This window comes from Paracoccus yibinensis (genome assembly GCF_030846195.1).
GTDB classification, from domain to species: Bacteria; Pseudomonadota; Alphaproteobacteria; order Rhodobacterales; family Rhodobacteraceae; genus Paracoccus; species Paracoccus yibinensis.
Genome location: NZ_JAVCWH010000002.1, coordinates 336,831 through 392,275, shown reverse-complemented (window position 1 = coordinate 392,275; position 55,445 = coordinate 336,831). Strand labels below are relative to the sequence as shown.

Below are 55,445 nucleotides of genomic sequence, written 5' to 3'. Positions count from 1 at the left end.
ATACCTGGGCCTGGTCGAGGCGGAAAATCCACGAGGCGAATGCCTGGGCGACGCCTACATGTCCTCGCAGGACGAGCTGCCCTACAACCTGGGCGATGCGCTGGACATCATGTCCGACAGCGCGCCGATGCGCAGCGTTCTGGGCGAGGATTTCACCGCCGTTTACGAATCCGTCAAGCGCAACGAATACAAGGAATTCCTCCAGGTCATCAGCCCCTGGGAACGCGAACACCTGCTGCTGAACGTATGAAGCTGCTGTACGCCAACGACCGGCGCGGGGAATATCCGCCCAGCATCTATGCGCAGACCTGCACGGCCCTGGACCGCCTGCCCCCGCTGAAGGGGGAAACGCGCGCCGATGTGGCCGTCGTGGGCGGGGGCTATACCGGGCTGTCGGCCGCGCTGCATCTGGCGCGGGCGGGGCGCGATGTGGTTCTGGTCGACGCGCACCGGGTGGGCTTTGGCGCGTCGGGGCGCAACGGCGGCCAGATCGGATCGGGCCAGCGGCAGGAGGTGGATTGGCTGGAAAGCCGCTTTGGCCGCGACACGGCCCGCCACCTGTGGAACCTGGCCGAGGATGCCAAGGCCCTGGTCCGTTCCCTGGCGGCGGAATCGGACGTTCCGATCCGCGACGGCGTGGCCCATGCCTGCCGCAACGCGGCCGAGGTTAACCATGCCGCCCGGATGGCTGCGCATCTTGCGGCGCATTACGGATATGACAAGGTCCAGCCCCTGGATCGCGACAACATGGCCGCGCATCTGGGCAGCAAGGCCTATGCGGGCGGGGACGTGGACTGGGGCGCGGGGCATGTCCAGCCGCTGACCCTTGCCCTTGGCATGGCGCGCCTGGCGATGGCCGCCGGTGTGCGCATCCATGAAGGCACCCATGTCCACCGGGTCGAACACGGAACCGTCACCAGCAAGAGCCGCGTGCTGTGCGACACGGGCCGGATCGTCTGCGACCACGTCATCCTGGCGGGGAACGGCTATCAGGGCCGCCTGGACGGGCGTGTTGCCGCGCGGGTCATGCCGATCAACAACTATATCGTGGCGACCGAACCCCTGGGCAGGGACTTCCCCGAAGTCCTGCCCCGGAACACCGCCGCCGCAGATACGAAGTTCGTGGTGAACTACTGGCGGCTGGACGACGACCGACGCCTGATCTTTGGCGGGGGCGAGACCGTTCGGTATCGTTTCCCCAAGGATATCGCGTCCTTGGTGCGCCCGCATCTGCTGTCGGTCTATCCGCAGTTGCGCCATGTGCCGATCACCCATGCCTGGGGCGGCACGCTGGCGATCACCATGAGCCGGATGCCGCATTTCGCCCGCCCCGCGCCGAACTGCCTGTCGGCAGGCGGCTATTCCGGTCATGGGGTCGCCCTGGCGACGCTTGCGGGAAGGCTGATGGCCGATGCCGTGGCGGGACAATCGGACAGATTCGACGCGATGGCCGCGATCCCCACCCGGCCGTTCCCCGGCGGGGCGATGCTGCGCAGCCCGCTGCTGGTGGCGGGAATGGCGTGGTATGGCCTGCGCGACCGGCTGGGTTTCTAGCGACCGCCCACGACACGTCGGCGCTGCATGGCGGATTCGCGATCGGTGACGCCCAGAAGGCTGGCCACCAGCCGGATCGCCGTTTCCTCATGCGCGGTGCGGTGATCGTCCGCCAGCGAGACGTCCCACATCGCGCCGATGATGGCGACCCTGTCGTCCAGCGGCACGCGATCCTTGATCAGCCGCGTGAAGCGCACGGTGTCGGGGGCCTCGGCCTCGATCATCTCGGCCGCGGCGCGGCGTTCGGCGGCGTCAGACAGGCTGAGGCCATGAAGCTGGGCCAGCACCTGGTCGATGCGTTTGCGTTCCGCCGCATGGTAATGATCATCCGCGCGCGCCACCCTGACCAGCAGTGCGGCGACCGCGATTTCGGCATCGTCCGCAGCCAAGGGGCGCGGATCCATATCTTCCGTGAAAAGGCGGTTGAGCATATTTCGGAACATGCCTTCATCCTACGAAGATATCCGCGCAGTTCAAGAATTAAGGGTAAAAACAAAAATAAGTTAAACCGTCCGTTGATAAAATTGCATATTATGTCAATATTTCTGCGGTACATAAAGATCGCGTGACAGGACATCGCGTTCATAATCCGGGTTGAAGACCCGCTCCGGCAAAGTCACCTCCTCGTGCGGAACTTCTCCATAGGGGATGATGCTCAGCAGGTGGCTCATGCAGTTCAGGCGGGCGCGTTTCTTGTCGTTCGCGGGCACGATATACCAGGGCGCCTCGGGGATGTTGGTGTGTTCCAGCATGTCTTCCTTGGCCTTGGTATAGGCTTCCCAGCGGACCCGCGATTCAAGGTCCATGGGCGACAGCTTCCACTGCTTCAGGGGGTCGTGGATGCGCATCAGGAAGCGCATCTGCTGTTCCTCGTCGGTGATCGAGAACCAGTATTTCACCAGCCGGATTCCCGAACGGACCAGCATCCGTTCGAATTCGGGCACGTCCTGGAAGAACTGGTCCACCTCGTCTTCGGTGGCAAAGCCCATCACGCGCTCGACGCCCGCGCGGTTGTACCAGCTTCGGTCGAACAGCACGATCTCGCCCCCGGCGGGCAGGTGGGGGACGTAGCGCTGGAAATACCACTGGGTCTTTTCGCGGTCGGACGGCGCGGGCAGGGCGACGGTGCGAACGACGCGCGGGTTCAGCCGTTGGGTGATGCGCTTGATCGCGCCGCCCTTGCCCGCGCTGTCGCGCCCTTCGAAGATGACGACGACCTTTTCCTTGTTATGGGCGACCCAGTCCTGCAGCTTGATCAACTCGGTCTGCAGGCGCAGCAATTCGCGGAAATACAGCTTGCGGTCCATCTGCTCGGGCCGGTTTTCGCGATAGATGCGGCGGATCTCCTCGGACAGGACGGCGTCTTCCAGCTCGATCTCGTAATCCTCGTCCAGGGTTTCCTGAAGCTCGGCCTCCAGCCAGTCCTTGGGTTCGTCGGTCATGGTCCACTCCGGCAATGCAGGGTCGGTCTAAGAGGCGAATGTAACGGTGATGCGGCGGTCCTGTCAGCGCCCAAAGCGGGCGGCGCAGTCGGCCGTCACGGCCAGCACGAAGCTGCGCGCCCCGCCATCGACCGTGCCGCACCACTGGCCGGTCACGGTGAACAGGCTGCGCGTGCCATGCGCGGGACGATAGGCGATGCGGCGGCCGTTCACGTCGAACAGGTTCAGAACGCCGCCCGGATTGGTGGCGTAATAGCCCAGAACGCCGCCATCGGCGGTGATGATCAGCCGCTGTTCGTTGTCGGGATTGGAAGGCCGGTTCTGCCAGGCAGTCGCCGCATTGGCGGTGTTGCCCGACGAATTCCACGCGGCATTCGGGGAATTGGCGGGGCTTGCCGGATTGTTCGACGGATGGCCCGGCCCCAGGTCGAAGGGCAGGCGCGTCTGGTCCAGGACGATCAGCGGCGCATCCGCATGGGCAACCCCGGCAGCCAGCGTCAGGGCCAGGACAAAGGTCGCGCGCATGGTCAGTCCTGCGGCCGGTCTTTGCGCTTCGGGCGCGTCAGCATTTCCGGGGGCAGGGCGGGCGACTTCTCTGCCCGGTCGCGCTGCAGCGCCGCGCGGCCCAGCATCATCAGCGTGATGGGCGTGGTCACGACGATGCAAAGGCCGATCACGAACTCATGGATGATCGCCCGCCCTTCGATGAAGCTGAACATCAGGGACGAGGCGATGATGATGCCGCCCGTTCCCCAGCTGGTCGCCAGCGTCGGCGCGTGCAGCCGGTCATAGAACGAGGTCAGGCGCGCGAATCCCAGGGCACCGATCAGGGTCAGGGTGGATCCCAGCACCACGAAGATCGCCACGGGGATCGCCACGGCCAGGGGCACGGATTGCAGGGGCGTCATTCGATCACCTCGCCACGGAACAGGAACTTGGCCAGGGCGACCGAGGAGACGAAGCCCATGATGGAAATCACCATCGCGGCCTCGAAGAAGAAGGCGGTGCCAAGCTGCATCCCCGTGACAAGGAACAGCAGCATCACCGACACGTAAAGCGCGTCCAGGCCCAGCACCCGGTCCTGCGCGCGCGGGCCGCGCAGGATGCGTGTGCCTGCCAGACAGCCCGCAAGCGCAAGCGCGATCTGCGCATAGGCCAGGGCGATGGTCAGGATCGTCTCGCTCATTCGAAGATCTCCATCAGCATCGGTTCATAGACCTGGTCGATCATCCTGCGGTAATGGTCGGCCTGCCCGCCGTCGAAGATGTGCAGGCACAGGATGCCGCTGTCGGACCCGTATTCCAGCCAGGCGGTGCCGGGCGTGGCGGTCAGGATGATCGCCAGCAGCGCCAGGGCGTTCTCGTTCCTGACCTCCAGCGGGATTTGCAGAAAGGCCGATCTGCGCGTGCCGCGTCGCTCGGTCAGAAGCAGCCAGGTGATGTGGATGTTGGACTGGATGATGTCGCGGATCAGCGTGGCGGCCAGCCGCAGGATCACCCGCCAGCGCCGGATCGGCGGCTTGACCGGATGCAGCGCGTTGTAGGCCCAGCTTGCGATCACCGCCAGCACGGTGCCCAGGATCAGATAGCCCAGGGAAAACCGCGTCAGCATCAGCCACATGACGATCAGCGACCCCAGCAGGACGGGGTGGGGAACCAGCCGCATCATGGCTGCGCCTCGTCGGCGGCGGGACGGTCGGCGGCGCGGGGCGTGGCGAAGACGCCATAGGCATAGGCCGCCGTGTCGTGCAGGGCATGGGCGGTGCCGCTGGTATAGCGCAGCATCACCTCGGCCTTGAAGCTGATCGTGCCCAGGATCATCAGAAGCGCGATTATCGGGGCGATTTCCAGGGCCAGGACGCGGGGCAGCGGCACGTCATTGGCCCAGAAGGTCTGGATGCCGATCCGCGCCATGCCGATCAGCGTGGCCAGGCCCGACAGGATCAGCAGCGCCACGAACCCCCAGGCGAGTGCCCCCGGCAACGCCGTCTGCGCGATCAGCGGCTGGATCATCGCGATCTTGCCGACAAAGCCCGGCAGCGGCGGCAGCCCCGCCAGCACCAGCACGCAGAGCGCGAAACAGCCCCCCAGCACGGTCATTGTCGCGGGAATGGCCAGACCGATGTCGGGAACCTCGTCCAGGTCGTCGGGGTCGATGCCGTATGCGTCCGCGGTCAGCGCCAGCATCGCGGCGATACCGCCGTCTTCCCGGCTCATCGGCTCGATCAGCAGGAACAGGGCGCCAGTCGCCAGGACCGATCCGATCATGTAGTACAGCGCCCCCGCCAGCATCGCCTGCCCGCCCCCTGCCAGGGCGAAGCCGGTGATCCCCAGCACGGTGCCCGACGAGATCAGGACCGAATGCGCGGCCATCCGTCCCAAACCCTGCGAGGCGAAAATCCCCAACAGTCCGAACAGGACGGTGAACATCCCCAGCATGATCAGGATGCCCGATCCGAACCCTGCCGAGGCGCCGCCGGTTTCACCGAAGACCAGCATCGACAGCCGCAGGATCGCATAGACGCCCACCTTGGTCATGATCGCGAACATCGCGCCGACCGGGGCCGCGGCCGCCATATAGGCCGTGGGCAGCCAGAAGTTCAGCGGCCAGCTGCCCGCCTTGACCAGGAAGGCCACCGCCAGGATCGCGATGGCCGCGTGCAGCAGCGGCCGGTCCTCTCCGGGCATCGAGGCGACGAGGTTCGCCAGATGCGCCATGTTCAGCGTGCCGGTCGTGCCATAGATCAGGCTGACCCCGATCAGGAACAGAAGCGACGCGGCCAGGTTGATCGCGATGTAATGCAACCCGGCACGCACGCGCAGTTGCCCGGATCCGTGCAGCAGCAATCCATAGGACGCGGCCAGCAGGATCTCGAAGAACACGAACAGGTTGAACAGGTCGCCCGTCAGGAAGGCCCCGTTCAGCCCGACCAGCAGGAACTGGAACAGGGAATAGTAATGCGGCCCCTGCCGTCCCCACCCTGCGCGGGCATAGACCAGCGACGGGATCGCCAGAAGCGCGGTCAGCACCAGCATCATCGCCGCCAGGCGGTCAAGCACCAGGACGATCCCGAAGGGCGCGGGCCAGTCGCCCAGCAGATAGAAGCTCATCCCCTCGGCATCGCCGATGTCGCCGCCGGTCTTGGCGCGGACCACCAGTTCGACCGCGATCAGCAGTTGCGCGGCCGCCGAACCCAGGCTCAGCCAGAACTTCGCGCTCCGCTGCCGGTCGTCGTAAAGCAGCATCAGGGCGCCCGTGACGAAGGGGATCAGGATCGGCGCGATAATCAGGTGTTCGCCCATCACTGGCTGCGTTCCTTTCCGTCAACGTGGTCGGTGCCGGTCATGCCGCGCGATGCGATCATCACCACAAGAAACAGCGCCGTGGTGGCGAAGCTGATGACGATGGCGGTCAGGACCAGGGCCTGCGGCACCGGGTCGGCGTAAAGCGTGGGATCGACGAAGCCGCCCTTGGGCATGATCGGCGGCGCGCCGGGGGCCAGCCGCCCCATCGAGAAGATGAACAGGTTGACCGCATAGGACAGCAGGCAAAGCCCGATGATCACCTGGAAGCTGCGCGGCCGCAGCAGCAGCCAGATGCCCGATGCCGACAGGATGCCGATGGCGGCCGACAGGATGATTTCCATCAGGCGGCCTCCTTCCGGGCGGCGGCTTCGTCCATTTCGCGCATCCGGCTGGCGCGCAGCGACTGGTGGGCGATGGCGACCAGCATCAGCACGACGGCGCCGACCACCGTCGCGAAGACGCCGATGTCGAACAGCATGGCGGTCGCCGCCGGAACCTCGCCGATCAGGGGAATGTGGACATAGCGGGCGTGCGCCGTCAGGAACGGATAGCCGAAGATCCAGGCCCCCATGCCCGTCGTCACCGCGCCAAGAAGGCCGAAGCCCATCCAGCGGATCGGCAGGACGGTGATGCGCGCCTCGACCCAGCGGACGTTGGTGGCGATGTACTGGATCAGGAATCCGATCGCCAGCGTCACCCCGGCGGCAAAGCCCCCGCCCGGCAGGTCATGGCCCCGGAAAAAGAAATAGCCCGACAGCATGATCAGCACCGGGAACATCCAGACCATGATGACCGAGGGCACGAACAGATAGTCGTCCAGCGACGGGCTGTCCGCCTGGGTCTGCTGGTCCGGCGCCGCGACGCTTTCGGGGGCGGGCCGGAAGCGGCGCAAAAGGCCATAGACCGTCAGCCCCACGATCGCCAGGACGGCGATTTCGCCGAAGGTGTCGAAGGCCCGGAAATCGACAAGGATCACGTTCACCACATTGGTTCCGCCGCCTTCGTAATAGGCGTTGCCCAGGAACCAGTCGCCCACGTTGCTGACCACCGGGCGGGTCATCACGGCGAAGGCGATGGATGCGATGCCCAAACCCCCCGCGACCGCGATCACCAGGTCACGGCTGCGCCGGACCTTTGCCGGCAACAGCTTGTCCTCGGGGATTTCTGACCGGCGCTTTGGCAGCCAGCGCAGGCCCAGAAGCAGCAGGGCGGTCGTCACCACCTCGACCAGCAACTGCGTCACCGCCAGGTCGGGCGATGAAAACCAGGCGAATGTCACGCATGTCACGACCCCGGCGCCGCCCAGCAGGACGAGGGCGGCGAAGCGGTGGTACTTGGCCTGCCAGGCCGCGCCGATGGCGCAGGCCGCGCCGACGGTCCACAGCAGCGCGAAGGCGGGATTGAAGGCGTGCAGCCGCAGTTCGGGCGCCAGGCTCAGGCCACCCCAAAGCGAGGCCGCCGCCACCGCAAGCGCAATCAGCACCAGCAGTCGCAATTGCGGCTGCAGGGATTCGGTGGACACCAGCCCAAGCGCCAGCCGGGGCAGGCGCCAGGTCAGCCGGAACAGCAGCCAGTCATAGATGCGCTGGCCCCGGATGCGGTGCAGCAGGAACGGGCCTTCGGGTCCCGTGGCGATGGCTTTCGCGCTGAAGACATAGATCAGCGTCCCCACCCCCATGGCCACCAGGCTCAGAATCAGAGGGGCGTTCACCCCATGCCAGACGGCGATCTTGTAATAGGGCAGGTCCGGCCCCACGACCGAGCGTGCGGCCATGTTGACGGTGGGACCCAGCGTGACCGCCGGAAGGATGCCCACGATCAGGCAGATCAGCACCAGCAACTCGACCGGGCGGCGCATCCAGGCGGGCGGCTCGTGCGGGGCTTTCGGCAGGTTCGTCGCCTGCGGGCCGAAGAAGACGGTGGCGATGAAGCGCAGCGAATAGGCGACGGACAGCGTGCTGCCGACGATGGCGAAATAGGGCAGGGCGTTGTCCAGCCAGGTGCCGTTGTGCCAGTCCACGGCCTCGGCCAGGAACATCTCCTTGGACAGGAACCCGTTCAGCAGCGGCACCCCCGCCATGGCGGCAGCGGCGACGATGGCCAGGCTCGCGGTGAAGGGCATCGGCCGGAACAGCCCGGACAGGCGGCGCATGTCCCGCGTGCCGGTTTCATGGTCGATGATCCCCGCCGCCATGAACAGCGACGCCTTGAAGACCGCATGGTTGCAGATGTGAAAGATCGCGGCCAGGATCGCCACCGGCCCGCCGATCCCCGCAAGCGCGGTGATCAGGCCCAGGTGGCTGATCGTGGAATAGGCCAGCAGGCCCTTCAGGTCGTGCCGATACAGCGCGACGGCCGCGCCCAGGATCAGCGTGGCCATGCCGATGCTGGTGACCGTGAAGAACCATGCCTCGGTTCCCCCGAGCGCCGGGGAAAAGCGCACCAGCAGGAAGACCCCCGCCTTCACCATGGTCGCGGAATGCAGGAAGGCTGACACGGGCGTCGGCGCGGCCATGGCGCCGGGCAGCCAGAAGTGGAACGGGAACTGGGCCGACTTCGTGAACGCGCCCAGCAGGAACAGCGCCAGGATCGCGCCATACCAGGGATGCGCGCGGATCGCGTCGCCCGACCGCAGGATGACCCCCAGGTCATGGCTGCCCGCGACGTGACCCAGCATCAGCATTGCCGTCAGCAGGCACAGCCCGCCAAGCGCGGTGATGATCAGCGCCGTCCGCGCCCCGTCTCGCGCCGCCGCCGCCCCATGCCAGAACCCGATCAGCAGGAAGGATATGAACGAGGTCAGTTCCCAGAAGACGACCATGCCCAGCACGTTCCCGGAAATCAGGATCCCCTGCATCGCCCCCGTGAAGGCCATCAGCAGCGCATAGAAGCGCGGCAGCGAATCCCGGGCCGGCATGTAGTAGCGGGCATAGATCACCACCAGAACGCCGATGGACAGCACCAGCGTGGTGAACAGCCAGGCAAATCCGTCCAGCCGGAAGGCCAGGTTCATCCCCAGCGAGGGCACCCATTCCATGCTGGCGCGCAGCACGTCGCCGTCGCGGATGCCAGACAGGAATCCCGCCAGGATCGCCAGACCCGCGACCAGCGACAGCCCCGACAGCCAGGTCGATGCGCCGCGCGCGCCAGGCGACAGGGTCAAGAGGATCAGCGACGTCGCAAAGGGAAGGCAGGCCAGCAGCAGGAACAGATTGTGTTCGGCCATCGTCGCGCTGCCCTCACCTCTGATAAAATGTTTTGCCTTTCCCGACACATGCCCGCGCGACCCTGTCCTTCCAGGCAAAGGGGACAAGCTGCACAAGGCATTCGGGATCAAGACCCGAATGCCTTTCGGCCCGATCGAGTTCAAGTCCAGATTGCCCGCGATTGCAGGAATTATCCAACTTTTCTGTTATCTGAACCACGCGGCGGGCATTGGCCCCGGCAGATCGCCCCGGCAGTGAACCAGAGGCGGCCCGGCGTCGTTGAGGAACGGTCCTTTCAGACCTCGACCGCGATCTGGCCCATCGGGTGCGAACAGCAGGCGAGGATGAAGCCTTCGGCGATATCCTCGTCGCTGATGCCGCCGTTATGGACCATGTGCACCTCGCCCGAGATCTTGCGGATCTTGCAGGTGCCGCAGAGGCCGAAGGTGCAGCCGGACGGGATGTTCAGACCCGACCGCTTGGCGACGGCCAGAACGGTATCGGTTTCCGCGCAAGGCGCGGTGACGCCGCTTGCGGCAAAGGTGATCTGCGCCTTGGCGCCTTCCTCGGGGGCCACGTCCTCGATCACGGGGGCGTCGGCCTCGGTCCTGATGGGGGCGCCGAAGCTTTCCTGGTGGTAATGGTCCATGTCGAAGCCAAGTGACACCAGCATCTCGCGCACCGACTGCATGAACGGCTCGGGTCCGCAGCAGAACACCTCGCGTTCAAGATAGTCCGGCGCCATCAGGCCCAGCATGATCTGGTTCAGGCGACCCTGATAGCCGGTCCAGGCGGTGAAGGGATCGTTTTCCTCGACCGTGAAGCGCAGTTGCAATCCCGGCACGCGGTCCGCGAACTGTTCCAGCCTGCGACGGAAGATGATGTCTGACGGGGTTCGCGCGGCATGGACAAAGACGATGTCCGGCATCTCGCCCGAATCCCAGGCCCAGGTCGTCATCGACATCATCGGGGTTACCCCCGACCCGGCCGAGATGAAAAGGTGCTTCCTGGCCGGATAGCGGTGGCTGGTGAAAATCCCGGACGGCCCATAGGCCTTGATCCGCATGCCCGGACGCAGATGGTCCAGCATCCAGCGGGTCGCCAGCGACGTGCGCTGCGCCTTGACCGTGACCGAGATCGACAGGGGCCGCGACGGACTGGAGCTGATCGTATAAGTCCGCTGCACGTTGCCGGATGGCAGGGGCAGGTCCAGCGTGATGAACTGCCCCGGCTGATAGTCGAACCACGCCCCGGACGGCGCCCGGAAGGTGAAGGTGGCAGTGTCCGGTGTTTCGGGAACCACCATCGCACATTCCAGCAACTCGTCGTCGGACCACGGCTCGGCGGCCCAGTTCAGGCGTGGTTTCTTCATGCGCGTCTTACTCCGCCGCGACCGCGTTGGGCGACAGGCGGCGGCTCATCAGCCCGCAATACCAGTCGATCAGGTGGATGACGCCCGCTTCCTGCGTCGGCGAATAGGGGCCGGGCTGGTAGGCGGGGGACAGGATGCCCTTCTGGTTCTCCTCGACCACCTGACGATCCTCGTCGTTGGTGGCAAGCCAGACCTCGGTCAGCTTCTGGAGGTCGTAATCGACACCTTCCACCGCGTCCTTGTGGACCAGCCACTTGGTCGTGACCTCGGTTTCCGTGGGGCTGATGGGCAGGATGCGGAAGACGATGGCGTGGTCGGGCAGGAAATGGTTCCAGGACGACGGGAAGTGATAGAACATCAGGCTGCCTGCGTCGTTCCAGGGAATCGTCCCCATCCGTTTCGACACGGCGGCCTTGCCGGACATGGTGAAGCTTTCCTGGTTGTCCATCAACGGCACGCGGGCCATGCGCCACTGCATGTCGGGCGCGTTGGTGAAGCGCGAGGGCAGATTGGCCGCATCGCAGCGCGCCCAATGCTCCAGGATCTCGGGGCTGGCCGAGTTCGGGCCTTCCATCACCGTCATCAGCGGATCGTCGGAATAGGTCCGGCACAGCGAGGGATGAGAGCCGCCGCAGTGATAGCACTCGCGGTTGTTCTCCATCACCAGCTTCCAGTTGCCCTTCTCGACGATGGTCGAGGAAAAGGCGACCTTGCTGTCCGCGATGGCGGACGGCAGCACAAAGCGCGTCAGGTTCGCGGCCAGTTCGTTGATCGCGGGCGGGATCTGGGCCAGGCAGATGAAGACCATGCCGCCCAAGTCGATGCAATGGACCGGCTTCAGCCCGTATTTGCTGGCGTCGAAATCGTCGCCCATGTCGCGGGCATACAGAAGCTTGCCGTCAAGGTCATAGGTCCACTGGTGATAGGGACAGACCAGCTTGGGGTTCGAGCCGTTCGTCTTGGCGCAAAGCCGCTGGCCGCGGTGGCGGCAGACGTTGTGGAAGGCGCGGACGCGGCCGTCGCCGCCGCGCACCACGATCACCGGATAGGCGCCGACATTCATGGTGACGAAGTTGCCGGTCTTGGGGATCTCGCACGAAGGCAGCGCGAAAAGCCATTCGCGATACCAGATCTGTTCCAGGTCGTCCTGGAAGGCCTGCTCGCCGCAATACAGATCACGGGGCAGGGAAAAGCCGGGGACGCGTTCTGCGATCAGGCTGGCGGTCGAGGTCGTATTCATGTCTGGACCCATGGAGGTGCTGGCTGCTATGGGCTGCACATTAGCGACATTGTGCCGCGGCGATGGCAAAATTGCGACCTCGTGCAGCCTGATTCAGACATTGCCGGTCCCAGTCTTCGCCGGGGTTCCGACGGCCTTTGGAAGTTTTCCACAGAGAATTTGACGAAGACTCTGGAACCCGAGGTGCCTTCCATATATTGATGGGCAGCAGATGATTTGAACCAGATGATGTGCCACGAACGCCTTGTGGTTGTTCTGCAACGGACGGAAAATCATCTGCGCCGGTCGGCGCGACACCGTTTGCTTGCCTTGATGGGGCGCGGCAGTCTGACCGAAAACAAGGGCCACCTGGGCCATGGCAAAACACGACACCGGACAGCGGTCCGGCGGTTTGGTTCGCGGGATGCACCCGTGGCCGCTGCCCACGCATGTCCAGACGAAAAGGAGCAGTGGGCATGACCATCATTGTTTATTCCAAACCCGCCTGCGTGCAGTGCACCGCCACGACCCGTGCCCTGGATGCGCGCGGTCTGTCCTATGATGTCATCGACCTGACCGAGGATGCGGCGGCGATGGAGCGCGTGACCGCGCTTGGCTATCGCCAGGCCCCGGTGGTGATTGCCGGCGACGCGCACTGGGCGGGCTTCCGGCCGGACATGATCGGCCGACTGGCCTGACCGGCAATGCAGGCGGCGGGCGGGGCATGGTGGGGTGAAACCCCACCCTACGGGCTGGTCTACTATTCCTCGGCTTCGGGGAACACGGCGCGCTTTGTGGCAGCCCTTGGCCTGCCTGCGCTGCGGATCCCAATCCGGCCCACGGATCCGATGCCGGTCGTGGAGGCGCCCTTCGTGCTGATCTGCCCGACCTATGCGGACGGGCAGGGGCGCGGCGCGGTGCCGAAGCCCGTCATCCATTTCCTGAACGATCCCCGCCGCCGCGCCCTGTTGCGCGGGGTGATCGGCACCGGAAACCGCAATTTCGGCGCGACCTATGCGCTGTCGGCCCGCGTCATCGCGGAGAAATGCAATGTCCCCGTCTTGTGGCGGTTCGAGCTGGCGGGGACGGACACAGATATTCAAAAGGTCCGCACGGGCCTTCATCAATTCCGGGGGTTGGAATGCTTGACGGTCTGAAGCCAGAACTGGATTACCACGCGCTGAACGCGATGCTGAACCTGTATGACGCCGACGGGCGCATCCGGTTCGACGCCGACCGCATGGCCGCGCGGCAGTATTTCCTGCAGCACGTGAACCAGAACACCGTCTTCTTCCACAACCTGGACGAAAAGCTGCGCTATCTGGTGGACGAGGGCTATTACGAGCCCGAGGTGCTGGACCAGTATTCCCGCAACTTCCACCGCGCCATCTGGGACGCCGCCTATGAGCGCAAGTTCCGCTTCCCGACCTTCCTGGGCGCGTTCAAGTATTACACCAGCTATACGCTGAAGACCCGCGACGGGCAGCGTTACCTGGAACGCTACGAGGATCGGGTGGTCATGGTCGCCCTGACGCTGGCACGCGGCGACGAGGCGCTGGCGATGCGTTTCATGGAGGAGATGCTGTCGGGCCGCTTCCAGCCCGCCACGCCGACCTTCCTCAACGCCGGCAAGAAATCGCGGGGCGAGTTGATCTCCTGCTTCCTCTTGCGGGTCGAGGACAACATGGAGTCCATCGGGCGCAGCATCAACTCGGCCCTGCAACTCTCCAAGCGCGGCGGCGGCGTGGCCCTGATGCTGACCAACCTGCGCGAGGCGGGGGCGCCGATCAAGGGGATCGAGAACCAGTCGTCCGGTGTCATCCCGGTGATGAAGCTGCTGGAAGATTCGTTCTCCTATGCCAACCAGCTTGGCGCGCGGCAGGGGGCCGGGGCGGTCTATCTGAACGCGCACCATCCCGACATCATGCGCTTCCTGGACACCAAGCGCGAGAACGCGGACGAGAAGATCCGCATCAAGACGCTGTCGCTGGGCGTGGTCATCCCCGACATCACCTTCGAGCTGGCGAAGAAGAACGCCGACATGTACCTGTTCTCGCCCCATGACGTGCAGAAGGTCTATGGGGTGCCCTTCTCGGACATTTCCGTGACCGAGAAATATGCCGAGATGGTGGACGACAAGCGCATCAAGAAACGCAAGATCAACGCGCGCGAGTTCTTCCAGACCATTGCGGAAATCCAGTTCGAAAGCGGCTATCCCTACATCATGTTCGAGGACACGGTGAACCGCGCCAACCCCGTGCATGGCCGCATCACCATGTCGAACCTGTGCAGCGAAATCCTCCAGGTGAACGAAGCGTCCGAGTTCAACGAGGATCTGAGCTATTCGCACCTGGGCACTGATATTTCGTGCAATCTGGGTTCGCTGAACATCGCGGCGACCATGGATGGTCCCGATTTTGGCGCCACCATCGAGGCGGCGATCCGCGCCCTGACCGCCGTGTCGGAGATGTCGGCCATCGAGGCCGTGCCTTCGATCCGTCGCGGCAATGACGAGGCCCATGCGGTCGGCCTGGGCCAGATGAACCTGCACGGCTTCCTGGCGCGCGAGCGGATCCATTACGGGTCGCCGGAAGGGGTCGAGTTCACATCGATCTATTTCGCCGCCGTGGCCTTCCACGCAATCCGCGCGTCGAACCTTCTGGCGCAGGAGCATGGCCGGACCTTCAAGGATTTCGAGAAGTCGAAATACGCCGACGGCTCGTTCTTCGACAAGTATACGGATCGCGACTGGCTGCCGGTGCTGCCGGACGTGGCGCGCGTTTTCGAGAACGTGACGCTGCCCACGCGCGACGACTGGGCGCGGCTCAAGGCCGACGTGATGAAGCACGGGCTGTATAACCGCAACTTGCAAGCCGTGCCGCCGACCGGATCGATCAGCTATATCAACAACTCGACCAGTTCGATCCACCCGATCGTCAGCAAGATCGAGATCCGCAAGGAAGGCAAGATCGGCCGCGTCTATTACCCCGCCGCCTTCATGTCGAACGAGAACCTGGACTATTACCGCGACGCCTATGAGATCGGTCCCGAGGCGATCATCGACACCTATGCCGCCGCGACCGAGCATGTGGACCAGGGCCTGTCGCTGACGCTGTTCTTCCCGGCCGAGGCCACGACCCGCGACATCAACCGCGCCCAGATTTACGCCTGGAAGAAGGGCATCAAGACGATCTACTACATCCGCCTGCGCCAGACCGCGCTGGAGGGGACCGAGGTCCAGGGCTGCGTGTCCTGCACCTTGTGAGCGAAGCCGGGGGCTGTCTGCCCCCGGACCCCCGAGGATATTTGAACACAGAAGATGAAAGGGGTTCTTCGGGATGAAGGATCAAGTGATGCAGACGGTCGCGCGCGCGATCAACTGGAACCGCCTGGACGATGAGAAGGACCTGGAGGTCTGGAACCGGCTGACGGTGAACTTCTGGCTGCCGGAAAAGGTGCCGCTGTCCAATGACGTGCAAAGCTGGGCCACGCTGCGCCCGGCCGAGCGTGAGCTTACGATCCGCGTCTTTACCGGGCTGACGCTACTGGACACGGTGCAGAACACGGTCGGCGCGCCCTCGATGATGCCCGATGCCATTACCCCGCACGAGGAGGCGGTGTTGTCCAACATCGCCTTCATGGAGGCGGTGCATGCGCGCTCCTATTCCTCGATCTTCTCGACCCTGTGCCTGACCAAGGAAGTGGACGAGGCCTTCCGCTGGGCCGAGGAGAACCCGCATCTGCAAGGCAAGGCCAGGCTGATCCTGGAGGAATACAAGGCGGGCAGCGACCCGCTGAAGCGCAAGATAGCCAGCGTGTTCCTGGAAAGCTTCCTTTTCTATTCGGGTTTCTACCTGCCGATGTACTGGTCAAGCCGCGCCAAGCTGACCAACACCGCCGACCTGATCCGCCTGATCATCCGCGACGAGGCCGTCCATGGCTATTACATCGGCTACAAGTTCCAGCGCGGGCTGGAGCGGGTTTCCGAGGAACGTCGGGCGGAACTCAAGGACTTCGCCTTTTCGCTGATGTTCGACCTTTACGAGATCGAGCAGAGCTATACGGCGGAACTCTATGACGGGATCGGGCTGACCGAGGATGTGAAGGCCTTCCTGCACTATAACGCCAACAAGGCGCTGCAGAACCTGGGCTACGAGGCGTTGTTCCCGCCCCAGGCTTGCGAGGTGAACCCGGCGATCCTGGCCGCGCTGTCGCCCGACAGCGAGAACCACGATTTCTTCAGCGGGTCGGGGTCGTCCTATGTCATCGGCAAAGCGGTCGCCACCGAGGACGAGGACTGGGATTTCTGAGAAGCCCGCAATACGGCGGGGATTAGGTCGGGCAGGTCGTCGGCGATAAGGCCAGGGCCGAACAGGCGCGCGGCCTGGGCGTGGATCAGCGCGCCAAGGCTGGCGGCATCCAGCGGCTCAAAGCCTCGCGCCAGCAGGCCGGTGATGATGCCCGCCAGCACGTCGCCCGCGCCTGCGGTGGCAAGCCAGGGGATGTCGAAGGCCGAATGGATGCGGGCGCGGCCTTCGGGGGCGGCGATCACGGTGTCAGGGCCTTTCAGCAGGACTGCAACCCCGCAGCGGGCGGCGGCATCGCGGGCGGCGTCAAGCTTGGAATAAGCGGGGCCTTGGGTTGGCGTTGCCTTCAGGCGCTCGGCCAGATCCGGGAACAGGCGGGCGAACTCGCCCATGTGGGGCGTTAGCACGCAGTTCTTGGGCAAGCTTGCGAAAGGATCCTGTCTGCGGGAAAGCGCGGTCAGGGCATCAGCATCCAGAACGGCAGCGCAGCCGGAACCAAGCAGGGCGTCCAGCAGGCCGTCCGCGCGTTCCACCCCGCAGCCCGGACCCAGGCAAAGGGCAGAAATCCGCTTGTCTTCAAGCAGCGCGCCTAAATCCCTGGCGGTATCGACCGGACGCAGCATCAATGCGTCGGGGGGGCGGACATGATCCGACAGGGCCGATTGCCGCGGGCAGATCGTCACCAGCCCCGTGCCCACGCGCAGGGCCGCGCGTGCCGACAGCCGCGCCGCGCCGCCATGCCCCGAAGAACCGGCAAGGATCAGGGCATGGCCATGATCATACTTGTGTCCGCCGTGCTTGGTGATCTCTCCTCGGACAAGGCGACGGACACGCGGTCCCTCTGGCGACCCCGGAAGACCGATATCCGCGACCACCACCTCTCGGCAGAGGTCGGGACCGTCGGCCAGCAGATGGCCGGGTTTCAGGCTGTCGAATGTCACCGTCAGATCCGCGCCCCAGACCGTCAGGTCATCCTCTGCCAGCAGGCGTCCGCTTTCGGCGCAAAGTCCGCTGGGGACGTCGACGGCCACCACATGATCGACGCCGAGGCCGCGGGGGCCGCTTAACATGTTGTGGACAGCCTCGTGGATACCATCGAAAACGCCCCGAAGGTTGCTGGCAAGCGGGCGCGTCAGGCCGATGCCGAACAAGGCATCCACCAGAACCTCGGCCTGGTAGCATTCTCCGACATCCGGCATGATGGGATTCACGGATCCCATGGCCCGCCAGCGGTCATGGTTAGCCCGTGCGTCAGGGGGCAGGCGGTCGGCCCCACCCAGTAGTTTCACGCGGACCTCCCACCCTTTCTCGGCTAGCAGGCGCGCCACTACGAAGCCGTCGCCGCCGTTGTTGCCGGGTCCGCACAGGACGATCGCCCGGTGTGGATGGCCGGAGGGATGGTCCTGATACTCGGGCCATTTGCGTATCATCGCCGCGACGACTGCGGCGCCGGCCCGTTCCATCAACTCCAGTCCGGTTACGCGTCCGCTGGCAATCGCCTTGGCTTCCATGGCGCGCATTTGGGCGGTTGTCAGGACTTCGCTGCCCGTGAACATGAATTCTGCATCCTGTTTAATCATACAGCACAAAAAACAGGCAATATTTCTGGTTGCCTGCGATTGCTGGGGCAATCCGCACCGCGCCCCGTTTACCCAAGCCATGAAACCCGCCAATCAGGCGTCAGGCAAGCCGCGAGGAAGGATCATTGCGATGAAGAAGGTCGAGGCGATCATCAAGCCGTTCAAGCTGGACGACGTGAAAGAGGCGCTGCAAGAGGTGGGCGTGCAGGGTCTTTCCGTCACCGAGGTCAAGGGCTTCGGTCGCCAGAAGGGTCACACCGAACTTTATCGCGGCGCGGAATATGTGGTCGACTTCCTGCCCAAGGTGAAGATCGAGATGGTGCTGCCCGACGACCAGGTCGATGCCGCCATCGACGCCATCATCAGCGCCGCCCGCACCGAGAAGATCGGCGACGGCAAGATTTTCGTATCGCCTGTCGAGCAGGCAATCCGCATCCGCACCGGCGAAACCGGCGACGACGCGGTCTGAACACAAGAAAAACAACATCCCCAACAGGATTATCGCGTCCGGCAGGAGAGCCGGGGCGCATCGACGCAGAAAGGGAAGAGATGACGGTCAATGACGTTTTGAAGCTTCTGAAGGATGAGGAGGTCGCCTATGTGGACGTCCGCTTCACCGATCCCAAGGGCAAGCTTCAGCATGTGACGCTGGATGTCGATCTGATCGACGAGGACTTCTTCGAGGAAGGCTTCATGTTCGACGGCAGCTCGATCGCGGGCTGGAAGTCGATCGACCAGTCCGACATGAAGCTGATGCCGGATCCCTCGTCGGCCTACATGGACCCGTTCTATGCGGAAAAGACGCTGTGCGTGCATTGCAACGTGGTGGAACCCGACACGGGCGAGGCCTATGCCCGGGATCCGCGCGGCACGGCCGTCAAGGCCGAGGCCTACCTGAAGTCCACCGGCATCGGTGACGCCTTCTATTGCGGCCCCGAGGCCGAGTTCTTCATCTTCGACGACGTGCGCTATCAGGTCACGCCGCAGAAGGTGTCCTACCAGATCGACTCGGTTGATGCCGCCTGGAACACCGATACCGAATACGAGATGGGCAACACGGGCCATCGTGCGGCCCACAAGGGCGGCTATTTCCCCGTGAACCCGATCGACGCCGGCCAGGACATCCGGGGCGAGATGCTGTCCACCATGAAGCGGATGGGCATGAAGGTGGACAAGCACCACCACGAAGTCGCCTCGGGCCAGCACGAGCTGGGGCTGATCTTCGGCGGGCTGACCGAACAGGCCGACAACATCCAGAAATACAAATACGTCATCCACAACGTGGCCCACGCCTATGGCAAGTCGGTGACCTTCATGCCCAAGCCCATGAAGGGCGACAACGGGTCGGGGATGCACGTCAACATGTCGATCTGGAAGGACGGCAAGCCGCTGTTCGCGGGCGACAAGTATGCCGACCTGAGCCAGGAGGCGCTGTATTTCATCGGCGGCATCCTGAAGCACGCCAAGGCGCTGAACGCGCTGACCAACCCTTCGACCAACAGCTACAAGCGGCTGATCCCCGGCTTCGAAGCGCCGGTGCTGCGCGCCTATTCCGCGCGCAACCGGTCGGGCTGCGTCCGTATTCCGTGGACCGAATCGCCGAAAGCCAAGCGCGTCGAGGCCCGCTTCCCCGATCCGGCGGCCAACCCCTATCTGGCCTTCGCCGCCCTGCTGATGGCGGGCCTGGACGGGATCAAGAACCGGATCGATCCGGGTCCCGCGTCGGACAAGGACCTCTATGACCTGCCGCCGGAAGAACTGGCCGAAATCCCGACCGTCTGCGGATCCTTGCGCGAGGCGCTGGAGGAGCTGGAGAAGGACATGGACTTCCTGCTGCAGGGCGACGTCTTCACCCGCGACCAGCTGGAAGCCTATATCAAGCTGAAATGGGAAGAGGTCTATGCCTATGAGCATACGCCCCACCCGATCGAATACGCGATGTATTACAGCTGCTGAGGCTTGAAAGGCGCCCTTCGGGGCGCCTTTCTTCAGTCAAGCTGCAGCTTGACCGCGAAATCCAGGAAGCTGCGCATCGCGCCGGTCATCAGCTTGCCGGATGGATAGACCAGGTTCACCGGCAGGTCTGGCAGGGCGTATTCGCACATCACCACATCCAGCCGCCCGGCCTTGACATCGTCGCGCACGACGAATTCCGGCAGCAGCGCCAGGCCCCTGCCGTTCAGCGCCATGGAATGCAGCATCTCGGTGTTGTTGCTGAAGAAGACCGGCCGGACCGGCTGGCGGATCGTGCGGCTGCCCCGGCGCAGCGGCCAGGTCAGGTTGCCGGGCAGGTTGGTATAGTGAAGGCAATCGTGGCGCAGAAGGTCGGCGGGCTTTTCCGGGCGGCCCATCCGCGCCAGGTAATCGGGCGAGGCTACCAGCATGATGCGCACCGCGTGCAGCCGCCGCGCGTGCAGGGTCGAATCCTGCAGGTTGCCGATGCGGATCACCGCGTCGAAGCCGTCGCCCACGATGTCGCTGGCCCCGTCGTCCAGGACGATCTGCAACTGCACGTCGCGGTATCGTTCCATGAAGTCCAGCAGATGCGGCTGAAGCACCTTCAGCGTATAGAAGATCGGGCTGCCGATCTTCAGCGTGCCCGACTGGCTTGTCGTGGTCGCCTTGACGGCTTCGGTCGCCGCATCCAGCCGGGCCAGGATCTCGCGCAGGTCCCGACTGTAGGCCAGGCCCGCGGCGGTCGGCGTCACCTTGCGCGTGGTGCGCACCAGAAGACGGACGCCCAGGCTGGCTTCAAGATCGGCGATGTGCTTGCTGCACAGGCTGCGGGAAATGCCCATGCGCGACGCTGCGGCGGCAAAGCTGCCCTCGTCGATGACGCTGACAAAGGTGCGGAAGACGCTGGTATCCATGCACGCCACCATGCACCGCGCCGCGAAAAAGGAAAACCGCCCCGGTCAGGGGGCGGTTGCAATCCTGCCTTGCGACGGCTTAGCGGATATAGGTCGAACGGGGGCCGGGCGCGGTGAAGTCGCTGACCGACAGGGTCGCGTCGGCGTCGATGCCTGCGCGTTCCAGGTCTTTCTTGTTCATCAGGTCGGCTGCCTTGACCTCGACCGTCTGCGCGGCGACGACCGGCGCTGTCGGCATGTCGGCGTCCGAGTTGCCGGAATTGTAGCTGGCGGCTTGCGCGGTTCCGGTGGCAAGGATAACGGCGCCAAGGATGGCTGCGATGTTTTTCATGATATGTCTCATCTGTCTGTCGTTTCTATGACATGGATATAACCCCCTGATATGTCGTGAATTAGACCGGATCTGCTGGTTTCAGTGTTCAATGATGCTGCACAATACCGCCCGTTTCCTGTCAGGACAGGCCCAGCAGGCGCACCGCCTGGGCGACCTGCTGCTGCGGCGTCAGCATCATGTCGATGACCACGCCGTCCTCGTCCGGGGCCAGTGGCTCAAGCGTGGCCAGTTGGGAGTCCAGCAGCTTGGGCGGGAAGAAATGCCCCGCGCGATGGTTCAGCCGGTCCGACAGCACTTTGCGCGTGCCGTGGACATGCAGGAACCGCACGCGCGGCGCCCCGCTGCGCAGGATGTCGCGATAGCTGCGCTTCAGCGACGAACAGCCCAGGACCGAGCTTTCGCCCCGCGCCTCGGCCGCCGCGATCTGGTCGGCCAAGGCGTGCAGCCAGGGCGCGCGGTCCGCGTCCGTCAGGGGCGTGCCCTGCGCCATCTTGTCCACGTTGGCCTGGGGGTGGAAGGCATCGCCCTCCACAAAGGGCCAGCCAAGATGGGCGGCCAGGGCTTCCCCGGTGGTGGTCTTGCCGGCGCCGGATACCCCCATCACCACGATGTGCTGCGGCCCCGTCACAGCAGCCACCAGCCCAGCAGGGCAAAGGCGAAGGCCGTCAGGCCAATGGTTGTTTCCATCACGGTCCAGGTCTTCAGCGTGGTTGTTTCATCCATCTTCAGGAACCGCCCGACCAGCCAGAACCCTGAATCGTTGAAATGGCTGAGAACCGTGGCGCCGCCCGCGATGGCGATGACCAGGAAGCACAGGTCCAGTTCCGACAGGCCCGGCGTCGCGGCGACGGTGGGGGCGATCAGGCTGGCCGTCGTGGTCAGCGCCACCGTGGCCGACCCCTGGGCCACGCGCAGGGCGGTGGAGATGACGAAGGCCGCGACGATCAGCGGCAGGCCCACCGATTCCAGGCTGCCAGACAGGGCTTCGCCGATGCCGCTGGCGCGCAGGACGCCGCCGAACATGCCGCCCGCGCCGGTGACCAGGATGATGGCGCAGATCGGGCCAAGCGCGCCGTCCACGATCTTTTCCATCCGCGCAGGATCGTTGCCGCGCCCCAGCAGATACAGCGCGATCAGCAGCGTGATCAGCAACGCGACGGGCGTCTGGCCCAGCATCCGCAGCAGGTTCACCCAGGCCGCGTCTCCGTCGATGGCGCCGATCGTCGCCAGCGTGTTCAGGCCGGTGTTGAAGAAGATCAGGATCAGCGGCAGCAGCAGGATCAGCAGCACCGTTCCGAAGGCCGGCGGTTCGCCCGTCAGGCGGTGTTCGTCATTCGCGCCCAGCAGTTCCGGCACCGGGACGGTGAAGCGCCGGCCCAGGAACAGCGACACCAGATAGCTGCCGACATACCAGGTGGGCAGCGCCACGATGGTGCCGACGATCAGCAACAGCCCGATATCGGCCCCCACCAGATCGCCCGAGGCGACGGGACCGGGATGGGGCGGCACCAGGGCGTGCATCACCGCAAAGGCCCCGGCAGCGGGCAGGGCATACAGCAGCACCGACCCGCCAAAGCGCAGCGCCACGCTGAAGATGATGGGCAGCATCACCATCAGCCCGGCATCGAAGAAGATCGGAAACCCGAACAGCAGCGATGCCACGCCAAGTGCGAAGGGCGCGCGCCGTTCCCCGAACTTGTTGATCAGCCGGTCCGCCAGGATCTGCGCGCCGCCCGATACCTCCAGCAGGCGACCGATCATCGCGCCGAAACCGACCAGCAGCGCGACGGTGGCCAGGGTGTTGCCGAAGCCGGTCAGCAGCGTCGGCACCACCTCGGCCAGGGGGATGCCGGTGACAAGGGCCGTCAGCAGGCTGACCAGGACCAGGGCAATGAAGGCATGCAGCTTGAAGCGCATGATCAGCACCAGCAACAGCCCGACCGAGGCTGCCGCGACGCTTAGCAAGAACAGCGTGCTGTGTACGGTTTCTGTGTCTTCCAAGGGGTTCCCTCCTGCATCGAGACGCCGGGTGGCCGGGCAAATAGTGCATCCATATCCGCCAACGCCGTAATGGCGGTTTTGGTGCCTGCCTAATCCTCGGCCAGGATATCGACGCTGTGGCTGGTCGTCTGGCCGCCCGCCAAGCGCATGGATCCGGTGACGGGCGCCACGTCGGCATAGTCGCGGCCATAGCCGATGGTGACATGGTTAGCGGCCACGAAGCAGTCGTTCGTCGGGTCGTATTCGCACCACCCGGCCTCGGCCCCGATCCAGGCGCGGACCCAGGCGTGCATGGCATCCGCGCCTTCCAGCCGGGGCTTTCCCGGCGGCGGGTTCGTGCGCAGGAAGCCCGAGACATAGGCCGCCGGGATGCCAAGGCTGCGCAGCCCCGAGATCATGATCTGCGAGAAATCCTGGCAGACCCCATGGCGGCCCGCGAAAGCCTGGGCGATGGGGGTGTCGACCTCGGTCGCCTGGGCGTCGAAGCGCATGTGGCCGTGGATAGCGCGGCCCAGGCACTCCACCGCCTCGCGCGCGGTCGCGGCCTTGCCGCAGGCTTTCCGGGCGAAGTCGGCGATCGGGTCCACCGCCGGGATCCGAAGTGATGGGCGCAGGAAGTGATGCGGCGAATGGGGGCCAAGGTCGGTGATCTCATGCAGGTCGTCGGGCAGGCGGTCCAGGGTGGCGGACAGGTCCAGTTCCGATTCCTCGCCCAGCCGGCGCACCCGGCCTGTCATGTCGATGCGCACCTGCGTCAGCCCGGCAGGCATGACAAGCTGCGTCACTTCGTTGCCGAAGAAGTCGGTGAACCGGCTCCGCTCGGCCGGCGGGGGGGTGATGACGATGCTGCTCTGATGCACGTCCTGCAGCCCCGGCAGGTCGGCGGGACTGATGCGCAGCAATTGTCGGCCCGCGCCGGTGGGGCGGGCGAAGTCGTATCCGATGGACAGGCGCAGGCGATACAGCATCAGTGGAAATAGGTCGTGGTCAGGATGTCGGACAGCATGGCGATGCGCGCGCGCAGGCCCCACAGCGCCTCGGTCGTCAGGCTGGCGGGTTCGGCGGTGGCCAGGTCGGCGTGCAGGCGCAGGGCTTCGCGGGCCAGGGGCGACAGGGCGCCGTGGTCGTTGGCGGCGGGCAGCATGTCCACCTGCTCGCGCAGCCCGTCGATCTGGTGGCGCAGCGCGCGCGGGTTCAGCGGATCCAGCGCCAGCAGGTCGATCACCGTGGCGCGGGACGCGTTCAGGGTGAACCGGCGGCGATGGGTCAGGATGCTGTCGCCGACCTCGATCGCCAGATCCAGCGCGCCTTCGGGCGCCTTGGGATCGCACAGCACGGCCAGCAGCGCCGCCGTGCCCATGGCCCGTTCGTGCAGCCTTCCGATGGTCAGGAAGCGCCAGCCGACGAAGCGATACATGTTCTCATGCACCAGGCCGGAAATCCCCGCCAGCTTGCGCAGCAACGCGGACAGCGCGCGGGCCGCGTCGTCACCGGCCGAGACCTTGGGGGCCAGCCTTCGTGCGCTGCGGTCGATGTCGTGCAGCGCGGACCAGGCGTCGGGGGAAAAGCGGTCGCGCACGCTGCCCGCGCTGCCGATGGCGGCGGACAGGTTGTCCAGAAGCTTCTGGGGAATGGACGCAGCGGGGTCGATGCCCATCTGGCGGAACAGGGGATCGAACCCCGCCAGCAAGGGCGCGCCCGTGGCGCCGGATTCGGCCAGGCGCGTGTGATAGGCGCGCATCAGCTGCACGATCCCTTCGGCCCGTTCGGCATAGCGGCCCAGCCAGAACAGGTTGTCGGCGGATCGCGCGGGCAGGCCGCCAGCCGCCATGCGCGTGTCTGCGGCGTTCACCTGGCGGGCCATGGTGATGGCGGGCACGGGCAAGGGGCTGACGACCCAGACATCGGCGGCGGCACCGCCTTCCTGCATGGCCAGGGCGGACACGTCGGCGCCCGTGCCGATCCGCGCGAAGCCGCCCGGCATGACGGCCCAGCCCCGCGCCGTCCGGGCCAGATAGACGCGCAGCGTCATGGGCCGCGGCACCAGGGCGCCGTCCACAAGGGCCGGGGTGGTGGACAGGGTCACGGCCTCTTGCGCGACCAGATCGCCGCCGCCCTCGGTCAGCCGCCGGTCAAGCACCTCGGCGGGCAGGCCAACGGCGCGGGTCAGGTCGTCCGTGGGGTCGAAGGGCAGGCGGGTGGTCAGCGCATCCGCCAGCACCATCCGGCGCGGGCTGGCGCGCACCGCCGCGCGGGCGGCGGGATCGCCGCACCACCAAGTGGCGATGTTGGGAATGGCCAGCGGCGCGCCGACCAGATCCGGCGCAAGCTTCGGCAGAAAGGCCATCAGCGCGCGCGTTTCCAGAACGCCCGAGCCCAAGGCGTTCACCATCGTCACCGCGCCTGCCCGCAGCGCCGCGACCATGCCGGGCGTGCCGATACGGGACGCGGGTTCCAGTTCCAAGGGATCGGCATATTGCGCGTCAAGCCTGCGCCACAGCACATCGACCTGCCGCATCCCCTGGACGGTGCGCACCATCAGCCGGTCGCCCGACACGCACAGGTCGTCGCCTTCCAGCAGAGTGAAGCCCAGGTAACGGGCGATATAGGCGTGTTCGAAATAGGTCTCGTTCATGGGGCCGGGCGTCAGGATCGCCACGCGGCTGTCCTTGTCGGTGGCCTGGGCCTGCAAGGCATCGCGGAAATTGCGAAAGAATCCCGCCAGCCGATGCACGTTCCCGTCCGGGTAGAGTTCCGAAAACGCCCGAGAGGTGGCGACCCGATTTTCCAGCGCATACCCCGCCCCCGATGGCGCCTGCGCGCGGTCCGCCAGCACCCACCATTCACCGTCCGGGCCGCGCCCCAGTTCGAAGGCCAGGAAGTGCAGGAAATGCCCGCCGCGCGGCTTGACCCCCACCATCGGACGCAGCCATTCGGGGTTGCCCGCCACCAGGGCCGCGGGCAGGCGGCCCGATGCCACAAGCCTGTTCGCGCCGTAAAGGTCGGCCATCACCGCTTCCAGAAGGTCGGCGCGCTGGCGCAGGGCCGCGCCGATGCCCTTCCATTCCTCCTCGGCCAGAAGGACGGGGATATGGCTCAGCGGCCAGGGGCGTTCGACGGATTCGCCGCCGCCGTATTGGCGATAGAAGACGCCGCTATCCAGCAGGTAACGGTCGGCGCGGGCCAGATCGCGCGCCAGGCTGTCGTCGGGCAAGGCGTCCAGATGCGCGACCAGCTTGCGCCACAGCGGGCGGATCGTGCCGTCGGGGGCGACCATCTCGTCCGGGACGCCGGGCAGCGGGCGATAGGCCGCGCTGCGCGGCTGTTCCAGGCTGTCTGCCCGCTCGCCCGCCATGCGTCACACCCCGGCCGCGCGGCGAAGGTCCAGGGTCAACGGAAATTCCCGGTGGATCCGTTCCGGCGGGGCCGTGTGTCCATGTCCGGGGCGGTGCCCATGGGGGCTGAAGCGCGCCAGCCTGCGGGCCTCGGCCTCGTTCCCGTTGACGGGGAAGGTGTCATAGTTGCGCCCGCCCGGATGGGCGACGTGATAGACGCAGCCGCCAAGGGCGCGGCCCGACCAGGTGTCGAAGATGTCGAAGGTCAGCGGCGCATCGACGGGCAGAACGGGATGCATCGCCGATGCGGGCTGCCAGGCCTTGAAGCGCACCCCCGCCACGGCTTCGCCTGCCCCGATATCCGTCAACGGCACCGCGCGCCCGTTGCAGAGCACCCGATAGCGGGACGGATCGGCCGAGGACAGCTTGACCTGCAAGCGTTCGGTCGAGCTGTCGGTATAACGCACGGTCCCGCCGATCGCCCCGGTTTCCCCCAGGACGTGCCAGGGTTCCAGCGCCTGGCGCAGTTCCAGGTGGACGCCCTCGACCTCGACCTCGCCGCAGAAGGGGAAGCGGAACTCGGCCTGGGCCTTGAACCACTCCTCCTGCATCGGGAAGCCGTGGTCGGTCAGGTCGCGCAACACGTCCTGGAAATCGGTCCAGACGAAATGGGGCAGCATGAAGCGGTCGTGCAGCGCGGTGCCCCAGCGGGTCAGGTCGCCCGTGGCCGGTTCGCGCCAGAACCGCGCGATCAGCGCGCGCAGCAGCAGTTGCTGGGCCAGGCTCATCCGCGCGTCGGGCGGCATCTCGAAGCCCCGGAACTCGACCAGACCCAGGCGGCCGGTTGGACCGTCGGGGGAATACAGCTTGTCGATGCAGATCTCGGCCCGGTGCGTGTTGCCGGTCACGTCGGTCAGGATGTTGCGCAGCAGCCGGTCGGTCAGCCAGGGCAGGGGCGGCGTGCCCCGGTCCGGCGCGGGGATCTGGGCAAGCGCGATTTCCAGTTCGTAAAGCGCGTCGTGCCGTGCCTCGTCGATCCGGGGGGCCTGCGACGTGGGACCGATGAACAGGCCCGAGAACAGGTAGGACAGCGACGGATGCCGGTTCCAGTGCAGGATAAGGCTCGCCAGCAGGTCGGGGCGGCGCAGGAAGGGACTGTCGTTGGTGGTGGCGCCCCCCACGACGACATGGTTGCCCCCGCCGGTGCCGGTATGCTTGCCGTCGATCATGAACTTTTCCGCGCCAAGACGCGACTGGCGCGCGTCCTCGTAAACGCCCTGCGTGATCGCCACGCAGTCGTCCCAATCGCTGGCCGGGTGGATGTTCACCTCGATCACGCCGGGGTCGGGGGCCACGCGGATCACGTTGAGGCGCGGGTCATGCGGCGGGGCATAGCCTTCGACATGGACGCGCAGGTCCAGGCGCAGGGCCGCAGCCTCGACCGCGCGCAGCAGGTCCAGGTATTCCTCCAGCGTCGCGACCGGCGGCATGAAGACGCAGAGCCGCCCGTTCTTGGGTTCCACCGACAGGGCCGTGCGGACCATGCCCTGCAATTCCGGCACGCCGACGCCGGGCACCTGCTGCACGACGTCCTGGATCGGCTGATTGGCGACGAAGCTGGCCATCGGCTGGGACTTGCGATCCGGCGCGATCTCCCCCGGTTCGGCCAGCGGCGCGCGTTCGACCGTCGGATCGGTCGGGTTGATATAGGGATAGACCGAAGCCGGCAGATGCGGCAGCGAGGACAGCGGAAGGCGGTATCCGACCGGGCTGTCGCCGGGCACCAGGAAGACATGCCCGCGCCGCAGCCGCCAGCGTTCGGAATACCAGGTGATGCCGGATTTCGATTGCCAGCTTTGGATCGGCAGCACGAAGCCCGTAGGCGTGGTCAGGCCGCGATTGAAGACGCTGGCGATGCGGTGGCGTGCCTCGGGGTCTTCCAGCTTGCTGTTCTCGGGGCTGACATTGGCGGGCAGGTTCGCTTCCTTGACCAGCCATTCGGCAGGGTCCTCATAGGCGGGCAGGACGTTGTCGTCGGACACGCCCAACTCAGTGGCCATTTCCCGCAGCAGTTCCTGCGCCTGCAGGGGCGTCACCGCGCCATCGCCCGCTTCCTGGGCGATCAGGTCCGGGTTCTGCCAGATGGGCTGGCCGTCCTTGCGCCAGTAGAGCGAGAAGGTCCAGCGGGGCAGCGTCTCGCCCGGATACCATTTGCCCTGGCCGTAATGCAGGAAACCGTTGGGCGCGAAACGGTGACGCAGCTTGCGGATCAGCACGTCGGCGCGGTGGCGTTTCGTCGGCCCCACGGCAGCGGTGTTCCATTCGGGGGATTCGAAATCGTCGATGGACACGAAGGTCGGCTCTCCGCCCATGGTCAGGCGCACGTCGCCGTCGCGCAGGGCGGCATCGACCCGGTGTCCCAAGCGGTTCAGGTCGGCCCAGGCGTCATCGCTGAAGGGCTTGGTGATGCGCGGATGCTCGGCCACGCGGCGGATCTGCATGTCGAAGTCGAAATCGACCTCGGCAAAGCTCGCCATGCCGCTGATGGGGGCGCAACTGCGGTAATGCGGGGCGGCGGCCAGCGGGATATGGCTTTCGCCGGTCAGCAGGCCGGATGTCGGATCCAGCCCGATCCAGCCCGCGCCGGGAATATAGACCTCGGCCCAGGCGTGCAGGTCGGTGAAGTCGTGGGCGGTGCCGGACGGGCCATCCAGCGCCTGAAGGTCCGGCTTCAACTGGATCAGGTATCCCGACACGAAGCGCGCGGCAAAGCCAAGGTGGCGCAGCGTCTGGACCAGCAGCCATGTCGAGTCGCGGCACGATCCGCTGCGCAGGGCCAGCGTCTCCTCGGGCGTCTGCACGCCCGGTTCCATGCGGATCGTATAGGCGGTCTCGCCCGCGATGTGTGCGTTCAGGGCGACCAGGAAATCGACGGTGCGGGTCTTTTCGCGCGGAATGCTGTCCAGCAGCGCACGCAGCAGCGGCCCGGCGGGTTCGGCCTGGCGATAGGGGACCAGTTCCTCGGCCAGGTCGGGGGCATAGTCGAAGGGCCAGTGTTCGGCCGCATCCTCGACGAAGAAGTCGAAGGGGTTATAGACGGTCATGTCCGCGACCAGATCGACCTCGATCTTCAATTCGCGCACGGGCTCGGGGAAGACGAAGCGCGCCAGCCAGTTGCCGAAGGGATCCTGCTGGTGGTTCACGAAGTGGTCTTCGGGCGTGACCTTCAGGGAATGGGATATGACACGGGTCCGCGAATGCGGCGCGGGGCGCAGGCGGATCACCTGGGGCGCAAGGATCACCGGACGATCATACTTGTAATGCGTCAGGTGATAGATGCTGGCCTTGATCGACATGCCGTCCCCCTGCTGTCCTTGCCGCCAGCTTACACAATGTGAAAGCGGGTGCGAGAAGGAAAGCCGGGGCAGCACGCCCGCAGCAAGGGGCGGAGGCCTTGCCTAGGTTTTGCGCAGGGCGTCGGACAGCCGGTCCCATTCGGCATGGCTTCCGGGAATGCCCAGCCGCAGCCATGTCGAGGAAGAGGGAAAGCGCCGGGTCCAGACATGCGCCCGCGCCAACCGTTCCTGTGCGGCGGCGGCATCGCCGGTGTCGTAAAGCCGGAACAGATGCGTGCCGCCCACCGGGCGCCAGCCTGCACGAATGGCAAGGCGGTCCAGGCGCAGCGCGGCCTCGGCATGATACAGGATCGCGTCCTCGGCCCAGGTCCGGTCGGCCAGGGCCAGGGTGCCAAGACGCAGCGCGCGGGCATCGGCGGGCCGGAAGCCCGGCGCTTCGGACAGGCGGGCGAGATGCGCGTGCTGCGCCAGGACGATGCAAAGCCGCAACCCCCAGAGTGGGCGCAGGCTGCGCAGCACGATCGCGTTCGGGGGCAGGGCAGGCGCCAGGGACAGGTCGGGCCGGGCATCGGCAAGGCTTTCGTCCACGACCAGAAGCCCGACACGGCGCGCCAGGTGCGCCAAGGCCTCGGGGGGCCATTCGCGGCCTTCGGGGTTGGTCGGGTTCGTTACCACGGCAAGGTCGGCGCCCGCCATGTCCTCGGTGGGGCCGCGCCTTGCCACCTGTTGGCCCGCCGGCAGCAGACGGGGGATCAGCCGCATCGCCGGAGAGCCGACAGCCAGAACCTGGGACGGCAGGCATCCGAACCAGCGGGCGGCGGCTTCGGCCAGCCGGTCCGTCGGGGCGTTCCCGGTGTCGTCTGGCACCGGCCAGGGGCGACGGTTGACGGCCCCGGACAGGTCGATCAAAGCCCCTGCGCCGGTCGCTGCTGGCGCCCTACCGATGTCGCCGCCCTGGTCGCGTGGCATGGCCTTCGCCTCTTGTCGGAACCGGATGGCGCGATTTAGCCGACAGTCAGGTTTTCCACAATCTTTTCGGGAATTTCGCTTTACAGCGGCCCAAATCACGCCCACGATATATTGTAGGAACATTCCGGCACCCGTGCCCGGTCTTGTTCTGCAAACAAGGGACAGCGGCACGAAATCGCGTCCCGTCCGAGGCAGGATGCTGACATGGCGCTAACGGAAGCAGTGATTCCGACCGATGAGATTCATCCCATCGACATCGTCGAGGCGGTGGCTCTCCATCACGACTGGGATTTCGACCGCCTGGCCGACGACCAGATTGCCATGGTGGTCCAGGGCCAGTGGCGCAGCTATTCGCTGACGCTGGCCTGGTCTGCGCGCGAATCCGTGCTGCGCCTGATCTGCACCTTCGATCTGGATCCGCCCGCAGACCGCCTGCCCCTTGTCTATGAGACGATGAATCTGGCCAATGACCAGGTCTGGGACGGCGGCTTCACCTTCTGGTCCAAGCAGCGGCTGATGGTCTGGCGTTATGGGCTGCTGCTGGCGGGCGATGCGGTGGCATCGGCCGAACAGGTGGACCAGATGATCAGCAACGCCCTGCTCAGCTGCGAACGCTTCTATCCCTCGTTCCAGCTGGTCGCCTGGGGCAACAGCAGCCCCGCCGCTGCACTGGACATCGCATTGGGCGAGGCCTACGGACGGGCATAAGGGGCGCTTGGCCCCACTGCGACAAGGGGGGCCGGATGGGCGATTTCGACGATCTCAACACACGCGGGCTGGTGCTGGTGGGCTGTGGCCGGATGGGCGGGGCGATGCTGCGCGGCTGGCTGGCGCGCGGGCTGGAACCGGGTGCCGTCACGGTGATCGACCCGCATCTTTCGCCCGAATGGCTGGACAAGGGGCTGCGTGTGAACACCGGCCTGCCCGCAGATCCCGCCGTGCTGGTTCTGGCTGTCAAGCCGCAGATGATGGCGCAGGCCCTGGGCGGCGTGCCCAGCCTGTCGGATACGCTGGTCCTGTCGGTGGCGGCGGGCACCACGATCGCCACGTTCGAAACGGCTTTTCCCGGCGCGCCGATCGTCCGCGTGATGCCGAACACCCCTGCCGCCATCGGTCAGGGCATCAGCGCCATGATCGGCAACGCCCTGGCCACGCCCGCCCATCTGGATCTGGCCCAGACTCTGATGGGGGCCGTCGGCCGCGTGGTCCGGCTGGACCACGAGGACCAGATGGATGCCGTCACCGGCCTGTCTGGCAGCGGCCCGGCCTATGTGTTCCACCTGATCGAGGCGATGGCGAAGGCGGGCGAGGCGCAGGGCCTGCCGCCCGCGCTGTCGCTGGAGCTGGCGCGCATGACGGTTGCCGGGGCGGGGGCGCTTGCCATTGACGCGGACGAGGATCCGGCGGTCTTGCGCGAAAACGTCACCTCGCCCGGCGGGACGACGGCGGCGGGGCTGCGCGTGCTGATGGACCCCAATACCGGCCTGCCGCCCCTGATGGCGCGGACCATTGCCGCCGCCACCGAACGCGGGCGTGAACTTGGGCGGGCGCAATGACCATCAGCTTCGACGATTTCCTGAAGGTCGATATCCGCGTGGCCACCATCACGCGCGCCGAACCCTTCCCCGAGGCGCGAAAGCCCGCGATCAAGCTGTGGCTGGACGTGGGGGTCTTGGGCGAACGCAAGTCCTCGGCCCAGATCACGCGGCATTACGAACCCGCGCAACTGGTCGGCAAGCAGGTGCTTTGCGTGGTGAACTTTCCGCCCCGCCAGATCGGTCCCGTCCGGTCCGAGGTCTTGGTCCTGGGCGTCCCCGATCCCGACGGAGAGGTGGTGCTGATCCGCCCCGACCTTGATGTCCCGAATGGAGGAAGGCTTTACTGATGCGGCTTCTTGTCACAAGGCCCATGACCGCCCGCGCCACCCAGGCGATCCGCGCCCGTTTCGACGCGACCTTCCGCGACAACACCCCCCTGTCCGAGGCAGAGGCCGCCGCCGCCCTGCGCGATTACGACGCGATCATGCCGACGCTTGGCGACGCCTTCACCGCCGCCGCCTTCGCAGGCCAGCCGCGTTGCAGGATCCTGGCGAACTTCGGGGCTGGCTATAACCATATCGACGTCGCTGCGGCCAAAGCGGCAGGGGTCGTCGTCACCAACACGCCCGACGTGGTGACGGATGCCACCGCCGACATCGCGGTGATGCTGATCCTGATGACCCTGCGCCGCGCATCGGAAGGCGAACGAATCCTGCGCGCAGGCCGGTGGACCGGGTGGAACCCGACCCAGCTTCTGGGCGGACATGCGACTGGGCGGACCCTGGGCATCGTCGGCATGGGCCGCATCGGGCAGGCCATTGCCCGGCGCTGCCACCACGGCTTCGGGATGGATGTGGTGTTCTTCAACCGCTCGACTGTTACCGGCCTGGATTTCCCCGCCCGCCAGATCGACGGGTTGGAGGCGATGCTGGAACAGGCCGACGTGGCCGTGCTGGCGGTGCCGGGCGGGACCGGCACGCGGCATCTGATCGGTGCCCCCGAACTGGCCGCGCTTGGGCCGCAGGGCTATCTGGTCAACATCGCCCGTGGCGACGTGGTGGATGAGGCCGCGTTGATCGAGGCGCTGCACGGCGGCGTCATCGCGGGCGCGGGCCTGGACGTTTACGAACGCGAACCGCTGGTTCCCCAAGACCTGCTCGACGCCCCGAACGCCACGCTCTTGCCGCATCTGGGCACCGCGACCGACGACACCAGAACGGCCATGGCCCTGCGGGCGCTGGACAACCTGATCGCTTTCTCCGATGGCCAGCACCCTCACGACCAGATGAATTGAAAGGCCCTCAGGAACCCTCGGGACTGCCAAATGTTAATTCACCAGATCACTGCTTCGAAGGAGACAGGCATGAACTGGGATATCGTTCAGGGCAAATGGAAACAGGTCAAAGGCTCGCTCAAGGAACAGTGGGGTGACCTGACGGACGACGATCTGGACCGGATGGACGGCAGCAAGGATCAGCTTGCCGGCAAGTTGCAGGAAAAATACGGCTGGACCAAGAACGAGGCCGAGCGCAACATCGACGACTATTTCCGTGACCGCACGCTCTAGGCCGCAGGTCCTGGAATGAATGGAAGGGGGTGTCTTTGTGGCACCCTTTTTCTTTGCCGATGGTCAGGCTACCAAGGCCGGACCCGATTTGGGAGCCGGACCGGAGGCGGCCATGATGTATTCCTATGTCATCCATCAGGGCCGCATTGTCCGGCAGGACAAGGGCGCCCCCTTGTCCGATGCCATCTGGATCGACCTGATCGCGCCGGGGAAAGAGGAAACGGCCCTGCTCAGGGAACTGGGCGTGGATGTTCCCACCCTGGCGGACATGGAGGAGATCGAGATTTCGAACCGGCTTTACCGGGAATCGGGGATCGACACCATGACGGCCGTGCTGCCGGGCGAACGGGGCGACGGCAACCGCGTGACGATGCCGGTCAGCTTCATCCTGTCGCCGCAGCGGCTGGTGACGGTGCGCCATCATTCCCCCCGGCCCTTCCTGACCTATCCCGAACGGGCCGAGCGATCCACCCTGGGCTGCGCCACCGCGCACCGCCTGTTCATCGGCCTGGCCGAGGAGATCATCGCCCGGCTGGCCGACATCCTGGAGGGGTCGGGCCGCTTGCTGGACGATGCGACCATTTCGATCTTCGAGACCCGGCCCGCGCGCGGACAGGGCGACCGGCTGCAATCGGCCCTGCGCCAGGTGGGGCGCGAAGCCGAAGCCCTGGCCCGCCTTCGCCTGTCGCTGCTGACCATCGAGCGGATGCTGGCCTTCTATATGGCCACCGTCGATGAACAGCCCGAGGCCAAGCGGCTGCGCCCGGTGGTCAAGGGACAGTTGCGCGACGTTCAGGCGCTGGAGGTTCATGCCGACTTCCTGGGGTCGCGCGTCAGCCTGGCCGTGGACACGACGCTGGGGATGATCAATCTGGAACAGAACAACACCGTGCGCATTCTGTCTGTCGTGGCGGCGCTGTTCCTGCCGCCGACGCTGATCGCCAGCATCTACGGCATGAACTTCGAGGTGATGCCGGAACTGGACGAACGCTGGGGCTATCCCATGGCCCTTGGACTGATGGCCGCGACGGCGGCGGCGACCTGGCTGGTGCTGCGCTGGAAGCGCTGGCTGTAGGGGGCGGGCGGCGGGAATGACCTTGCCGCACCAAATGCGGCGGCCTATTGGTCGGTCACAGATGGAAGGAGAAATGTCCATGCGCTCATCCTTGTCCTATCTGCGGTGGCCGCTGATCGTCACGGTCGTGGGCATCGCCCTGGCAGCCTGGCTGGGCTATCGCTTCACCGACAGCACGACAGGGGCCGTGTCCTTCTTCATGATCGCGGTGGTGCTGGCGATCCTGGAAATCTCGCTGTCCTTCGACAACGCCATCGTCAATGCCAACAAGCTGAAGGAAATGACGCCCAAATGGCAGCGGCGTTTCCTGACCTGGGGCATCCTGATCGCGGTCTTCGGGATGCGCATCATCTTCCCGCTGCTGATCGTGGTGATCGCCGCTCATATCGGCCCGCTGGCGGCGATCCGGCTGGCCGCGACCGAACCCGAGGAGTATTCGCGCCTGATCCACGAGGCGCATCTGCCCATCGCGGCCTTCGGCGGCGCCTTCCTGATGCTGGTCGCGCTGAGCTTCTTCTTCGACCAGTCCAAGGACGTGGACTGGATCGGCAAGATCGAGCGTGCGCTGCGCCGCGCCGGGTCGGTGCGCGGGATGGAGGTCGGCTTCGTTCTGGTGATCATCCTGTTGTTCGTCTGGCTGCTGCCGGTCCGGGACGAGCAGTTGTTCATGTACAGCGCGATGTGGGGAATCGTCACCTTCCTGGCCGTGGACGCCCTGGGACATGTGCTGGACCGCTGGGGACAGGCGCAGGATGCCGCGCGGGGGACGGCTCAGGTGGGCCTGGGCGGGTTCCTTTATCTGGAGGTGCTGGACGCGTCCTTCAGCTTTGACGGGGTGATCGGAGCATTCGCGCTGACCCAGAACCTGTTCCTGATCGCCATCGGCCTGGGGATCGGGGCCATGTATGTGCGGTCCATGACCGTGATGCTGGTCGAACGGGGCACGCTGGCGGAGTTCCGGTACCTGGAACACGGCGCCTTCTGGTCGATCCTGATCCTGTCGATCATCATGTTCGGCCAGACCATGTGGCACCTGCCAGAGGTCGTGACCGGAATGCTGGGCGCGATCTTCATCGGCGCGGCCTTTATCAATTCGGTCATGTGGAACCGCCGGCACAAGGGGCAGGCGCTGCATTGACGAAGGCCGGGGGACTTCACGTCCCCCGGTCCCCCTGTGGGATATTTCGACCAAGGCAAAGGATGCGGCCCGATCCGCGCCTTTTACATCTGGTCGATCAGGTCCAGCATCTCGGGCGGGATCTGCTGTTCGTGCAGGGTGAAGCTGTGGCTTTCGCAATCCTCGGTCACGGTGATGCGATAGGTCATTCGGTCGGCGCAGGCGCCGCAGGGTTGGCGGGCCAGGCGTGCCAGCTCGTCGGGTCCGAAGGCATCGCACAACTCCTGGCGCATCTGTTCGGGCTGGTCATCCACGTCGATGGTCTTGCGCAGCCGCGCGGCGGCCATGCCGCCAAAGCCACCCTGCGCCGCGATTTCGATGATCATGGCGATGATCCCCCGCTGATACGGGGAATCTAGGCCTAGATCGCGATTCCGACAAGTTTCCAGGCACGGCGCAGCATCACCGTCTCGATGCTGCCGCGGCCGGCAAGCTCGATGGCCGAATCCATGGTCTGGTCCGCCCAGTCGGAAAAGCTGGCCATGGGATTGTTCAGCGTCTGCAACGCGCGATACCAGACCCGGCCCGGCAGTTCCCAGGACCGCCCGCCGAGATAGGCGCAGAACAGATAGAAGGCGTGGTTCGGGATCCCCGAATTGATGTGCACACCGCCGTTGTCATCCGTGGTCGTCACGAAATGATCCATGTGCCACGGCTGCGGATCCTGGCCCAGCAGGTCGTCGGCATAGGCGGTGCCCGGCGCCTTCATGCTGCGCAGGGCCACGCCGTTGATGCCGGGGCCAAGGATGCCGCGGCCGACCAGCCAGTCGGCCTGATGCACCTCTTGTCCCAGGGCGCGTTGCAGCGCGAGGGAGCCGAAGACATCGGCGATGCTTTCGTTCAGCGCCCCCGACTGGTTTTCATAGATCAGCCCGCCGGAATGCTGGATGACGCCGTGGGCCATTTCGTGTCCGATCACCGACAGTTCCAGGAAGGTGCGGAAGATCTTGCCGTCGCCGGTGCCATAGGCCATCTGGGTGCCGTTCCAGAAGGCGTTGTTGTAATCGCGGCGGTGATGGACGGTGGCGATCAGCGGCATCCCTTCGCCGTCCAGGGAATTGCGGCCGTATTCTTCGGCAAACAGGGAAAACACCTGTCCCGCCGCGTCATAGGCGGTGTCGGCATCTGCGATGCCGGTCGGATCCTGGCCTTCGGACCGGACCAGCTTGCCGGGCAGCGCGGCACGGAACTGGCCATCGTGGATGCGACGGTCGGGACAGCACAGATCCTTCGCCGGCGTGACGGCGGAAGTGGCATAGGCGCCGCCGAGGGGCTGGTCCGGGGGCAGGCCCGCCCGCGTCAGTTCGGCGCGTTCGTCGCGCAGCTTTTCCGTCTGCTTCAGCAACGTCCGGGCCATTTCCGCCGTCCTGGGATCGCCCCGCAGGGCCAGCACCCGCAGCATATAGGGGGGAACGATGCAATGGATCGAATGGTGGTGCGAACTGTTCAATAAAAAGCACATGAGGCGAATCCCGTTCTGGAAACTCGCTTTATCCTAGCACGGGCAAGTCATGAACAAAACAAGAACATCAAGCAATGCGCAGCCCCTTGCCGTCGAACAGGTGCAGCGATCCGGGGCGATAGGCCAGCCGCAGGTATTCGGGCAGGGCCTCGCCCGAGGGCATGGTCACGGTCAGCCGCTCTCCTCCGGTCTGGCCGTGAACCAGGCGTTGCGCGCCCAGTTCCTCGACCGCAAGAACCTCCATCTCCAGAGGGCCATCGGGGGCGACGGTCAGATCCTCGGGGCGGATGCCGATGGTTCCGGCATGGTCGGTGCCGGGCAGGTGCGGGACCGCGCGGCGGCTGATCAGGTTCATGGCCGGGCTGCCGATGAAGCTGGCGACAAAGGTCGAGGCGGGCTTGCGATAAACCTCCAGCGGGGTGCCGATCTGTTCGATCCGGCCCGCGTTCAGCACCACGAGGCGGTCGGCCAGCGTCATCGCCTCGAGCTGGTCATGCGTGACATAGATCGAGGTCGTGCGCAGACGGCGCTGCAATTCCTTGATTTCCAGCCGCATGGTGACGCGCAGCTTGGCGTCCAGGTTCGACAGCGGCTCGTCGAACAGGAAGGCCGCCGGTTCGCGCACGATGGCGCGGCCCATGGCGACGCGCTGACGCTGGCCGCCGGACAGGGCGCGGGGCTTGCGGTCCAGATAGGGGCCGATTTGCAGGATTTCCGCCGCCTGGGCCACGCGCTTGTCGATTTCCGCCTTGGGCGTGCGGCGGTTCTTCAGCCCATAGGCCAGGTTCTGGCGCACGGACATATGCGGATAAAGCGCATAGTTCTGGAACACCATGGCAATGTCGCGGTCGGCGGGTTCGATGTCGTTGACCACGCGGTCGCCAATGCGGACCGTGCCTTCGCTGATCGATTCCAGCCCGGCGACCATGCGCAGCAGCGTGGACTTGCCGCAGCCGGACGGCCCAACCAAGACGACGAATTCTCCGTCCGCGATGTCGATGCTGACATCGCCCACGGCGCGGGTGCCGCCCGCATAAACCTTGCCGACCTTGTCGAGGATGATTGATGCCATGTCTTCCTACTTCTCCGTCTCGACAAGACCTTTGACGAACAGCCGCTGCATCCCGATCACAACGGCAACGGGGGGCAGCATCGCCAGCATGGCGGTCGCCATCACCAGATGCCATTGCGGCAGCCCGTCCACTGCGTCGGCCATGCGCTTGATGCCCGCGACGATGGTGTAATAGTCGCTGCTGGTCGTGATCAGCAGCGGCCACAGATACTGGTTCCAGCCATAGATGAACAGGATCACGAACAGGGCTGCGATATTGGTCCGCGACAAGGGCAGCAGGATGTCGCGGAAGAATTTCATCGGCCCGGCGCCGTCGATGCGCGCGGCCTCGGTCAACTCGTCCGGGATGGTCAGGAAGACCTGCCGGAACAGGAAGGTCGCCGTGGCGGACGCGATCAGCGGGATCGACAGGCCTGCATAGCTGTTCAGCAGCCCCAGGTCGGCCACCACCTGGAAGGTCGGCACGATGCGGACCTCGACCGGCAGCATCATGGTGATGAAGATGCACCAGAAGGCCAGCTGCCGCAGCGGAAAGCGGAAATAGACGATGGCGAAGGCCGAGGTGATCGAGATCGCGATCTTGCCACAGGCGATCAGCAGCGCCATGACCAGGCTGTTCCACATCATCGTGCCGACCGGGGGCGTGCCGCTGGTGGAGACGCCCGCGCCCAGCATCTGGCTGTAGTTCTCGATCAGGTGCGGGCCGGGCCACAGCGGGATCGTGCCCGACATGAAGTCGGTCGCGGTATGGGTCGATGCGACAAAGGCCACCCAGACGGGCAGGGCGACGACCGCCACCCCCAGCATCAGGGTCAGGTGCGCCAGAAGGTTCAGGCCGGGGCGGTTCTCGATCATCAATAGGCCACCTTCTTTTCGACATAGCGGAACTGGACCACCGTCAGCGCGATCACGATCAGCATCAGGATCACCGATTGCGCCGCCGAAGACCCCATGTTCTGCCCCACGAAGCCGTCGAAATAGACCTTGTAGACCAGAATGTTGGTGGCCTGCGCCGGGCCGCCCTCGGTCGTGGCGTCGATCACGCCGAAGGTGTCGAACATGGCATAGACGATGTTCACGACCAGCAGGAAGAAGGTCGTGGGCGACAGAAGCGGAACGGTGATGTCGAAGAAGCGTCGCACCGGCCCCGCGCCATCGATGGCGGCGGCCTCTCGCAGGCTGGCGGGCACGGATTGCAGCCCTGCCACGAAGAACAGGAAGTTATAGCTGATCTGCTTCCAGGCGGAGGCGATCACCACCAGCGTCATGGCATCGGTCTTGGAACTGATGTGGTTCCAGTCATAGCCGACGGCGTCCAGGAAATAAGGCATCACGCCGATGGTGGGGTTGAAGATGAACCACCACAGGATCCCCGCGACCGCCGGGGCCACCGCGTAGGGCCAGACCAACAGCGTGGTATAGACGCTGGTCGATCGGATCATCCGGTCCACCGCCACCGCCAGCAGAAGGGCGAAGCCCATCGACAGCACCGTGACCAGCACCGCGAAGACCGCCGTGACCTGAAGCGAATTGAGGTATTCCGGGCTGTTCCACAGCGCCTCGAAGTTCGACAGGCCCACGAAGGTGGTGTTGATGCCGAAGGCGTCCTGGCGCAGGAAGCTTTGCCGCACAGCCTGGGCCGCGGGCCACAGGAAGAAGATGAAGGTGATCGCCAGTTGCGGCGCCAGCAGCAGCCAGGGCAGCAACTGGTTGCGGAACAGGGTGCGCTTCATCGTCTTGCCTTTTCGGAAGGAATGGGGCCGCGACGGCGCGGCCCCGTCGGTGCGTTACTGGCTCTGCGCCTCGAATTCGGCGATCAGCGCGTTGCCGCGTTCCACCACGGCATCAAGCGCACCCTGCGCATCCTTGGACCCGGACAGAAGCTGCTCGAACTCCTCGTCGATGATGCCGCGGATCTGGACATAGTTGCCAAAGCGCAGGCCCTTCGAATTTTCGGTCGGCTCGTTCAGCGTGATCTGCTTGATGCCGGTGTCGGCACCCGGATTTTCCGAATAGAAGGTGCCCATCTGGTCCATCGCCGCCTGCGTGATCGGCAGATAGCCCGAGAAGGACGCCCAGTCGGCCTGAACCTCGGGGGTGGACAGGTATTCGAAGAACTTGGCCACGCCGGCATATTCCTCGTCCGGGCGACCCGACAGCACCCACAGCGAGGCGCCCCCGATGATCGAGTTCTGCGGCGCGCCCTCGACATCGTCGTAATAGGGCAGCATGCCGTAGCCGACCTCGAAGTCCTTGGCATTGGCCAGGACGCCCGCCCGGCTGGCCGAGCTTGCCATGTACATGGCGCAGTCCTGGGAATAGAACATCGGCGCCGCGTTGTCGCCGCCCACCGGGCCGCCATACTTGAAGATGCCTTCGTCGGACAGGCGCTTCAGGTTTTCCCAATGCTTGACCTGGACCGGCCCGTTCAGCGTCAGGCGTGCGTTCGTGCCGCCAAAGCCGTTCTGTTCGGTTCCGATGGGCTGGTTGTGCCAGGCCGACAGGTTCTCGGTCTGGATCCAGCTGATCCACTGGGTCGTGAAGCCGCAATCGGCCGCACCCGATTCCTTGATTTTCTTGCTGAATTCCTCAAGCTCGGCCCAGGTCTTCGGCGGCGTGTTCGGGTCCAGCCCGGCCTTCTCGAATACCGACTTGTTGTAATAGACGATCGGGGTCGAACTGTTGAAGGGCAGCGACAGCATGTTGCCGCCGGTATCGGTATAATAGCCGACCACGGCGGGCAGATAGGCCTGCGGGTCGAAATTGGCGCCCTGTTCCTCCATCAGCTGGTGGACCGGGACGATGGCGCCTTCGGCGGCCATCATGGTGCCGGTGCCGACCTCGAACACCTGGACGATGGCGGGCTGCTGCTGCGCACGGAAGGCGGCGATCGCGGCGGTCATCGTCTCGGGATAGGTGCCCTTGTAGGACGGCACGATCGTGTATTCGTCCTGGCTGTCGTTGAAGCCCTTGGTGATTTCCTCCAGCTTCGCGCCCAGCTCGCCGCCCATGGCGTGCCACCACTGGATCTCGGTCTGCGCATTCGCGGCAGACAGCGACGCGATCAGCGCCATGGCGGACGCCGTAACAAGTCTGTTCATGATATTCCTCCCTTGTGGAGTTGCGTTTCGCGGCTGGCCTAACCGGCCGAGATGACGCGAACGCAACATCCGTATGACGGGAAGGTGACATCCTTTGACCAGTTGGTCAATCTTTCCAAACCATCGCCCCCATTCACGAATTTTGCGCACTTCGCGAAGCGCCCCGTCAGGCCCCGCGCAGCCGCGCCATCAGCGGGGCGACGGTCGCCTGCAACAGCGGGTTGATGATGTGGTGGGCAATCGGGATCAGGATCATCCCCAGGACCAGCCCGAAGATGCCGTCGAAGAAGGCCGTCACGGCCCAGGCCACAAGGCCGGGCGCCTGCGGGACGGCATGGGCCGCGGCCTCGGCCTGGTGGTGGATCCAGTCATAGGGGGCGGACCAGCCCAGTTCGGCGAACCCGTGCAGGACGATCTGCCCGCCGACCCAGATCATCGCGGCCGTGCCGACGACCGTCAGGACCTTCATGAAACCCGGCATCACCTTGACGATGCCGCGCCCGACGGCCGAGGACAGGCCGTTCTGCCGCGTCGCCAGATGGACGCCCACATCGTCGGCCTTCACGATCAGCGCGACAAAGCCGTAAACGGCGACCGTGATGCCCACCGCCACCACGATCAGAATCAGCGCGCGCATCCAGATCGTATCGGTCGCCGGGATGGTGGACAGCGCGATCGTCATGATTTCCGCCGACAGGATGAAGTCGGTCTTGATCGCGCCTGCCACCCGCTGTTCCTCCAGCGCGGCGCCATCGGTTTCGGGATGGGTGTGCTTTTCGCTTGCGTGCGTGTCGCCATGGCCCAGGGCGCAGGCGACCTTCTCGGCCCCTTCGTAACACAGATAGGCGCCCCCCAGCATCAGAAGCGGGGGGATGGCCCAGGGCGCGAATTGCGACAACAGCAGCGCGACGGGCAGCAGGATCACCAGCTTGTTGAACAGCGATCCGCGCGCGATCTTCCAGACGATCGGGATTTCGCGGCTGGCGTCGAAGCCGTGGACGTATTTCGGCGTCACGGCGGCATCGTCGATCACCGCGCCCGCCGCCTTGGCCCCGGCCTTGACCGCCTGTCCCGTCACGTCGTCGATCGATGCTGCCGCGACCTTCGAGATGGATGCCACATCGTCCAGAAGTGCCAGAAGTCCGCTCATCCATCCCTCTTTGGCTATGTCGTGCGCGGCCCGTCCTGCGGGCCGCGCCCATTGAAACACCTGTCAAGCCGGTTGGTTCAATCCATGCTGACGTTGGCATCGCGAACCACGGGCTCCCACTTCGCCATCTCGGCCTTCACATGCTCGGCCAGTTCGTCGGGGGTCGAGGCGACGATGGTGGCGGAAAACTCGGCCATGCGGTCGGCCACGGCGGGATCGGCCATGGTGGTCTTGGCTGCGGCGGCAAGCGCCTCGATCGCCTCGGGCGGGGTGCCTGCCGGGGCGAACAGGGCGTTCCAGCTGTAGGTCTCATATCCCGGCAGGGTTTCGGCGATGGCGGGAACGTCGGGGAAGCTGGGTGCGCGTTCCGCCGTGGTCACGCCAAGCGCGCGCAGCTTGCCGCTGCTGATATGGCCGGAAGCCGAGGGCAGGTTGTCGAAGATGATCGGCACCTGGTTGCCCAGCACGTCGGTCAGCGCGGGGCCGGATCCCTTGTAGGGGATATGGTCGATCTCGACCCCTGCCATGGCCTTGAACAGTTCGCCCGACAGGTGCAGCGGCGTGCCGTTGCCGGACGAGGCATAGGCCAGCGGTTCCGCCTTGGCCAGGTCGATCAGTTCCTGCACGGTCTGGGCGGGCACGTCGGGATGGACCGCCAGCACATTGGGCACCAGCACCAGCAGCGACACGGGCGCGAAATCCGCCTGCGGGTCATAGGGCTTCTGCTTCAGGATCAACGGGTTCAGGGCATGGGTCGCCACCGTGCCCATCAGGATCGTGTATCCGTCGGGTTCGGCTTGGGCCACCTGCTGCGCCCCCAGGCTGCCGCCCGCGCCGCCGACGTTCTGCACCACGACCTGCTGGCCCAGTTCCTGGCTCATCCGTTCGGCGACGATGCGGCCCACCACATCGGTTGACCCCCCGGCGGCAAAGGGGATCACCAGGGTGATCTGGCGTTCGGGAAATTCGGCGGCGGCGGTCCCGGCAAGGCCCAGGGCCAGGGCCGATCCCAGCAGGATCCGGCGGGTGATGGATGGCATGGTTCTTTCCTCCTTGGGGTTCAGGCGTCGCTTTCGGTGAAGACCTCGTCCCGGCGCTTGCGGATCTGGGGCAGGAAGACCAGAACCAGGATCGCCAGCGACAGCAGCAGCAGCGTTGCGCTGATCGGGCGGGTCACGAAGGTGGTGGGGTCGCCGCGCGACAGGATCATCGCCCGGCGCAGGTTTTCTTCCAGCAGAGGGCCAAGGACGAAGCCCAGAAGCAGCGGCGCGGGTTCGCAGCGCAGCTTGGACAGGACATAGCCCAGCAGCCCGAAGAAGGCGACGGCGAACAGGTCATAGGGGTTCGAGTTGACCGAATAGACCCCGATCGAACACATCGCCATGATGATCGGGAACAGCACATAGTAGGGCACGGTCAGCAGCTTCACCCACAGCCCGATCAGCGGCAGGTTCAGCACCACCAGCATCAGGTTGCCGATCCACATCGACGCGATGATGCCCCAGAACAGCGCGGGCTGTTCGGTCACGACATTTGGCCCCGGCACGATGCCCTGAATGATCATCGCCCCGATCATCAAGGCCATCACCGGGTTCGCCGGGATGCCCAGCGTCAGCAGGGGGATGAAGCTGGTCTGCGCGCCCGCGTTGTTGGCGCTCTCCGGCCCCGCGACCCCGGCCAGGGCGCCCTTGCCGAATTCCTCGGGATTCTTGGACAGCTTCTTTTCAACGGTATAGCTTGCGAATGCCGCCAGGATCGCGCCGCCACCGGGCAGGATGCCCAGGACCGATCCCACGCCCGTGCCGCGCAGCACCGGGCCGATCATCTGGCGGAATTCGTCACGGTTGGGGAACAGGCGGGTGATGTTCTTCGTCATCACCTGGCGGTCGTGTTCGTCTTCCAGGTTGCGCAGGATCTCGGCGATGCCGAAGACGCCGACGGCAACGGCCACGAAGTTCAGCCCGTCCGCGAACTGGTTCATGCCCATCGTGAAGCGCGGCGCGCCGGTATAGACATCGGTGCCGACCATGCCCAGCAGCAGGCCCAGCACCACCATCGCAAGCGCCTTCAGCACCGATCCATGGGCAAGGGCCACCGACATCATCAGGCCCATGACCATCAGGCTGAAATACTCGGCCGCGCCGAATTTCAGCGCGATGGTGGTCAGGGGCGGGGCGAAGATCGCCACCAGGAAGGTCGCCACGCTGCCCGCGAAGAACGACCCCAACGCGGCGGTGGCAAGCGCGGTGCCCGCCCGGCCGTTTCGCGCCATCTGGTATCCGTCGATGGCCGTCACGGCGGAGGAGCTTTCGCCCGGCATGTTGATCAGGATCGCCGTGGTCGAGCCGCCGTATTGCGCGCCGTAATAGATGCCGGCCAGCATGATCAGCGACGACACCGGCTCAAGCTGGAACGTGATCGGCAGCAGCATGGCGATGGTCGCCGTGGCGCCGATGCCCGGCAGCACCCCGATCAGCGTGCCCAGCAGCACGCCGATCAGGCAGAAGGCCAGGTTCGCCAGCGAAGAGGCGACGCCGAACCCCAGGGCAAGGTTGGAAAGCAGATCCATGGTCGCCCCTTACAGCGGCAGCCAGGGACCGAAGCGCCGGAAGGGCAGCCCCAGGCCATAGCTGAAGATCAGCGTGGACATGATGGTAACGGCGATCGCCAGGATCAGCGCGGGCAGCGGGCGCATCCGCACCGAGGCCTGGCTGGCGATCAGCGTTGTGAAGAACAGCGCGGGCACGAAGCCCAGCCCCCTGACGGTCAGGCCGAAGAAGATCGGCGCGGGCAGGATGAACAGGATGCCCCGCCAGGCGAAGCGGCCGATGGGTTCGTCGTCGGGCCGCCCGAAGGCCTTGAACAGGATCACCGCGCCCAGCAGGAACAGGATGGCCGACAGGACCATCGGGAAATAGCCCGGCCCCATGCGGATCGAGGTGCCCATCTCCAGCCCCAGTCCCTGCCAGGCGAAGAACGCGGCAATGGCCATGAACAGCAGGCCCGCCGCGATGTCGGTGCCGTCCTTCGGTTTCGTGGACATGGTTCCCCCCTGTCGGAAAACCCGCCGCCGGAAGGGCGGCGGGCGCGTGGATCAGTCGGCGTAAACGCCCGCGGCCTCGATGACCGGCTTCCAGCGGGCGATCTCCTCCTCCAGCTTGGTCTTCAGCGCCTCGGGGGTGGCGTCCTCGGCGGACGAGGGGGCGGTGCCCAGGTCGGCCATGGCCTTCGCCACGCCTTCGTCGGCCAGGGCCTTCTGCAGCGATTCCGACAGACGCTGGTTGATCTCGGGCGCGGTGCCCTTGGGGGTATAGATGCCGTGCCAGATGCCGAACTGCATCGCCTCAAGCCCGGATTCGGCGGCGGTGGGCAGGTCGGGGAACAGCTCCAGCCGCTCGGGCGTGGTGACGGCATAGGCCTTGATCGTGCCCGCCTTGATCTGCTGGGTGGTGTTGGTGGTCTGGTCGCACATGATGTCCACCTGTCCGCCCAGAAGGTCGGTCATGGCCGGGCCCGTGCCCTTGTAAGGGACCGTCACCAGCGGCGCCTCCAGCGCCTGCATCAGCAGCATCCCGCACAGGTGGCTGGCCGCGCCGATGCCTGCATTGGCCAGCGTCAGCGAATCGGCATTGGCCTTGACGTATTCGACGAAGGCCGGGAAATCCGCGGGTTCGAAATCCTGCCGGGCGGTGACGACCATCGGCACCTCGGTCACGAGGCCCACATATTCGAAGGCGTCCAGCGTCTCGTAGGGCAGGTTGCGATACAGGGTGTCGGACGTCGCCATGCCGATATGGTGCAGCAGCACCGTGTATCCGTCGGCTTCGGCCTTGGCGACCTGCGACGCCCCCAGCGTGCCGCCTGCGCCGCCGACGTTCTGGATCACGATCTGCTGGCCCAGGTCTTCGGACATGCGTTCGGCGACAAGCCGCGCAACCGTGTCGGTCGGCCCCCCGGCCGAGAACGGCACGACCATGGTGATCTGGCGTTCGGGATAGGTCTGCGCGAAGGCGGGCGCGGTCAGGATCGTTGCGGCGAACAGGGCGCCCAGCAGTTTCGAAGCGGTCATGTGTCCTCCCAGACTGTGATGCGGCGCTTACGCGGCCGTCATGCTGGGATCAGATTGCGACAGCATCCTGACAGGGCACAATGCTTTTTTTACCCCCTGGAGATCGTGGCGACCGGATGCCTGCGCCAGGCGATGCGGATCTATTGCACCGCCCGGATGGCGGGATAGGACGCGCGGAACATGCCGTAAGCCTTGTCGAAGCGGTCCCGCAGGTCGGTATCGGGCGCGATTTCCTCGATGATGTCGGGGGCGGTCATCACATCGGCCACGCTGCCCGCGCCCGCCGCGACCATGCCCAGCCGCGCCGCGCCCAGGGCCGCGCCGAATTCGCCGTCGGCGGGCAGGGTCAGGGTCACGTCCAGCGTCGTGGCGATCACGCGCAGCCAGTAACGCGACCGCGCGCCGCCGCCGATGGCCATCATCCGGTCCAGCCGCGCGCCGGTTTCCCGCAGCGCCTGGTGGCTGTCGCGCAGGCCGAAGGCCACGCCCTCCAGCACGGCGCGGGTCAGGTCGTCGCGCGTGGTCCCCGATCCAAGCCCGGTGAAGGCGCCCCGGATCACCGCGTCGTTGTGCGGCGTCCGTTCGCCCGACAGATAGGGCAGGAACCGCACCGCGCCCGGTGCCCGCAAATCATTACCCAAGGGCGCGGTCAGGTCGGCGGGCGAGGCGCCCGTGATCCGCGACAGCCAGTTGAGGCTGTCCGTCGCCGACAGCATCACCCCCATCTGATACCAGGTGTCGGGAACCGCGTGGCAAAACGTGTGCAGCGCGGTTTCCGGCGCCGGGTGATAGCCGTCCCGCGCCGCCACCAGCACGCCCGAGGTGCCCAGCGACACGAAGCCCTGACCCTCGGCCATCGCGCCGATCCCGCAGGCGGCGGCGGCGTTGTCGCCTGCGCCGCCCGCCACCACCACCGGATGCGACAGCCCCCAGGCTTGCGCCAGATCGCCGCGCAACTGTCCGGCAGGGGCCGACCCCTCGACCAGGCGGGGCATCTGGTCGCGGCGCATGTGGCCCGCCGCCAGCAAGGCGTCCGACCAGTCGCGCGCCCCGGTATCCAGCCAGGACGTGCCAGCCGCGTCCGACATGTCGGTGACGTGTTCGCCGGTCAGATACAGGTTCAGGAAGGCGGCGGGCAGCAGCACGCGGGCGATGCGGGCGTGGTTTTCCGGCTCATGCTCGCGCACCCATTCCAGCTTGGGCGCGGTGAAGCCGGGAAAGACGATATTGCCCGACAGGTCGCGCAGGCCGGGGGTGGCATCAAGGCGAGCGGCCTCGGCATGGCTGCGGGTGTCGTTCCACAGGATGCAGGGGCGGATCACCTGGTCATCGGCGTCCAGCAGTGTCGCGCCATGCATGTGACCGGCCACGCCGATGCCGCGCAGGGCGGAGAATTCCGGGTGGCGGTCGCGCAGTTCCGCCACTGCGGCATCCAGCGCCGCGATCCAGTGGGCCGGGTCCTGTTCGGACCAGCCGGAATGCGGATGGCTGACCGGATAATGCCGTTCGGTCGCGCCGATGGGCCTGCCGCCGCTGTCCACCAGCAGGGCGCGCAAGCCGGATGTGCCAAGATCGATTCCCAGAAAACTCATGATTCCTCCCTCAGGCGCCGGTTGGTTGGTGATCCAGCAGCACGTCAACCATGCCGGACAGATCCGGCAGCACCGCCACGGCCCCGGCTTCCGCCAGGCGCCGGGCATGATCGTCGCGCATCCCCTCCAGATGCGTGCCGCCGGTAAAGCCCACCGCGCGCATCCCGGCCATGCGGGCGCCGACGATGCCGTGGGGCGAATCCTCCATCACCGCGCAGGCGGCGGGCGGGATGCCCAGCCGGCTTGCGGCCAGCAGGAACAGGTCCGGCGCGGGCTTGCCGTGCCTGACCTGATCGGCGCTGAAGACGGCGGCGCCGAATCGTTCGGCCAGTCCCGCGACCTGCAGCGTGATCGCCAGCCTGCGGATCGAACTGCCCGTGGCGATCGCCACCATGATCCCGCGCGCCGACAGGTCGTCCAGAAGGGCAGGGATGCCGGGGATCACCCGCAGTTCGGTTGGATAGCGCGCCAGCAGCCGTTCCTCGAAATCGCGGGCGAAGTCGGGCAGGTCGTCGCGGTCCAGGGCCTCGGCGATGTGGCTGACGATGGACTGGATCGACACGCCCAGGAATTTCCGGCGCAGTTCGTCGGTGGTGGCGGGCAGCCCCTCGGCCGCCATCAGATCCGCCAGGGTTTGCAGCGACATCGGCTCGCTGTCCACAAGGCAACCGTCCATGTCGAAGATCACGGCGCGGATATCGGTCATGCGGCCCCCCGTTGGCGATAACAGCCGATCCCTACACCGAACCGGCAAGGATGACAAACGGCCGGACCTGCGCTAGCCATGCGCCATGATGATCCGAGAGCTTTACGTTTCCCCCGAGGCCGCAGGCGCCCTGCTGGCCGATTCCGCCCGGCTGCCCGCCTGGACCCTGGACGCGCGGCAGGCGGGCGACCTGGCGCTGCTGATGAACGGCGCATACGCCCCCCTGCGCGGCTACATGACCCAGGCCGACCATGACGCCGTTCAAGGCGGCGCGGTGTCGCCCTGGCCGGTGCCGCTGGCATTGCAGGTCGATGCGGATTTCGCGGCACGGGTGCAGCCCGGCGACGACATCGCCCTGCGGGACGATGGGGGCGTGGTCGCCGTCATGTCCGTGACCGACGCCTGGGGCGACCCGGCCCTGCTGGGCGGCAAGGTCAAGGGACTGCGCCGCCCCGTGGTGGGGAGCATGACGCCGAACGCCTTGCGCACCCTGTTCGCTGACCGGGGCAAGGCACGGGTGCTGGGGGTCCAGCCGGACCGTCCCGAACAGATCGCCCCCGCCCTGCGCGCCGCGCGGGATTTGGACGCCCTGCTGCTGATCCAGCCCCTGCCGGGCGTTGCGGTCGATGCGCCCACTGATGCGGTCCTGTCGCCCTTGCCCGTGGCCCCGCCAACCGGTCCCCGCGCCGCGCTGTGGCAGGCCCTGGTGGCGCGCAACCACGGCGCCACGCATCTGATGCTGTTCGACGCCGCCGGACGGGAACTTTATCGCCCCCACGAAGTCAGCATCGGAGTGCGGATGGTCGAGCCCGGCAGGATGGCCTAGACCGTCGAAGAATTTCACGTTCTGCAAGAAGGCGGCACCATGACCCCGACGAGTCCAGGCATTGTCGGCTACAACCCGTGGCTGGCGACGGTGCTGCTGTTGCTGGGCAACTTCATGAACCTGATCGACGTCAGCATCGTGAACGTGGCGCTGCCCTCGATCCAGCGGAACCTGAACGCCACCGCGGCGCAGATCGAATGGGTATCGGCGGCCTATGTGCTGGCCTTCGCGGCCGGGTTGCTGCCCTTCGGGCGCTTCGGCGACAAGTTCGGGCGCAAGCGGCTGTTCCTGTGGGGGGTGGCGCTGTTCACCCTGGCATCGGCGCTGTGCGGGTTCGCCCTGTCCATGCCGATGCTGATCTGGTCGCGCGCCCTGCAGGGGATCGGCGGCGCGATGATGGTGCCGCAGGTGATGGCGATCATGCATGTGATGTTCCCGCCCGAGCAGAAGGCGCGCGCCTTCGCGCTGGCCGGGGTGGTGGCCAGCCTGGGGGCCGTCACTGGGCCGCTGCTGGGCGGCGCGCTGATCATCGGCGACATCGGCGGCCTCGACTGGCGGCCGATCTTCCTGGTCAACCTGCCGGTGGGGATCTTCGTGATTGCGGCGGGGCTTCGATGGATTCCCGCGCTGTCATCGGATCCCAGGATGCGGATCGACTGGATCGGCATCGCGATCTTTTCGCTGGCCGTGATCATGGTCGTCCTGCCGGTGATCGAGGGCGCGCTGCTGGGCTGGCCCTGGTGGTGCGTGGCGATGCTGGCGGCGTCCGTGCCGCTGGGGGCGCTGTTCGTCTGGCGGCAGGTCAGTCTGGCGCGCCGCGGCCGGGGGCAGTTGCTGCCGGTCGCGCTGATGCGGAACGGCGGATATCTGTCGGGCGTTGCCATGGTGATGCTGCATTTCTCGGCCATACCGGGAATGTTCCTGGTGCTGGCGATCTATCTGCAAACCGGGTTCGGGCTGGATCCGCTGCATTCCGGCATGGCCACGGCGCCCTTTCCGCTGGGCATCATGCTGGGCAGCTATGTCACCGGGCGCTTCGGCACCAAGGCGATGTCCCGGCGCATGGCGGTGGGGGTGGCCATCATGCTGGGGGGCATGGCCTATCTGCGCCATCTCACCGGTCATCCGCCCCAGCCCTTCGGGGTGATGTCGCTGGCCGCCCCTCTGGCGATCTGCGGACTGGGGATGGGGCTGACGATCTCTCCGCTGTTCCAGACGGTGCTGCAATCGGTGCCGGGACGCGATGCGGGCGCGGGATCGGGGGCGATGCAGGCCTTCCAGCAGGTCGGAGCGGCGATCGGCATCGCGGTGGTGTCCAGCCTGTTCTTCGTCCGGCTGCACGGGCAGGGGGGCGAGGATTATACCGGGGCGATGTCGCACGCCCTGCTGTATCAGCTTGGCGCCTTCACCGCGATCCTGGCGATCCTGGCGCTGCGCGGCATTCTGCGCGGCAGGGCGTGAAGGCCCTGCCGCCATTCGGTCAGTGGACGCTGACCGGCGTCAGTTCGTTCTGGCGCGCCAGCATGAAGGCCAGCGGGCGTTCCTTGACCAGGGCCAGCCGTTCGCCGTCGGCGTCGTGGACGGCATACATCGTCTCGATTCCCGGCAGTTGCTGCTGGATCTCCTGGGGCAGGGTCCGGGTCTCGACCTGCCGGATATAGACGGTCTTCTCGGCGTCGATGCCGCCGAAATCGAATTTGGTATCCATGATGATCCCCTTACTTGCGGCTGATCGGAATGGTCTGGACGACCTGCTGGGGCTGCTGCCGGCGCAGGTCGATGTGCAAAAGCCCGTTTTCCATCTGGGCGCCCTCGACCTCGACCCCATCGGCCAAGACGAAGCTGCGCTGGAAGGCACGGGCGGCGATGCCCCGGTGCAGGAAGACGCGGTCCCCTTCGGGATCGGCCATCCGGCCGCGGATCACAAGCTGCCGGTCCTCGGTCGTGACCGACAGATCTTGTTCCGCGAAACCCGCGACGGCCAGCGTGATTCGGAACCCGTCCGGGGCGCTATGTTCGATGTTGTAGGGCGGATAGCCTTCGGCGCCTTTCGCGGCCCGTTCGGCCAGTCGTTCAAGCTGGTCGAACCCCAGCAGATACGGATGCGCGCCCAGCGAAATCTTGGTCATGGTCAGCCCTCTTCCCGTCAAGCGACTGGTTTGCGGATCCCTTTGGCGGCAATCCGCTTGCCATCAATATGTGGGCGCGAAGCGGGCCGTGCAAGGCAGGTCAGGGCTGAATTCCGCAGGCCTGCGCCGCCTCTGCGATGGCCGTGCGTGAACCGCTCAAGGGAAACGTTCCGCTGCGCCCGCCCGAGACGACCTCGACCCCGCTGCCTGACATCAGCGCGCCCACCAGCGGCGATCCGGCATCGGCGGCGGTATAAAGGATGCCGTTCCGCGCCACGAAGGGCAGGGCGAAGGCGCGTCCGTCCACGCTGATGCGCGTGCCGTCCGCCGCCCCGCCCAGGCCCGAGATGCCGATCAGCGCAGGCCCGCCCTGCTGGCACATATAGTTCAGCGACCGCCCGCCCATGTCGATCACCGCCGCATGGGCGCCCGCCACGCTTTCGGTCCTCCAGCCCGGCGATGGCTCGGCCTCGGGTGCGCCGTCGGCTTCCGCCCCGCTGCACATCTGCGCCACGCAGGCAGCATAGGCGGGGCTGCTCGCCGGTCCGTGGTGGAACATGCACTGGTTGACGCAAAGCTGCGCCTCGTCCTGCGCAAGGACGGGGCACGCCATGGTCATCCCGCATCCTATCACCACCGCCTTCAGCCTGCTGGACCAGACCATTGTGGAACCCCTTGTGATACGACCGGTCCAGTCTCGGGGCGGTGGGCAAAAATGCAAGCCGGTTCCGCGCACTGCGAAGCATCCTGTTAACATGTGCCGTGCTAACGATTATACTCGACAAAGCGGTTTCACGCGTCCAGCCAGGCAAGCCAGATGAACATGCACCACGAGATGTCCCACGACGAAATCATCCGCGCCAAGCTGGCTGCGCTGCGCTGCGAACACCGCGACCTGGACGAGGCGATCGCGGCCCTGTCGGCGCAGCAGCTGACATCATCGCTGGCGCTGCAACGGCTGAAGAAGCAGAAGCTGATGCTCAAGGACCAGATCGCCCGCCTGGAAGACGAGATCACCCCCGACATCATCGCCTGATTGCGGCCTGCCGCCCTGCACGTTATTGCGGGCGGGCAGATGCGGGGGACGACGAATGGACAAACCTGTGGGCATCATCATGGGCAGCCAGTCCGACTGGCCCACGATGAAGGAGGCCGCGACGATCCTGGACGAACTGGGCGTGGGATACGAGGCCCGGATCGTCAGCGCGCACCGCACCCCCGACCGGCTGTGGGATTACGGCAAGACGGCGTTGGAACGGGGGCTGCGCGTCATCATCGCGGGCGCCGGCGGCGCGGCGCATCTGCCCGGCATGATGGCGTCCAAGACCCGCGTGCCGGTGATCGGCGTGCCGGTCCAGACCAGGGCGCTGTCAGGGGTCGATTCGCTTTACTCCATCCTGCAGATGCCCAAGGGCTATCCCGTTGCCACCATGGCCATCGGGACTGCCGGCGCGGCCAATGCGGGGCTGATGGCGGCGGGCATCCTCGCTCTGTCCGACCCGGCCTTGGCCGAACGTCTGGACGCCTGGCGCCAGGCCCTGTCCGATTCCATCCCCGAGGTTCCGCGCGATGAATGACGTCCAGACCATCGGCATCCTGGGCGGCGGCCAATTGGGCCGGATGCTGTCCGTCGCGGCCAGCCGCCTGGGCCTGCGCTGCCACATCTATGAACCGGGTGCCGCGCCTGCGGGCGACGTCGCGTGGCGGGTGACGACTGCACCCTATGAGGATGAGGCTGCCCTGCGCACCTTTGCCGAAAGCGTCGATGTCATCACCTATGAATTCGAGAACGTGCCGACCTCGGCGCTGGATCTGCTGGAATCGATCCGCCCGATCCGGCCCAACCGCCGCGCCCTTGCGGTGTCGCAGGACCGGCTGACGGAAAAGACCTTCCTGAACGAGATCGGGCTGGCGACCGCGCCCTTCGCGGACGTCCCGGCCGAGGCCGACCTTGACGCGGCCGTTGCGCGGATCGGCCGCCCCTCGATTCTCAAGACCCGCCGGATGGGCTATGACGGCAAGGGCCAGGTGCGCATCGGTGACGGTCCCCCCGAATGGACCGGCGCACCGTCCGTGCTGGAAGGCTTCATCGATTTCCGCGCCGAAATCAGCGTGATCGTGGCACGCGGCGCAGATGGCCAGGTCGCGGCCTTCGATCCCGGCCTGAACGTCCACGAAGGGGGCATCCTGCGCACCACCACCGTGCCCTGCGGTCTGAACGGCAAGGTCACGACCGATGCCGTCCTGATCGCGGCACGGATCGTGAATGCCCTGGACTACATCGGCGTCATGGGTGTCGAACTGTTCGTGACACCCCAGGGCCTGATCGTGAACGAGATCGCCCCCCGGGTCCACAACACCGGCCACTGGACTCAGGCGGGTTGCGCCGTGGACCAGTTCGAACAGCACATCCGCGCGGTGGCGGGCCTGCCGCTGGGCGACGGCAAGCGTTACGCGGATGTAATGATGGAGAACCTGATCGGCGACGATGTCGCCCGCATCCCCGACCTTCTGAAAACGCCGAATGCGCAGGTCCACCTTTACGGCAAGGGCGCGCCGCGTCCGGGGCGCAAGATGGGGCACGTCAACCGGATCACCGGATGAAGCCGCCCCGGCTGGCGGTCCGCGCGGCGATCCTGCGGGACGACCGGCTGCTGCTGGTCAACGCCTATCCGGGCCAGCAGTCCGACCTCTGGTGCCTGCCCGGCGGCGGGGTCGAGCCGGGCCAGTCGCTGCCCGAAAACCTGATGCGCGAGGTGGCCGAGGAAACCGGCCTTGCCATCACCGTCAGCGCCCCGATCCTGGTGAACGAATTCCACGACCCTGATCGGGGCTTCCACCAGGTCGATATCATCTTCCGCGCCAAGCTGACCAATGACATTGACATTGTCCTCGCGGACCCGGAACAGGTGGTGAATCGCTTCACCTGGGCCACCCGCACGGATCTCGCCCGCCTGCGCCACAAGCCCGGAATGCTGGCCCGCGCGGTCTGGGGCCAGCACGCCGCCTGGTACGACCCGCTGGAACGGATCGTCGGCTGATCATCTTCTGTGCTTAAATATCCTCGGGGGGTCCGGGGGGCGAAGCGCCCCCGGCTTACTCCGCCGCCTCGTTCATCGCCGTCTCGGATC

Annotated in this window: 58 protein-coding genes (2 of these 58 cut by a window edge); 21 read left to right on the top strand and 37 right to left on the bottom strand. The window is 65.9% G+C overall.

Annotation, left to right across the window (positions count from 1 at the left end; translation table 11 throughout):
* Both RAH32_RS05545 and RAH32_RS05540 read left to right on the top strand, forming a co-directional pair.
* On the top strand, positions 1-250 hold the end of the coding sequence (locus RAH32_RS05545) for a glutamine synthetase family protein (protein ID WP_306605908.1). 1,109 nt of this gene lie to the left of the window's left edge; the window shows 250 of its 1,359 coding nt (coding positions 1,110-1,359); the start codon falls outside the window, past its left edge; the stop codon is at positions 248-250.
* Positions 247-1,554, top strand: a complete 1,308-nt coding sequence (locus tag RAH32_RS05540; RefSeq protein WP_306605907.1) for an NAD(P)/FAD-dependent oxidoreductase — start codon at positions 247-249, stop codon at positions 1,552-1,554. Before RAH32_RS05545 ends, RAH32_RS05540 begins: the two co-directional genes overlap by 4 nt.
* On the opposite strand, the gene RAH32_RS05535 is transcribed toward RAH32_RS05540, so the two are convergent.
* The 11 genes from RAH32_RS05535 to RAH32_RS05485 all read right to left on the bottom strand — a co-directional run bounded on the left by RAH32_RS05535 (position 1,551) and on the right by RAH32_RS05485 (position 12,119).
* Positions 1,551-1,997 carry a tellurite resistance TerB family protein gene (locus RAH32_RS05535; protein ID WP_306605905.1) on the bottom strand — a complete coding sequence of 149 codons (447 nt, stop codon included), beginning with the start codon at positions 1,995-1,997 and terminating at the stop codon, positions 1,551-1,553. The genes RAH32_RS05540 and RAH32_RS05535 overlap by 4 nt on opposite strands.
* Before the next feature lie 93 nt (positions 1,998-2,090).
* Positions 2,091-2,996 carry a polyphosphate kinase 2 gene (ppk2, locus tag RAH32_RS05530; protein WP_306605903.1) on the bottom strand — a complete coding sequence of 302 codons (906 nt, stop codon included), beginning with the start codon at positions 2,994-2,996 and terminating at the stop codon, positions 2,091-2,093.
* Between the two features lie 63 nt (positions 2,997-3,059).
* Positions 3,060-3,521, bottom strand: a complete 462-nt coding sequence (locus RAH32_RS05525) for a hypothetical protein (protein WP_306605901.1) — start codon at positions 3,519-3,521, stop codon at positions 3,060-3,062.
* A gap of 2 nt (positions 3,522-3,523) precedes the next feature.
* A complete protein-coding gene (gene mnhG / locus RAH32_RS05520; protein ID WP_306605899.1) occupies positions 3,524-3,904 on the bottom strand; it encodes a monovalent cation/H(+) antiporter subunit G in 381 nt (126 codons plus the stop codon).
* Complete coding sequence (locus RAH32_RS05515; protein WP_306605897.1) at positions 3,901-4,182, bottom strand: K+/H+ antiporter subunit F; 282 nt, start codon at positions 4,180-4,182, stop codon at positions 3,901-3,903. Before RAH32_RS05515 ends, mnhG begins: the two co-directional genes overlap by 4 nt.
* Positions 4,179-4,664, bottom strand: coding sequence for a Na+/H+ antiporter subunit E (locus RAH32_RS05510; RefSeq protein WP_306605895.1), 486 nt, complete (start codon positions 4,662-4,664; stop codon positions 4,179-4,181). The genes RAH32_RS05515 and RAH32_RS05510 overlap by 4 nt, the downstream gene beginning before the upstream one ends.
* Positions 4,661-6,301, bottom strand: a complete 1,641-nt coding sequence (locus RAH32_RS05505; RefSeq protein WP_373429669.1) for a monovalent cation/H+ antiporter subunit D — start codon at positions 6,299-6,301, stop codon at positions 4,661-4,663. Before RAH32_RS05505 ends, RAH32_RS05510 begins: the two co-directional genes overlap by 4 nt.
* Complete coding sequence (locus RAH32_RS05500) at positions 6,298-6,642, bottom strand: Na+/H+ antiporter subunit C (protein ID WP_306605891.1); 345 nt, start codon at positions 6,640-6,642, stop codon at positions 6,298-6,300. Before RAH32_RS05500 ends, RAH32_RS05505 begins: the two co-directional genes overlap by 4 nt.
* The gene (locus RAH32_RS05495) at positions 6,642-9,527 is read right to left on the bottom strand and encodes a monovalent cation/H+ antiporter subunit A (protein WP_306605889.1); all 2,886 of its coding nucleotides are present in this window, start codon (positions 9,525-9,527) and stop codon (positions 6,642-6,644) included. Before RAH32_RS05495 ends, RAH32_RS05500 begins: the two co-directional genes overlap by 1 nt.
* Before the next feature lie 275 nt (positions 9,528-9,802).
* Positions 9,803-10,879, bottom strand: a complete 1,077-nt coding sequence (locus tag RAH32_RS05490; RefSeq protein ID WP_306605887.1) for an FAD-binding oxidoreductase — start codon at positions 10,877-10,879, stop codon at positions 9,803-9,805.
* A 7-nt stretch (positions 10,880-10,886) separates the two neighbouring features.
* On the bottom strand, positions 10,887-12,119 hold the full coding sequence (locus tag RAH32_RS05485; RefSeq protein ID WP_306605885.1) for an aromatic ring-hydroxylating oxygenase subunit alpha: 1,233 nt from the start codon (positions 12,117-12,119) through the stop codon (positions 10,887-10,889).
* A 455-nt stretch (positions 12,120-12,574) separates the two neighbouring features.
* Here RAH32_RS05485 and nrdH point away from each other — a divergent pair, with 455 nt between their 5' ends.
* From nrdH to nrdF, 4 genes are all read left to right on the top strand, one after another.
* Positions 12,575-12,796, top strand: a complete 222-nt coding sequence (gene nrdH / locus RAH32_RS05480; protein ID WP_207465377.1) for a glutaredoxin-like protein NrdH — start codon at positions 12,575-12,577, stop codon at positions 12,794-12,796.
* 6 nt (positions 12,797-12,802) lie between these two features.
* Positions 12,803-13,255: a class Ib ribonucleoside-diphosphate reductase assembly flavoprotein NrdI gene (nrdI, locus tag RAH32_RS05475; RefSeq protein ID WP_306605881.1), complete on the top strand. Its 453-nt coding sequence runs from the start codon at positions 12,803-12,805 to the stop codon at positions 13,253-13,255.
* Entirely contained in the window at positions 13,240-15,363 is a 2,124-nt protein-coding gene (gene nrdE, locus RAH32_RS05470) for a class 1b ribonucleoside-diphosphate reductase subunit alpha (protein WP_306605879.1), read from the top strand. Before nrdI ends, nrdE begins: the two co-directional genes overlap by 16 nt.
* An 88-nt stretch (positions 15,364-15,451) precedes the next feature.
* Complete coding sequence (gene nrdF / locus RAH32_RS05465; protein ID WP_373429668.1) at positions 15,452-16,408, top strand: class 1b ribonucleoside-diphosphate reductase subunit beta; 957 nt, start codon at positions 15,452-15,454, stop codon at positions 16,406-16,408.
* Here the strand turns inward: nrdF and RAH32_RS05460 are convergent.
* The gene (locus tag RAH32_RS05460; protein ID WP_306605875.1) at positions 16,357-17,961 is read right to left on the bottom strand and encodes an NAD(P)H-hydrate dehydratase; all 1,605 of its coding nucleotides are present in this window, start codon (positions 17,959-17,961) and stop codon (positions 16,357-16,359) included. The genes nrdF and RAH32_RS05460 overlap by 52 nt on opposite strands.
* Positions 17,962-18,115: 154 nt before the next feature.
* On the opposite strand from RAH32_RS05460, the gene RAH32_RS05455 reads away from it, so the two are divergent.
* Positions 18,116-18,454 (top strand): P-II family nitrogen regulator, encoded by a 339-nt coding sequence (locus RAH32_RS05455; protein WP_306605873.1) that lies wholly within the window; start codon positions 18,116-18,118, stop codon positions 18,452-18,454.
* Between the two features lie 80 nt (positions 18,455-18,534).
* The gene (gene glnA / locus RAH32_RS05450; RefSeq protein ID WP_306605871.1) at positions 18,535-19,941 is read left to right on the top strand and encodes a type I glutamate--ammonia ligase; all 1,407 of its coding nucleotides are present in this window, start codon (positions 18,535-18,537) and stop codon (positions 19,939-19,941) included.
* A 32-nt stretch (positions 19,942-19,973) separates the two neighbouring features.
* On the opposite strand, the gene RAH32_RS05445 is transcribed toward glnA, so the two are convergent.
* The 8 genes from RAH32_RS05445 to RAH32_RS05410 form a co-directional block, all read right to left on the bottom strand.
* Positions 19,974-20,855, bottom strand: coding sequence for a LysR family transcriptional regulator (locus RAH32_RS05445; protein ID WP_306605869.1), 882 nt, complete (start codon positions 20,853-20,855; stop codon positions 19,974-19,976).
* A 79-nt stretch (positions 20,856-20,934) separates the two neighbouring features.
* Positions 20,935-21,186: a hypothetical protein gene (locus RAH32_RS05440; protein ID WP_103171480.1), complete on the bottom strand. Its 252-nt coding sequence runs from the start codon at positions 21,184-21,186 to the stop codon at positions 20,935-20,937.
* Between the two features lie 121 nt (positions 21,187-21,307).
* Positions 21,308-21,817 (bottom strand): gluconokinase, encoded by a 510-nt coding sequence (locus RAH32_RS05435; RefSeq protein WP_306605866.1) that lies wholly within the window; start codon positions 21,815-21,817, stop codon positions 21,308-21,310.
* Positions 21,814-23,190, bottom strand: a complete 1,377-nt coding sequence (locus RAH32_RS05430; protein ID WP_306605864.1) for a GntP family permease — start codon at positions 23,188-23,190, stop codon at positions 21,814-21,816. Before RAH32_RS05430 ends, RAH32_RS05435 begins: the two co-directional genes overlap by 4 nt.
* An 89-nt stretch (positions 23,191-23,279) precedes the next feature.
* Entirely contained in the window at positions 23,280-24,158 is an 879-nt protein-coding gene (locus RAH32_RS05425) for a transglutaminase family protein (RefSeq protein ID WP_306605863.1), read from the bottom strand.
* Positions 24,158-26,545, bottom strand: coding sequence for a circularly permuted type 2 ATP-grasp protein (locus RAH32_RS05420; RefSeq protein WP_306605861.1), 2,388 nt, complete (start codon positions 26,543-26,545; stop codon positions 24,158-24,160). Before RAH32_RS05420 ends, RAH32_RS05425 begins: the two co-directional genes overlap by 1 nt.
* 3 nt (positions 26,546-26,548) lie before the next feature.
* Positions 26,549-29,881: a transglutaminase family protein gene (locus RAH32_RS05415; RefSeq protein WP_306605859.1), complete on the bottom strand. Its 3,333-nt coding sequence runs from the start codon at positions 29,879-29,881 to the stop codon at positions 26,549-26,551.
* A 102-nt stretch (positions 29,882-29,983) separates the two neighbouring features.
* A complete protein-coding gene (locus RAH32_RS05410) occupies positions 29,984-30,850 on the bottom strand; it encodes a threonine-phosphate decarboxylase (RefSeq protein WP_306605857.1) in 867 nt (288 codons plus the stop codon).
* 204 nt (positions 30,851-31,054) lie between these two features.
* On the opposite strand from RAH32_RS05410, the gene RAH32_RS05405 reads away from it, so the two are divergent.
* From RAH32_RS05405 to RAH32_RS05375, 7 genes are all read left to right on the top strand, one after another.
* Positions 31,055-31,558 (top strand): type III secretion system chaperone family protein, encoded by a 504-nt coding sequence (locus tag RAH32_RS05405; protein WP_306605854.1) that lies wholly within the window; start codon positions 31,055-31,057, stop codon positions 31,556-31,558.
* Positions 31,559-31,593: 35 nt separating this feature from the next.
* Positions 31,594-32,406, top strand: a complete 813-nt coding sequence (gene proC / locus RAH32_RS05400) for a pyrroline-5-carboxylate reductase (RefSeq protein WP_306605852.1) — start codon at positions 31,594-31,596, stop codon at positions 32,404-32,406.
* A complete protein-coding gene (locus RAH32_RS05395) occupies positions 32,403-32,735 on the top strand; it encodes a tRNA-binding protein (RefSeq protein ID WP_306605851.1) in 333 nt (110 codons plus the stop codon). Before proC ends, RAH32_RS05395 begins: the two co-directional genes overlap by 4 nt.
* Positions 32,735-33,682 carry a 2-hydroxyacid dehydrogenase gene (locus tag RAH32_RS05390; RefSeq protein ID WP_306605849.1) on the top strand — a complete coding sequence of 316 codons (948 nt, stop codon included), beginning with the start codon at positions 32,735-32,737 and terminating at the stop codon, positions 33,680-33,682. Before RAH32_RS05395 ends, RAH32_RS05390 begins: the two co-directional genes overlap by 1 nt.
* Positions 33,683-33,751: 69 nt before the next feature.
* Positions 33,752-33,955 (top strand): CsbD family protein, encoded by a 204-nt coding sequence (locus tag RAH32_RS05385; RefSeq protein ID WP_306605847.1) that lies wholly within the window; start codon positions 33,752-33,754, stop codon positions 33,953-33,955.
* A 112-nt stretch (positions 33,956-34,067) separates the two neighbouring features.
* The gene (locus RAH32_RS05380) at positions 34,068-35,030 is read left to right on the top strand and encodes a magnesium transporter CorA family protein (protein WP_306605845.1); all 963 of its coding nucleotides are present in this window, start codon (positions 34,068-34,070) and stop codon (positions 35,028-35,030) included.
* Between the two features lie 79 nt (positions 35,031-35,109).
* Positions 35,110-36,168 carry a DUF475 domain-containing protein gene (locus tag RAH32_RS05375; RefSeq protein WP_306605843.1) on the top strand — a complete coding sequence of 353 codons (1,059 nt, stop codon included), beginning with the start codon at positions 35,110-35,112 and terminating at the stop codon, positions 36,166-36,168.
* Positions 36,169-36,251: 83 nt separating this feature from the next.
* Here RAH32_RS05375 and RAH32_RS05370 read toward each other — a convergent pair whose 3' ends face one another.
* From RAH32_RS05370 to RAH32_RS05310, 13 genes are all read right to left on the bottom strand, one after another.
* Complete coding sequence (locus RAH32_RS05370) at positions 36,252-36,533, bottom strand: protealysin inhibitor emfourin (RefSeq protein ID WP_306605841.1); 282 nt, start codon at positions 36,531-36,533, stop codon at positions 36,252-36,254.
* A 35-nt stretch (positions 36,534-36,568) separates the two neighbouring features.
* The gene (locus RAH32_RS05365; RefSeq protein ID WP_306605840.1) at positions 36,569-37,669 is read right to left on the bottom strand and encodes a M4 family metallopeptidase; all 1,101 of its coding nucleotides are present in this window, start codon (positions 37,667-37,669) and stop codon (positions 36,569-36,571) included.
* A 67-nt stretch (positions 37,670-37,736) separates the two neighbouring features.
* Positions 37,737-38,741, bottom strand: coding sequence for a sn-glycerol-3-phosphate ABC transporter ATP-binding protein UgpC (ugpC, locus tag RAH32_RS05360; protein WP_306605838.1), 1,005 nt, complete (start codon positions 38,739-38,741; stop codon positions 37,737-37,739).
* A 6-nt stretch (positions 38,742-38,747) separates the two neighbouring features.
* Positions 38,748-39,596, bottom strand: a complete 849-nt coding sequence (ugpE, locus tag RAH32_RS05355; RefSeq protein WP_306605836.1) for a sn-glycerol-3-phosphate ABC transporter permease UgpE — start codon at positions 39,594-39,596, stop codon at positions 38,748-38,750.
* Positions 39,596-40,474: a sn-glycerol-3-phosphate ABC transporter permease UgpA gene (gene ugpA / locus RAH32_RS05350; RefSeq protein ID WP_306605834.1), complete on the bottom strand. Its 879-nt coding sequence runs from the start codon at positions 40,472-40,474 to the stop codon at positions 39,596-39,598. Before ugpA ends, ugpE begins: the two co-directional genes overlap by 1 nt.
* Positions 40,475-40,528: 54 nt before the next feature.
* Positions 40,529-41,842: a sn-glycerol-3-phosphate ABC transporter substrate-binding protein UgpB gene (gene ugpB / locus RAH32_RS05345; RefSeq protein WP_306605832.1), complete on the bottom strand. Its 1,314-nt coding sequence runs from the start codon at positions 41,840-41,842 to the stop codon at positions 40,529-40,531.
* Between the two features lie 166 nt (positions 41,843-42,008).
* Positions 42,009-42,992: a DUF808 domain-containing protein gene (locus RAH32_RS05340; RefSeq protein WP_306605830.1), complete on the bottom strand. Its 984-nt coding sequence runs from the start codon at positions 42,990-42,992 to the stop codon at positions 42,009-42,011.
* Between the two features lie 77 nt (positions 42,993-43,069).
* Entirely contained in the window at positions 43,070-44,032 is a 963-nt protein-coding gene (locus tag RAH32_RS05335; RefSeq protein WP_306605828.1) for a Bug family tripartite tricarboxylate transporter substrate binding protein, read from the bottom strand.
* 20 nt (positions 44,033-44,052) lie between these two features.
* Entirely contained in the window at positions 44,053-45,561 is a 1,509-nt protein-coding gene (locus tag RAH32_RS05330) for a tripartite tricarboxylate transporter permease (RefSeq protein WP_306605826.1), read from the bottom strand.
* Positions 45,562-45,570: 9 nt separating this feature from the next.
* Positions 45,571-46,035, bottom strand: a complete 465-nt coding sequence (locus tag RAH32_RS05325) for a tripartite tricarboxylate transporter TctB family protein (protein ID WP_306605824.1) — start codon at positions 46,033-46,035, stop codon at positions 45,571-45,573.
* A 51-nt stretch (positions 46,036-46,086) separates the two neighbouring features.
* A complete protein-coding gene (locus RAH32_RS05320; protein WP_306605822.1) occupies positions 46,087-47,061 on the bottom strand; it encodes a tripartite tricarboxylate transporter substrate-binding protein in 975 nt (324 codons plus the stop codon).
* 140 nt (positions 47,062-47,201) lie between these two features.
* Entirely contained in the window at positions 47,202-48,653 is a 1,452-nt protein-coding gene (gene xylB / locus RAH32_RS05315; protein WP_306605820.1) for a xylulokinase, read from the bottom strand.
* Between the two features lie 10 nt (positions 48,654-48,663).
* On the bottom strand, positions 48,664-49,359 hold the full coding sequence (locus RAH32_RS05310) for an HAD family hydrolase (protein WP_306605818.1): 696 nt from the start codon (positions 49,357-49,359) through the stop codon (positions 48,664-48,666).
* Positions 49,360-49,444: 85 nt separating this feature from the next.
* Here RAH32_RS05310 and RAH32_RS05305 point away from each other — a divergent pair, with 85 nt between their 5' ends.
* Positions 49,445-50,185, top strand: coding sequence for a bifunctional sulfate adenylyltransferase/adenylylsulfate kinase (locus RAH32_RS05305; protein ID WP_306605816.1), 741 nt, complete (start codon positions 49,445-49,447; stop codon positions 50,183-50,185).
* 39 nt (positions 50,186-50,224) lie between these two features.
* Positions 50,225-51,646 carry an MFS transporter gene (locus RAH32_RS05300; protein WP_306605814.1) on the top strand — a complete coding sequence of 474 codons (1,422 nt, stop codon included), beginning with the start codon at positions 50,225-50,227 and terminating at the stop codon, positions 51,644-51,646.
* A gap of 19 nt (positions 51,647-51,665) precedes the next feature.
* Here the strand turns inward: RAH32_RS05300 and RAH32_RS05295 are convergent, their stop codons facing one another.
* From RAH32_RS05295 to RAH32_RS05285, 3 genes are all read right to left on the bottom strand, one after another.
* Entirely contained in the window at positions 51,666-51,893 is a 228-nt protein-coding gene (locus RAH32_RS05295; RefSeq protein WP_306605813.1) for a DUF1150 family protein, read from the bottom strand.
* Positions 51,894-51,903: 10 nt separating this feature from the next.
* Positions 51,904-52,314 (bottom strand): Hsp20 family protein, encoded by a 411-nt coding sequence (locus tag RAH32_RS05290; RefSeq protein WP_306605811.1) that lies wholly within the window; start codon positions 52,312-52,314, stop codon positions 51,904-51,906.
* A 100-nt stretch (positions 52,315-52,414) separates the two neighbouring features.
* Complete coding sequence (locus tag RAH32_RS05285; RefSeq protein ID WP_306605809.1) at positions 52,415-52,933, bottom strand: hypothetical protein; 519 nt, start codon at positions 52,931-52,933, stop codon at positions 52,415-52,417.
* A gap of 198 nt (positions 52,934-53,131) precedes the next feature.
* Between RAH32_RS05285 and RAH32_RS05280 the strand changes: the two genes are divergently transcribed.
* From RAH32_RS05280 to RAH32_RS05265, 4 genes are read left to right on the top strand one after another with little or no spacing between them, the layout of a single operon-like run.
* A complete protein-coding gene (locus RAH32_RS05280) occupies positions 53,132-53,350 on the top strand; it encodes a YdcH family protein (protein WP_167622420.1) in 219 nt (72 codons plus the stop codon).
* A gap of 55 nt (positions 53,351-53,405) precedes the next feature.
* Complete coding sequence (purE, locus tag RAH32_RS05275; protein WP_306605805.1) at positions 53,406-53,891, top strand: 5-(carboxyamino)imidazole ribonucleotide mutase; 486 nt, start codon at positions 53,406-53,408, stop codon at positions 53,889-53,891.
* The gene (locus RAH32_RS05270; RefSeq protein ID WP_306605804.1) at positions 53,884-54,918 is read left to right on the top strand and encodes a 5-(carboxyamino)imidazole ribonucleotide synthase; all 1,035 of its coding nucleotides are present in this window, start codon (positions 53,884-53,886) and stop codon (positions 54,916-54,918) included. Before purE ends, RAH32_RS05270 begins: the two co-directional genes overlap by 8 nt.
* On the top strand, positions 54,915-55,355 hold the full coding sequence (locus RAH32_RS05265; protein WP_306605802.1) for an NUDIX domain-containing protein: 441 nt from the start codon (positions 54,915-54,917) through the stop codon (positions 55,353-55,355). Before RAH32_RS05270 ends, RAH32_RS05265 begins: the two co-directional genes overlap by 4 nt.
* Positions 55,356-55,410: 55 nt before the next feature.
* Here RAH32_RS05265 and purF read toward each other — a convergent pair whose 3' ends face one another.
* Positions 55,411-55,445, bottom strand: the final stretch of a protein-coding gene (gene purF / locus RAH32_RS05260) for an amidophosphoribosyltransferase (protein ID WP_306605800.1). The gene runs 1,456 nt beyond the window's last position; the window shows 35 of its 1,491 coding nt (coding positions 1,457-1,491); its start codon lies off the right edge, out of view — the gene reads right to left on this strand; its stop codon occupies positions 55,411-55,413.

Coding starts and splice junctions, on each gene's coding strand:
- RAH32_RS05540 (WP_306605907.1), top strand. CDS start 247: ATGAAGCTGCTGTACGCCAACGACCGGCGCGGGGAATATCCGCCCAGC.
- RAH32_RS05535 (WP_306605905.1), bottom strand. CDS start 1,997: ATGTTCCGAAATATGCTCAACCGCCTTTTCACGGAAGATATGGATCCG.
- ppk2 (WP_306605903.1), bottom strand. CDS start 2,996: ATGACCGACGAACCCAAGGACTGGCTGGAGGCCGAGCTTCAGGAAACC.
- RAH32_RS05525 (WP_306605901.1), bottom strand. CDS start 3,521: ATGCGCGCGACCTTTGTCCTGGCCCTGACGCTGGCTGCCGGGGTTGCC.
- mnhG (WP_306605899.1), bottom strand. CDS start 3,904: ATGACGCCCCTGCAATCCGTGCCCCTGGCCGTGGCGATCCCCGTGGCG.
- RAH32_RS05515 (WP_306605897.1), bottom strand. CDS start 4,182: ATGAGCGAGACGATCCTGACCATCGCCCTGGCCTATGCGCAGATCGCG.
- RAH32_RS05510 (WP_306605895.1), bottom strand. CDS start 4,664: ATGATGCGGCTGGTTCCCCACCCCGTCCTGCTGGGGTCGCTGATCGTC.
- RAH32_RS05500 (WP_306605891.1), bottom strand. CDS start 6,642: ATGGAAATCATCCTGTCGGCCGCCATCGGCATCCTGTCGGCATCGGGC.
- RAH32_RS05495 (WP_306605889.1), bottom strand. CDS start 9,527: ATGGCCGAACACAATCTGTTCCTGCTGCTGGCCTGCCTTCCCTTTGCG.
- RAH32_RS05490 (WP_306605887.1), bottom strand. CDS start 10,879: ATGAAGAAACCACGCCTGAACTGGGCCGCCGAGCCGTGGTCCGACGAC.
- RAH32_RS05485 (WP_306605885.1), bottom strand. CDS start 12,119: ATGAATACGACCTCGACCGCCAGCCTGATCGCAGAACGCGTCCCCGGC.
- nrdH (WP_207465377.1), top strand. CDS start 12,575: ATGACCATCATTGTTTATTCCAAACCCGCCTGCGTGCAGTGCACCGCC.
- nrdI (WP_306605881.1), top strand. CDS start 12,803: ATGCAGGCGGCGGGCGGGGCATGGTGGGGTGAAACCCCACCCTACGGG.
- nrdE (WP_306605879.1), top strand. CDS start 13,240: ATGCTTGACGGTCTGAAGCCAGAACTGGATTACCACGCGCTGAACGCG.
- nrdF (WP_373429668.1), top strand. CDS start 15,452: ATGCAGACGGTCGCGCGCGCGATCAACTGGAACCGCCTGGACGATGAG.
- RAH32_RS05460 (WP_306605875.1), bottom strand. CDS start 17,961: ATGTTCACGGGCAGCGAAGTCCTGACAACCGCCCAAATGCGCGCCATG.
- RAH32_RS05455 (WP_306605873.1), top strand. CDS start 18,116: ATGAAGAAGGTCGAGGCGATCATCAAGCCGTTCAAGCTGGACGACGTG.
- glnA (WP_306605871.1), top strand. CDS start 18,535: ATGACGGTCAATGACGTTTTGAAGCTTCTGAAGGATGAGGAGGTCGCC.
- RAH32_RS05445 (WP_306605869.1), bottom strand. CDS start 20,855: ATGGATACCAGCGTCTTCCGCACCTTTGTCAGCGTCATCGACGAGGGC.
- RAH32_RS05440 (WP_103171480.1), bottom strand. CDS start 21,186: ATGAAAAACATCGCAGCCATCCTTGGCGCCGTTATCCTTGCCACCGGA.
- RAH32_RS05425 (WP_306605863.1), bottom strand. CDS start 24,158: ATGCTGTATCGCCTGCGCCTGTCCATCGGATACGACTTCGCCCGCCCC.
- RAH32_RS05420 (WP_306605861.1), bottom strand. CDS start 26,545: ATGGCGGGCGAGCGGGCAGACAGCCTGGAACAGCCGCGCAGCGCGGCC.
- RAH32_RS05415 (WP_306605859.1), bottom strand. CDS start 29,881: ATGTCGATCAAGGCCAGCATCTATCACCTGACGCATTACAAGTATGAT.
- RAH32_RS05410 (WP_306605857.1), bottom strand. CDS start 30,850: ATGCCACGCGACCAGGGCGGCGACATCGGTAGGGCGCCAGCAGCGACC.
- RAH32_RS05405 (WP_306605854.1), top strand. CDS start 31,055: ATGGCGCTAACGGAAGCAGTGATTCCGACCGATGAGATTCATCCCATC.
- proC (WP_306605852.1), top strand. CDS start 31,594: ATGGGCGATTTCGACGATCTCAACACACGCGGGCTGGTGCTGGTGGGC.
- RAH32_RS05395 (WP_306605851.1), top strand. CDS start 32,403: ATGACCATCAGCTTCGACGATTTCCTGAAGGTCGATATCCGCGTGGCC.
- RAH32_RS05390 (WP_306605849.1), top strand. CDS start 32,735: ATGCGGCTTCTTGTCACAAGGCCCATGACCGCCCGCGCCACCCAGGCG.
- RAH32_RS05385 (WP_306605847.1), top strand. CDS start 33,752: ATGAACTGGGATATCGTTCAGGGCAAATGGAAACAGGTCAAAGGCTCG.
- RAH32_RS05380 (WP_306605845.1), top strand. CDS start 34,068: ATGATGTATTCCTATGTCATCCATCAGGGCCGCATTGTCCGGCAGGAC.
- RAH32_RS05375 (WP_306605843.1), top strand. CDS start 35,110: ATGCGCTCATCCTTGTCCTATCTGCGGTGGCCGCTGATCGTCACGGTC.
- RAH32_RS05370 (WP_306605841.1), bottom strand. CDS start 36,533: ATGATCATCGAAATCGCGGCGCAGGGTGGCTTTGGCGGCATGGCCGCC.
- RAH32_RS05365 (WP_306605840.1), bottom strand. CDS start 37,669: ATGTGCTTTTTATTGAACAGTTCGCACCACCATTCGATCCATTGCATC.
- ugpC (WP_306605838.1), bottom strand. CDS start 38,741: ATGGCATCAATCATCCTCGACAAGGTCGGCAAGGTTTATGCGGGCGGC.
- ugpE (WP_306605836.1), bottom strand. CDS start 39,596: ATGATCGAGAACCGCCCCGGCCTGAACCTTCTGGCGCACCTGACCCTG.
- ugpA (WP_306605834.1), bottom strand. CDS start 40,474: ATGAAGCGCACCCTGTTCCGCAACCAGTTGCTGCCCTGGCTGCTGCTG.
- ugpB (WP_306605832.1), bottom strand. CDS start 41,842: ATGAACAGACTTGTTACGGCGTCCGCCATGGCGCTGATCGCGTCGCTG.
- RAH32_RS05340 (WP_306605830.1), bottom strand. CDS start 42,992: ATGAGCGGACTTCTGGCACTTCTGGACGATGTGGCATCCATCTCGAAG.
- RAH32_RS05335 (WP_306605828.1), bottom strand. CDS start 44,032: ATGCCATCCATCACCCGCCGGATCCTGCTGGGATCGGCCCTGGCCCTG.
- RAH32_RS05330 (WP_306605826.1), bottom strand. CDS start 45,561: ATGGATCTGCTTTCCAACCTTGCCCTGGGGTTCGGCGTCGCCTCTTCG.
- RAH32_RS05325 (WP_306605824.1), bottom strand. CDS start 46,035: ATGTCCACGAAACCGAAGGACGGCACCGACATCGCGGCGGGCCTGCTG.
- RAH32_RS05320 (WP_306605822.1), bottom strand. CDS start 47,061: ATGACCGCTTCGAAACTGCTGGGCGCCCTGTTCGCCGCAACGATCCTG.
- xylB (WP_306605820.1), bottom strand. CDS start 48,653: ATGAGTTTTCTGGGAATCGATCTTGGCACATCCGGCTTGCGCGCCCTG.
- RAH32_RS05310 (WP_306605818.1), bottom strand. CDS start 49,359: ATGACCGATATCCGCGCCGTGATCTTCGACATGGACGGTTGCCTTGTG.
- RAH32_RS05305 (WP_306605816.1), top strand. CDS start 49,445: ATGATGATCCGAGAGCTTTACGTTTCCCCCGAGGCCGCAGGCGCCCTG.
- RAH32_RS05300 (WP_306605814.1), top strand. CDS start 50,225: ATGACCCCGACGAGTCCAGGCATTGTCGGCTACAACCCGTGGCTGGCG.
- RAH32_RS05295 (WP_306605813.1), bottom strand. CDS start 51,893: ATGGATACCAAATTCGATTTCGGCGGCATCGACGCCGAGAAGACCGTC.
- RAH32_RS05290 (WP_306605811.1), bottom strand. CDS start 52,314: ATGACCAAGATTTCGCTGGGCGCGCATCCGTATCTGCTGGGGTTCGAC.
- RAH32_RS05285 (WP_306605809.1), bottom strand. CDS start 52,933: ATGACCATGGCGTGCCCCGTCCTTGCGCAGGACGAGGCGCAGCTTTGC.
- RAH32_RS05280 (WP_167622420.1), top strand. CDS start 53,132: ATGAACATGCACCACGAGATGTCCCACGACGAAATCATCCGCGCCAAG.
- purE (WP_306605805.1), top strand. CDS start 53,406: ATGGACAAACCTGTGGGCATCATCATGGGCAGCCAGTCCGACTGGCCC.
- RAH32_RS05270 (WP_306605804.1), top strand. CDS start 53,884: ATGAATGACGTCCAGACCATCGGCATCCTGGGCGGCGGCCAATTGGGC.
- RAH32_RS05265 (WP_306605802.1), top strand. CDS start 54,915: ATGAAGCCGCCCCGGCTGGCGGTCCGCGCGGCGATCCTGCGGGACGAC.